The organism is Rhizobium sp. 10N427 (assembly GCF_056394605.1).
In genome coordinates this window covers 1-45443 of the sequence record NZ_JBFTID010000026.1, presented here as the reverse complement: position 1 = coordinate 45443, position 45443 = coordinate 1, and the positions used below count along the sequence as shown (strand labels likewise).

Sequence of the window (45443 nt, the reverse complement as noted above, 5' to 3'; positions counted from 1 at the left end):
CAGTCACGATTTGCTCTCCTTCATTGAGTTCCCAAAAACCCAAGTAAGGTAAGCCAAACGACGCAAGGCGTGACTGTCCCAAGATCATCTGCATCTCAGAAATCCGTTCTTTCAATGCTGGGCGCGGCCTCTTTCATGCCACCTCCTGTTAGTGAGAAAAAGGTAGGCGTATCGATAAGATGGGACAACTTGCTCAATAGTGACCAAGCTGGTAATATTTACTAACCAATGGCAATCGATCTGAACGGCATTTCTGTTTTCTTGGCGGTCGCCGAAGCGCGGAGCTTTCGCATTGCCGCGGAGAATTTGGGCGTCACCCGGCCAGCGGTCAGCCAGACCATCCGCCGTCTCGAAGATCGGCTGGGCGTCGCCCTGGTGCAGCGCACGACACGCAGCGTGGGTCTAACAGAGGCGGGCGAACGACTATATCAGCGCGTGGCGCCGGCAATTTCCGAAGTCGGAATGGCCCTTGACGCGACGGCGGACCGCGACAGCGCACCGAGCGGACTGTTGAGGCTGGCGGTGTCATCCATCGCCGAGCAGTTCATCTCCGGGCCGCTACTGGCGTGTTTCGCGGATGCCTTTCCAGCAGTTCAGGTTGACGTAACTGTAACGGACGAGGAATTCGACATCGTCGCGGAAGGCTATGACGCTGGGGTGCGGCTCGGCGAAGTCATCGATCAGGACATGATTGGCGTCCCCGTCTCGGGCGATCAGCGCCAGGGCGCCTTCGCCGCGCCTTCCTACATCGAGCGTTTCGGCAAGCCTGAGCATCCTTCGGAACTTTCGGCCCATCGTTGTATCGGCTGGCGCCCAGCGCCACACAGTGCGCCCTATCGCTGGGAGTTCGGGCAGAATGGACGTGAGTTCGACGTGGCTGTCGACCCGCAGATCACCACCAATGACATGTGGCTTATGATCCGCACAGCCTGTGCCGGCGGTGGCATCACCTTCGGTATGGAAGACACGTTCAAACGCTATGTCGCATCCGGTCAACTGGTCCCTCTCCTTCAGGACTATTGCCCACCCTTTGCCGGCTTCTTTCTCTACTACCCCAGCCGCCGCAATCTCGCTCCGAAACTGCGTGCACTCGTCGACCATGTGAAGCGGTGGCGATAGCGCTTGCCCATAAAGCCGCTGTCGTGGCCGAGCGCGACCGCTCAGCTTCCGATCCAGCAATCCGACATTCCCCAATCCGTAACCGATCGCCTAAGACTTGACATTCGTTTGCTACCTTGCGATTTTGGTTTGGTAGCGAACGAATTCACGGGTCTCTAACATGAGCGAACATGCGGACACCAAAAATCTCTCTGTCGGCGCATGGACGAAGCGGTGTTACTTCGCGGGCCGAGCCCTCATGGACGAGCGTCTGCGGCCTTTCGATCTGGGATCCACGCAATGGTATGTCCTCTGGTATCTCGTCAACAACGGCCCGTCCGTCCAACGAGACCTCGGCCGCGCACTTGAACTTGAACGCGCGACCTTGAGCGGGATTATTGCCACACTCGTCCGCAAGGATTTGGTCGCGCAGACCGCGGATGGAGGCGATCAGCGTCAACGTCTACTGAAGCTGACAGCCACAGGTGAGGCGCTGTGGCGCAGAATTCCTGATCTTTCTGTCATTCACGACGCCGCCTTCGGCGGGATCGACGAGGCCGACCTGGCCACGACCATCCGTGTCCTCAAATCTGCGACCGAACGACTGCAGACCCTGTTGCGAAAGGATTGAGTAAATGACCGTGTTGATCACCGGAGCCACCGGGCTCGTTGGCGAGCGCCTTCTGCCGAGGCTGGTGGAGGCCGGCTATACTTGCCGCATCCTGCTCCGCGCGGGCAAGGACTGCCCTGAAGGAACAGAAGCCGTGACGGGCGATATTCGCGACCCTTCGACCCTGACGAACGCCGTCCAAGGGATTTCCGCTATCGTGCACCTCGCCGCCGTGTTTCGCACACAAGACACCGATCTCATCTGGAAGAGCAACCTCGATGGGACACGCAACTTGATCGCTGCTGTGAAGACCCACGCTCCCGACGCGCGGTTCATCATGTCTAGCACCAGCCATGTCTACAATAAGGACAATCCGCATCCGGGAAGAGAGGACGACCCGGTCGATCCTCAGCACGCCTATCCCGCAAGCAAGGTCGCCTCAGAAAAGGAACTGCGCGAAAGCGGGTTGAACTGGTCCATCCTTCGCTTCCCCTTCGTCTATGGCGACGGTGACGGACATCTTCAATCTCTTCCCAACCACGTCAGCACCTGGCATCCGGCCCAGCGCATGAGCACGATCCACCATCGTGACATCGCCCAGGCAGTCACGCTAGCGCTGAAGGGTGTATTCGATCGGCGCATCGTGAACTTGGCCGACGAGACGCCCTCCTCAATCTATGAACTTGCGGGCATGGTGGGGAAGCGCTTGGACTCAAGTAGCGAGCCTCTCTCAAATCCCTGGTATCTGCATGTCGATACGTCCCTCGCCCGCAGTCTGGGTTTTCATCCCAGAATCAGGACCGTCTACCAAGCTTGGCAGGAAGGAGTTTCGTAGGCGGGTCAAAGAACTTGGTGGCCGAGCTCGACATTTGGCCTGTTAGCGTCTGTTGCCTCAGCGGGTGACAGGCAAAGCCTATGGAACAACATCGGGGCGTTGTCCGCCTTGGCTAGGCATGTGACGGAGAGAATACGACGCGAGGACTTGTCGCATCAGAACCATCTGCCGTCTGGTGACCGACCGGAGGCATCGGCTATCTTAGCGGCACGATGTCCACCGCTTCAACGCTTAACTTTCCCAGGATCAGATCAGTAAGCCCTAAGATCGGCCTGCCTGGCGCTTATTCCCCACTGGAAACCGGACCGCCAAAACATTATCGAGAATGGATCCCCAAGATAAGATGGTAGGCAATCATGCAGCGTTCCCACAACCCACTTGCTAGAGTCATTCTGCATTGAATACCGGAGTGCCGGCGGGGTTTCCGCGTCTCAATGGGTATGTGATCATCCCAAATGAAGCCGTTGCGACGGTCGCCTACATAACCTGGATCGGGATCGAACGCTCTCCTTATCCAAAGCGCTCTTGCCTGAAAGACTTTGGCCTGATCGATCTTCCATTTCCACTGCGGAAGATGTCGCTATCGCCAGTGGGTACATTGACATCTCGGCGCGACCGCGCTTCGGGAATGACCAGATACGAACTCTCTCGTGGCGTGGTCGCATTTCCGTCAGTGGGGGACCAAGTCCCTATCCCGACACCCCCGCAGGTCGAAGCCATCGTGGGCGCGAGGGACGACGATAAGAGAGTCTGCCGAGCAGTAGGTTGAGGTGCTCTGCTTGGAAGACAGCAGAGAGCCACGGCTCGATGTGCTTTCGAGCACTATTGGTCAGAGAATCCAGTTCATCTGGGTCAGTGGGTAGATCGTCCCAGGCGCCAGAGTGGCTGCCTACGCGATAAAAGTGCTTCTTATCCATACTTCCCCCCAACCGCGACAGCGGCTCCTTTCTTCGTCAGTCGCGGCATGCGGCACGGAGAAATTTTCTCGTTCCGCTACGCCTCATTGATTGCTTCCCCCGGCGACCACGGCCCGCTCGGCGGCCAAATTCGTTCTTCCTTCGATCCGACGACCAACGGCATCAAGAAGAGGCGAAGATCGGCGACGGTAGCGGCGAAAGCATCTGGTGCGGCTGCCATCCGGTCCCGGTCCAGGAAGGCGCGCCATTGAGCGGTCCATGCTTCCGCGAATTCATCGGTCAGACCGACCGGAACAACAGACGGGAGGACCGTTCCGCGTCGTTCGAAGGTCCGCTGAATTGCCTCGACAAGGGGAGCCTGGCGAAGTTCGAATGTTCGGGAGATCACCCAGAGATCATAGAAATCCTTGAGCCGGCTATTGGCCACGCCGAGCGTTACGAGCGCTTCGAATTTCTCGGCCACCACCGTTTCGACCGGATATGCGCGAAGGCGCGGCGTTGGGGCGTCCAGCAGGGTGGGGTAGTCGATCTCGACGGCCGCAGGTGTAATGGCGTCGCCGAAACCAATGTCGACCTGGATCGGAATACGCGCCCCGGCGATGGTTGCCGTTGTGCGGACCCGCACACCACCATATTCCGCCTCCTCACGGATCGGGGCCGCCATCAGCGCGGCGACATCAAACGTCACACCGTCATCGGCGACCGGCTGCGCACAAATGGCCCGGAAGGTTTCGGCAATTGCCTCGGCGTCGCTGTTGCCGTGGCCAAGCAGATCCAGATCGCGCGTGGGTCGAAACGGATCGGCGACCCATGTCACGAAGAGCATCGCACCTTTGAGGATGAAGCGGTCGCGGTGCGGCGACGCGCTTAGCCGGTAGAGCAGACGCTCGAGCGCATATCGCGTCAGGAGAATCTGGAAATCCGATCGCTCGGCACGTGCCCGATCGAGGAGCCGCGCTCGCACTGATGCGCCGATGTTGCGAGGCTCACGCGGCATCAGACACCATTGCCTCAACGTAAGGACGCATGATCGACCAGACCCGCGCCTTGCGCGCGTAACGCCAGATTTGATCCGGTTTGCATCGGCGACGGCGGAGACCCTCGCGCAGTCCCTCCATCGCGACGTCGAGGCCGATCTTCGTCCGGTAGCGAAAGCAATCGACAATTGTCCTCGCCGGATCCGTGATGGGAACGTCGACATTTTCGATGCGGTGACGCTCGACCCCTTCGGTCAGTGCCCACCCAGTGAAGCGCACGAACCGAATAGGCGGATAATCGATCTTGGGCCGCCAGGCGGTACGGTTGATCGCCATCCATACAGCCGACGGCATTTGCAGCGTCAGTTCGTGGTACTGGAGGGCTGAAGTTAGGCAAATCACACCCTTTGGAACCAGAACCGCCGCCTCAGCGAGCGCATGGGCAGCCTCGACTTGTGCATCTGGGAGTTGATAAAGGCCCCGTGCCGGGCGGATGACCGCCTCCTCCCGGACCAGGCGCGCAAGCGTCTCTGGGCCGATACCTTCGGCAGCGAACTCTTTTAGCCGGAGCATGCCCCGAGCATCTAGGAGTTTCAGCGCACGGAGCCGCTGGTCGCTTTTGGATGACATGGCTCGTGATGTTTCCTATGCCTTTGCAGATTAAAGCAGAGGTTTTATCACGCGACGACCTTCGTGAAAAGTTTGATCATTGTCTTCAGGCCCGTAAGTTTCGCTATTTAGAATCGGAGCGTTCGTGGAGCCCCGGTTAGCTCGAAGAATTTCGATAAAAAGCGTTCACGGCTTGCTACAGGCGACAGGAACCTAACTTCGATATCTGCAGGCCTGATGTTCGACGGCCGTACCCAACAATCCGTGCCTTCGGGCATTACCTGTGCTTGCTCCGCCGCCAGAACGCGAAGGTCTGCTCGCTTAATCTCAGCCTTGGCATTTAAGTCAATATGAAAGCGGCTACAAATAGCAGACTCGACATTCGACTCGATCTCTTTGTACTGGGGCAACAATTGCTTCAGAGGACGGGTAATGTCCCCAAGGAAAGCCTCGGCCGCGTCATGTAGGAGAGCTTCACGCTTGTAGTTTTCGACTGTTTCGCTGACATAAAGCGAATGCTCAGCGACAGAGTAGAACTTCTTACATTGACCCGCGTAGCGACAAATATTCGAAAGACCTTGTGCAATATCAACAATTGTAAAAGTGCTGTTTCATGGATCTAATAAATCGAACCAGTTACAGCTGGCGAGCATAATACTAGGGCCAGATTTTACTTTGATAGCGATGTTCCGCCATCATGTATATCGATTGTTTCGTTCACAATGAGATGAAGTTCCAGGGCGGCTAATCGCTCAAGAACCGCCAAAACCTCTTACACGTCTTTTAGACCGTAAACGAACTCTCTGCTTCGGGGACTGCTCGGTTCATAACTCCTGACATTGACCATCTTATCAGAGCTATGCTCCAATAGCGCATCAACCGCCTCTCGTGCACTCAATAATAGATGGTTGGCATCAAAGCCGGAGACGCGACTATAACTTTGTGTAAGGGAGCCTTTTCCGTTTGGTCGAAACCCAACGAACTGGGCCACGTTCGCCGTTGCCGCAAGCGCGTTCAAAATCTCGTCTTTGTGCAGCACCATCGCAATGCCCTCTCTCTTCTGTCGGGCCGCTCTTATCCAAAAGTGGCGTCAGATAACAATGTTCTGACCTTTATTTCTCGCAATTACCTCCACGTCGTGCGAGTTGACGGCGAGTGCCGACATCGATCAGGCCGCGGGTCAGCTGATCGGTTGCCGGGGTTAAACAAGTCCCCATGCCCGAAACCTCCCCCTCCCCGTCAACTCCCGCAGACCCAGCTCCAAAACAATCCGCCGCGCCGCCTGCGGCGTCACGTCAAGGGTCTTCGCCACCATGCCGCCCGACACCAATGGCTTCGCCATCACCAGCTCGACGAGCTCTGGCAGCTTTGACGACGTCCGTCGCCCCTCCAGTTTTCGGTCCATCATCGTTTTTGCAAGCGTCAGCCTGTCGTGCTCTTTCATGCCGATCTCGGCGACCGCCAAAAAACCGTGGGCGATGGCAAGCAGCCGGGTTTCGCGATCACTATGCCGGCGCCGATCGACGGGGATGGTTTTGAGGCCGAGATTGATTGCGGCGAGATGGGCGCCAGTCGTGATGCCGGCTTCCCGCAGGATAGAAGCAGCCAGAAGTCGGCCGAGCCATGGCGCGTGCTGAAGCACGGACAGCTCGTTCCAGGCATCGAGGGCGACGATCGCCTGCAGCATCGTCGGCAAGCCCTCAGCCTGCCGTAGCAAGACGCGCCATTCCTCCAACCTGGAATCCTCGTCCCAGTCTAGATCGTAAATCATCGGATCTTTGTCCTGAACGCCGCCACGCCCTAATCGTTTGGCGTTCTCGATCGCAGCCTCCGATCGGGCGAGCACCGCATCGATGACGGCATAATCGACGCCGGGGAGATTTCCGATGTCGTCGTCGTCCTCCCCCTCCCCTTCCGAGTGGATCGCGGCCGTCGGCCAAATAAAATCGGCCGTCGTCGCCTTGTCCTCACCGCCCGACCCGATCTCCGGGGTTTTCCGCAGAGAGCGGATGCCGTCGGAAGAGAGCGCCCAATCCGGGGATTGGCCGGCGATCCGCCGACGCGTGCGCAGGACGTCGCGGGCGATTGTCAGCTCATGGGTCGGCGTGCGAATGTCCTTCGTGGCGTCGTGGAGGACGAGGTCTTCGAGATGGACGAGTTCACCGTCGATCCACAGCGAGGCGCAGGCGTCAGTGAAATGGGTGCGCTCAATCCAGCCGGCGCCGACCGGCGAACGGGCGATGCGCTCGTCCAGACGCGCAAGTTCGACACCGGCCCGAAATGCCGGCTCCAACAAGGGTGTCATGCTGATTTTCGCAAGATCGTAAGCCATTGAAATCATGGTAAATGATTTCGTAAAGGAACGCTATTGGAATATTACGGTTCCTCACATGGTATGATTGTCGGTTAAGACTATAACCATCGATAAGTGCCTCTTATCGATGGTTATGACACCATATTGTTGACCAACACGCAACGCGAGCATACTTTAAGTGCTCGGAACCAACCTCAATAGGCTCCGTTGCAAAGTGACGACGACAGTTACGATCTCTGAGGCTAAGACCCATCTTTCCGAGCTGCTAGTTCGTGTTGAAGCTGGCGAAGATCTCAACATCACACGCGGCAACGATCCAGTCGCGCATGTCACGTGTGCACGCAAGCCTACCGACTTACAATTGCTGCTCGCTGAAGTCCGGGCATCGCGTCTGAAAGCTGCCGTCTCCACCCACGAGGAAATCTTATCGTGGCGCGACAAGGACGCCACTGATGGCATTTCGTCGTTTACGCCTCGCTCGCCGCCGCCTGGCTTTTGCCGGAAGAGTATTCTGAAGCAGCGGAGACAGCCATTGCCTCGATTCGGAGCCCTGCCCGATGCCGTCACTGTTCTGGTTGGGGATTCGTAACATTTTGACTTTGTCCGAGAGGCGCGGCCGGGTCCGGCCGGGTGGTGCGCTTGTTGATGGAGCGTGTCCGCCGGTTGCCGCTCTACGACGCCGGGATTGGCGGCGACAGTTCGGTTCTTCTGTTGGCAGCCAGCTATACGCTGAGCGCTTACGATGCTGCGTATTTGGCGCGTGCCCTCAATCGATGCATTCGCCTCGCAACGCTGGACCGCGAGCTGTCTGCTGCTGCGCGCAAGGAAGGGGTAGCGGTTCTCGGCCCTTTCTCACACAGTGAATGACTGTACAGCCTCCGATGTCGTTAGCCGCCGGGCGATCGACCTCGACACACTCGCCGCGGTCCTGCCGATCGAGCGACGGGATGAGCTAGCAGAGCTGCTGACCGACCAGGACGTCGAAACCCTTCGTCATCTGGTCAATGAGGGCATGGGCGCAAACTCCCTGCGGGCTCTCACATTGGATCTATCCTATCTGCAGGCATGGGCGCTGGCTGCGACGTGAAGCGCCCTGCCCTGGCCCACACCCGAAGCTTGCTTCTCAAGTTCGTTGCCCATCATCTTTGGTTGCCGGAGAAGCGCGAGACCGATCCCAACCACGGCATGCCTGCAGATGTCGAATTGAATTTGCGTGACGGAGGCTTCCTGCGCGTGACAGGCCCACACTCGCCTTCGACCGTTCGGCGCCGTCTTGCGCACTGGTCGACGCTGACGAAGTGGCGCGGCCTAGATGGAGTCTTCGCCTCCCCTGCCCTGAAGTCGGCGATCCGGCTTCAGTGCGTGCCGCCGGGCGACCGCGTCAGCGTAAAAGCAGGAAGGCGTTGACGGGCGATGTTGTCGCCCGCCTGATTGCCACCTGTGCCGGCGGAAGTCTGCGCGACCTTCGTGACCGCGCCGTGCTCATGGTTGCCTTTGGATCGGGTGGCCGCCGGCGTAGCGAGTTCGCTTCATTGCGCTATGACCAGATTGCCCGGCTATCCCGTCGAGCTCGACGACGGGACGAAGCTTCCGTCGATCTCGATCGATCTTGGCCGCACCAAGACGAGCGATGGCAGCCGTGAAGAGATCGTCTTTCTCACCGGAGCGCCAGTCGATGCGCTGGATGCCTGGTTGGCGGCAGCCAAAATTCAAAAGGGCGGCGTCTTCCGCGCAATCGACCAATGGGGCAACATCTCCCGGCGGGCAATCGATGCGCAGTCGATCAATGCCATCGTCAAGCAGCGGGCCGAGAGCGCCGGTTTGGAACCCAGCGACTATTCCGCTCACAGCCTGCGCTCGGGCTTCCTAACGGAGGCTGCGCTGCGCAATGTCTCTCTTCTCGAGGCGATGGACCAGTCCCGCCATCGTTCGATGCAGCAGGCAGGCAGCTACTATAATGATGCACGTCGCAAGACCGGACTGGCCGCACGGTTACTCTGATCGCCGTGGGATTGGCCCTGGCCGGAAGGGTCAGTGTCAAAAGTTCCCCGCGGGGAACTTTTTAAAGTGGGTGCCGAACCCTTCGATGCTGCAGCTTACGGCCTGCCTCGAGGCCGTCTCGCTCCCAGCAGAAAAACCCGCCAGCGGAATTCTCTAACTGGACGCTTTACCCTCACTGTCCGGCCCAGGCTGCCGGTGAACCGAGCGCAAGAAGCGGTGCAATCCGTTCGCGCCCGGCGATCGCATCGCCGTCATTCCGAATGCCACAATTTGAAGCGCATTGGAAAAGTTCCCCGCGGGGAACTTTTGGGCTCCGTCCATCCGCCCTCGCATTTTGCCGCGCCAAACAGTGAAGCTGCCGGAACGTCAAGCGCACCACGGTGTCCGCCCTCTCCGGATCCGCGCCTCTCACTTCGACCGACTGCCTACTCGGGCAGTATCCAGCGCTTTGCCGCCACTCGAAATCCTGAAAGTTCCCCGCGGGGAACTTTGGTGCCATCGACTGTAGGAGACAGATTTACCAGTCTCAATCAACTCGAGCAGCGGCGGCGTTCGCGATGCTCAAGACTGCCATCGATTAAGCCTCCCCCCGGACAGAGATTGCACTCAAGCCCCGTGCTTGGTGCCCGCACTCTCAATAAGTTCCCCGCGGGGAACTTTTCAGAATTTGACTAAGCCAAAGCCGTCGAAAGGCTGACGGGTCGCGCAAATGTCCCCGAGCAGGAGAGGGGGCTGATACGCGAAGCACTCTTTTCCAACCATCGTCTCCCCTCGCCTGACCAAAACCGCGTGGTTGCCATGTAACCCGGACCGACGCTCAGTACCCAGCACGCCCTCCGCCAGACCCGGCTACAAGACCAAGAGCGAAACGTCCCGCGGGAGCGCCTTTCTCGGGATGGCCGGTGTGGCGCAGAACCCGGCCTGCGCTCCAGCAATGGGAAATGATAATGTGGCGCCCGCCGTCCGATCGAAAAGTTCCCCGCGGGGAACTTTTGGCCGCCCGCCGCAAAACGGTTGTCGTAAGACGGGCGCTGGCCAAAGTTAGAGTATCCAAGTTACCCCTGCGTTGCCGCATTGGGACAGACTACTCTGTCACGATCTCTATTGATCGTTACCCGACCAGAAAGTTCCCCGCGGGGAACTTTCTGTCGGACAGCAAAATCATATCAATGAATTGCCCCTTGAGGCCATTTGCCGGTGCATGCGAATCGCGATACCTCTCTAACTACGGAAAATATGCGAATTATCGTTCTTTCGCGAAACAACGGCCGGTGTAACGCTTCGTTAACCACAAGCGGCGCTAAATTGTCCGGAACGAACCGAGGGAAATCCAGTGAATCGGCATCTAAGCAGTCTCGATTTTATGCAGAGCTTCTCGAGCAAGCTCGACTTTGCTCTTCAAAACCTGAGCATGGCGCAATATCCGCCCGACGCGCGCCGCGAAATGCGCAAGTTCTCCTCATCGGAGGCGGCCGCCCTTCTTGAAGTGTCGGAAGCCTACATCCGCCAGATCGTCCTCAAGGACAAGGGCCCGACCCCTGAGGTCACGCAGAACGGACGGCGCATGTACTCGCTGGATCAGGTTCTCGAGCTGCGCATGACGCTTGCCGAGAAGGGCCGCAAGAAATACATGAACCCGCGCCGCGTTGAAGGCGAGGAATGCCAGATCATCGCCGTCACCAATTTCAAGGGCGGGTCGAGCAAGACCTCGACGACGATCCATCTCGGCCATTATCTAGCGCTTCGCGGCTACCGCGTGCTTGCGGTCGATCTCGATCCGCAGGCCTCGCTGACAAGCCTGCACGGCAATCTTCCCGATTTTGATCCGCGCGAAGACGACACGCTTTATGCGGCGATCCGCTTTTCCGAGCAGCGCCCGACGAAAGACCTGATCCACAAGACCCACATCACCGGCTTCGATGTCATCTGCGCCGGTCTCGACCTCACAGAGTTCGAAACCGCCGTGGCCCTGGAGATGCGCAGGGCAGGGGGGACAAGTTTCCTCTTGCGGGTCTCCCAGGCGCTCGAACAGGTTGCCGACGACTACGACGTTATCCTGATGGATTCAGCACCGTCGCTCAACTTCCTGACGCTGTCTTCACTGACGGCAGCCACCGGCGTCATCATTCCGGTTCCGGCTCACATGCTCGATGTCGATTCAACCGGCAAGTTCCTGGAGCTGGCTGCCACCTACATGCAGATCCTCAGCGAAATGGGTGCCCCGGCGCAGTGGGACTTCGCAAAGTTCCTCGTCACCAAATTCGAGGCGAACGATCACCCGCAGGCCAACATGACGGCACTGATGCGCCAAGTATTCGGTGATGACCTCCTTCTCAACATGGTGTCCAAATCCACAGCCGTCGCCGACGCTCTGACCTGGAAGCAGAGCCTCTACGAAGTGCAGCGTGCCAGGTTCTCGGCGCCGAAGACCTACGACCGCGCGATGGAATCGATCAACGCTGCCAATAGCGAGATCGAAAAGCTGCTCTGGGCAGCATGGGGGCGTGAATGAGCCGCAAAGATTCCCGTGGTATGTTCGCGAACGTCCTTGGAGGCCTCGACCAGCCTGCACCGAGCGTAGCGCCGGTTGCGGGCCGAACCCCGTCTCCACATCTGATGAAGGTTGCAGCCGGTGTTCGCCAGATTCAGGAAAAGGGCGAGGCGCTCGATCAACTTCTGAAGGACGGCGACCATATTATCGAGGTCGATCCGTCCGAAGTAGCGCCATCGGCGATCCCGGACCGCTTCGACGGTGCCTATGAAGGATCTGCGATCGAAGCCATCAAGGAATCCATCAAGGAGYGCGGCCAGATCGTTCCGGGTCTCGTGCGTCCCCTCAAGGATGGCAGCAAGCCCTACCAGATCGTTTTTGGCCGCAGGCGCCTGGCTGCAGCCGCCGCGCTCGGCATCAAGTTCAGGGCGATCCTTCGTGAGTTGCCCGACGAGGAAGCAATCGTCCGTCAGGGCGAGGAAAATACCAACCGCAACGACCTCAGCTTCATCGAGAAATGCGTTTTCGCTCTTGCCCAGGAAGAGGCGGGCTATCGCCGCGATACGATCTGCGCATCGTTGTCGACGAAGAAGTCCCACCTTTCAGAAATGCTGAAGATCGCCTCTGCCATTCCGCGAGCTATCCTATTCGCAATCGGCCCTGCACCAGAAGTTGGGCGCCGGCGCTGGCTGGCATTCGCGGAGACTTTTGCTATTCGCCAGGACGCTGCAGAGCGCGTTTCCGGTCGCCTGGCCGATCACAGCCAGCCAGACACCAATCTGCGCTTCCAGGTGGCCTCTATGGCCCTGCAGGACAAGGCACCGGTAGCAAATGAGACTGAGGCCGCGCCGAGCGAAATCAGGGCCAATGGCTTCGTGCTCGCGACAGTGTCCTATCCGAGTTCCGGCCCACGGATCAGCTTTACCAAAGCTGTCCCGGCAGAGTTCGTCGATTTCCTGAATAATCGCATGGAAGCGCTGCACAGCGAATTCGTGCGAAGCACTCAACCCAAACAATAGAGGTCGAACCGCGCAAAAGAAAAAGGCCCCCAAACGTCGCCGTCGTGGAAGCCCTTCTCGATCTTAAGCAAATCAAGAATCGCATTTCCCCGAATCACAGTCAAGAGTCTAGGCGCCATTTTGGTGAGCGGATTTCTTTTGCCTCAACGCAGGTGAAAGAAAGATGGATACGACATATGTGACGACGCCTGTCGGGCGGCGGCCGATGACGCTTGCCATGATGCTGACGCAGCGCAAGGCCAGTGCCTTGCCGAAAGGCGAGAGCCGCAACAAATGGAAGCTTTTCAGATCGGTCTGCGAAGCACGCCGCGAGCTTGAAGTAACCGATCGCGCCCTCACGGTGCTCGATGCGCTCCTGACGTTTCTCCCTGAGGATGAGATGTCAACCAGTACTTCCCTCGTGGTGTTCCCCTCAAATGTCCAGCTCTCCATTCGGGCGCGCGGCATGACCCCGGCAACCCTGCGGCGGCATCTCGCCATGCTCGTCGATGCCGGTCTGATCGCCAGGAAGGACAGCCCCAATGGCAAGCGCTACGCCCGGCGGGGTAGGGGAGGGGAGATCGACGAGGCTTTCGGCTTCAATCTCGCTCCATTGCTGGCCCGCGCTGAAGAGATCGAGAGGTTAGCCGCTCGCATTCAATTGGATCGCGAACGGCTCCGTATCGCCAAGGAGCGCGTGTCGATTTGCCGACGCGATATCGCAAAACTCATCTCGGCAGCCGAGCTCGAAGATGCGCCAGGTGACTGGGCACCCCTTTACGTGCAGTTCCGCAGCGTCATTGACAGCTTGCCGCGTCAGGCCACGCTGATGCAAGTTGAGACCGCCTTGCGACAGCTTGAAGACATCCGCACCGCAATCGTCAACCAATTGGAAAATCACGTAAAAGCACAGAATATATGCGCCAATGAATCGCAGCGTGAGCGCCACATACAGGATTCAGATCCAGAATCCCATTTTGAAATTGAACGCTCCCGCAACCATGATCGGCCAGCGCCAACGGTAAATGTTGAAGACCGAAAAAGCGCGGAAGATAACCCAGTCAGGCCGCTGAGCCTGGCAGCCGTCCTCCAAGCATGCCCACAGGTCGGTGCCTACGGACCCGGCGGCACTATTCGAAACTGGTCGGATCTCGCATCTGCATCAAGCATCGTCCGCACAATGCTCGGCATCAGCAACTCGGCCTTCCACGATGCAGTCGCGGCAATGGGAGCCGAAAGCGCGTCGATCGTTACTGCCTGCATTCTCGAAAACGCCGAGCGCATCACGTCGCCTGGCGGATATCTTCGCAGCCTTACCCTCAAAGCGCGACACCATTCCTTCACTCCAGCTCCCATGCTTCACGCACTGTTGCGGTCGCGAGATACAGGCGGTTGACCCTTTTGCCGATGTCAGGCGCCAATTCAGGCGCGAGACTTTGCGATCAGATGGATGTCCGTTTTAAGAATGAATAGCTATGACGGAAATAAACCCCGACTTCGCTTCTGGTTAACAGGAGATATACAGGCTGATCAGACCCCTAGATCCCGCATCTAAGGGGCACAGGTTGCTCACTCGCGAAGCATTTCGAACTTTATAGGCCGCCGCCTCGGTTTTCCGGGACGGCAGACGATCCCTCGCGACACACGTTGGATAGATAGCACAATTGTCGACTCCTCGATACCGCCTTCGGGAGGGGTTCAGCTTTCCGTCGGACCGAGAGACGATCGCCTGTCACTCGACCGGCAGTTTCAAAAAGGGATGACGCGATTTTCTGCTTCGGTCAGGTATCGCGACCGTAGCCAACTCGGCCAAAAATTTTGATCTATCAAGCCTCGCTAACTCGACACGCTGCTTAAGGATCGCGTTGCCTCAGTAGGCAAGGAGCGCTCTGATCGGGAGCAGTCGATCCCGCCTCCCCTATGGGCCACTATGTTGAGGCTCCTGCGGCTGCCCTTCGCCCGATCCCGCGCGGCGAGAATTACCGAAATCCCGCCCTGCGGGCGGCGCTATGCTGATTTCTCCGATACTCTTCATCTTCGTTGGCGGCGCTGCCGCCGTACGGTCTCGCAGGCGAGACCTGCGTAGCGCTTGCGGCTTACTGGCCGCAAGGGAAGCTGCGCCGCGCCGATACTTTCCTTCTCGCACGTCCTGTCATCGCGCCCTTGCAGCCACGGCCTTCGCGCGGGGGAGGGGTATAGCCCCAGTCAAAGGAGGGGAGAAAGGAGACAAACATGGATCGGATCAAGCTCGAGAGATTACGCGGCCTCGTGTCCTGCGAGGCGGTATTGCTGCAGGCAGGTTTTGTCCTTGACGAGAAGGAGAGCAGCCGGCGTGCCCGTAAATTCCGGCGCAGCCCCGAAATTCTGATCGTTACCCACGCCGGCGCCGGCTGGTTCGATCCGCTCTCGGATCACAAGGGAGACGTTTTTGCGCTTGCAGGTTTTCTTGAAGGGATTTCGTTCCCCGCCGCCGTCGAGCGTATCTGCGAATTGGCCGGGAGAAACACGCCGTCATTTGTACCGCGTCATTCACCAGACAGACCCGTTGCCACCGCGCCGGTGCTCGAACGGTGGCAAAACCGGCCGCTCATGACACCGGTATCGCCCGGCTTCCGGTACCTGACTGAGGCGAGAGCATTGCCGGGGCCCATCCTAAGACGCGCGATCAGGGCCGACCGGATCCGGCAGGGACCATTTGCCAGTGCATGGTTTCGCCACGACGACGATGCCGGCAATGTCTCGGGTTGGGAGGAACGCGGTCCGGATTGGCGCGGCTTTTCGACGGGAGGCACCAAGACGCTATTCTGCTTCGGTGCCCGCAATGCTCCCCGCGTCTGCATAACGGAGGCGGCGATCGATGCCTTGAGCCTGGCCGCTCTCGAAGGAGCACGGGGCGACACGCTCTATGCCAGCACCGGAGAAGGTTGGGCGCCGGCGGTTGCGCACCATATAGAGGCGATCACCACCGGTCGGATGCTGGTTGCAGCGACAGATGCCGATCCGCAGGGCGAGGTCTATGCTGACAGGCTGCGCAATATTGCCGATCACCTCGGGTGTGACTTCGTGCGTCTCAGACCCCATGCACAAGACTGGAACGAAGAGTTGAGAGCACAGTAAGGATTGCGCATACGCTCAACAACGCTTCAAGGGTGAAGGCGAGTCCGCCGGGATCTCGGCAGCAATCTGGCGTCGGCCATCAGCCCCGCCAACGATGGCTCGCTCGCTCCAGGTTCCAATACCAGCCCGTCCGCAACGCCTTTCGGCGCACCGATAGTGAATTTCAAGGAGGAGCGGCAATAGGGGAAGCGTCATTGCGGGTCCCGAGGATAAAGCGAAAGAGCGACTGCGGAGCGCAAGGCCCGCAGCCGCTCAAATGGAGTTATTTGACGTCTTCGCCGCCGTTGTCCTGCAGGTCGGGCGCGGCGGTCGGTTCGCCGCTGACACCATCGACCGCGACCGTCTGAGAGCCCTTGTCGGTCATGAGTTCGACCTCGAAGGCAGCACTGGCCTGCTCATTATCAAGCGCGGCGTTGACGGCCTTGCCGCCGAACTTCTTCTCGGCGGCATCGACAGCCTGGGAGAGGCTGATCTTTGCCCCCGACAGCTCCGAATATTCGGCAGTGTCGTCCTTGCCGTTTTGCTGGTCCGTGGCCTGGCCGAACGTCGGCATTGCAAGCCCGATGGCGCCGGCTGCGATCATCGCCGCCATGGCGGCCTTGAGAGAGCGATAGTGGTTCATCTTCTTCTCCTTGTGGTGCCCGTCATTGGGACGCAAGGAGCCTGCAACACGCAGTTTGAGGTTTCCTTTCCGTGATTATACGGATCGGTAACGTGGACGCCTGTGACTTTACAAATCCGTATGGATGCAGACAGGAACGGGAGAACTTCGAAGCGCAGGTTCATGGCCTGATCATTGCGTTTTTAGGCTCCCATGAACGTGCACTCCAGTACTCAGGCGTCCATCAATGACCTGAGCACCACACTCAATTCCTGACTTTCGGTCTATCTGATCAATCTGGACCGATCGCCTGAGCGTCGCTTTCGGATGGAGGCGCGGGTACTCAACAGGGGTTTGGACTTTGAACGTATTTCCGCGCTCGACGGGCGCGAGATCACGATGCCCCTCTCAACATTCGACGAAGCGGCACGGCCGAAAGCCGAACCCTTTCGAGATCGGGTGTTTCCTCAGCCATGTCGAATGGGCGTAGAGAATGCAGAATTCTAGAGCGGCCCATGCTCTCATCCTCGAGGACGCTCTCCTCTTCGAAGAGGATCTCGTGGCGGCACTCAGCGCGGCGCTCGACGAGCAGAGGGAGTCGGACATCCTCCGTCTCTCGATTGTCAATCGCGGCCGGAAGTTCAAACTGAAGCCGCTTACGCCCTATCGCGGCCTGGCTATTTCCCTGACGCGCGAGAAGGGGTCGGGCGCCTATCTCATCAATCGCAGAGCTGCAAAGTAGATCGTTGATGAGCTTGTTCCGATGCGGTTGCCTTACGACCTCGCGTTCGATCTTGAGCATCTCTCCGGATTACGAGGTCTGTTCATGGAACCGCAGCCTATACGTCAGAGTGCCGAGCGTGGCTCCCTCTTCCAGAACGGCCTCAGGCAGTTCAAGCTGCCCATGACCTGCTACTGCATTGTTTTGCCATGGCGGGCATTCTACGAGACATCGCAGTTTTTGGCTCGGGCGTCGCGGCTCATCCGTCGAATATGGAGCGCCTACTTTGTGCCGCCGAAAGCCGCGGGCGACGCCTCGGCCAGGTCGCCGGGCACGCGGCATCCGGCAAACACATCAAGCGAGGGATCGTAGGCGGATGTGGAAATGTCCATCATCCCGAGAACGCTGTGAAAGAGGTTGTCATGGGACGTCGGAGCCGAGGCTTTCTGTTTGAGGCAGCCCATGTTGAAACCATTGGTCTTCTGCACGTCCGTAGCGACCCAGGCGAGAAACGGCACATGCGTCTGTTGGGAGGGCGCGACAATGTATGGGGCGCCGTGCAGATAGAGACCATTCTCTCCGAGCGACTCGCCGTGATCCGACAAATAGATCACGGATGCAGCGACGGACGATTCGCGAGACTTGAGCTTGTCGATCACCTGCGCGACGACGAAGTCTGTGTAGAGGATCGTGTTGTCGTAAGCATTGCGGATTTCCTGCTGACTGCATTTGCCGAAATCCTCGGCGCGGCAATCCGGGACGAACCGCCTGAATTCATCAGGGTAGCGTGCGAAGTAAGCTGGGCCATGGCTGCCGAGCTGGTGCAGGATCAGGACGCTGTCGCCGTGAATCCGGTCCAGCCACTCGTCCATGCGATCCAGAAGGATTGCGTCCAGGCATTCGCCGCCGCTGCAGAAGCGAGGATCGGCGGACTTGGGAAGAAACTGGTAGGGGACGCGGTCCGAGACGTTGTAGCTCCCGGTGTCGTTATCCAGCCAGGAGACCGACACGTTGGCATGCATGAGCACGTCGAGAAGGTTTTCCTTCGCAAGCGCCTTATCATGAGAGTAGCTCTGCCGCGTATATATCGAGAACATGCAGGGTATGGAGACTGCCGTCGAAGTGCCGCAGCTCGACGTGTTTGGGAAATAGACGACGTCCCTCTTCTTCAACTCGGGGTTCGTCTCGCGCAAATAGCCTCCAAGCGAGAAATCCTCTGCACGGGCAGTCTCGCCGGCGACGATGACGGTGACCCTCGGCTTCCCGGCTGCGGTGCGGTGCGCATCGGTACCGAGGGCTGTTGGAGCGCCGCGCGGACCCTTCATCGCATCGATGCCGTAGCGGACAGCGCTGGTCATCGGAAAGAATGGCGTCAACGGATCCATGATGTCGGGATGCGCGCGGCCCACGCCAGCGATGGACTTGTAGTCGCTGATTGCGGAGCCTGCCAGGACAACGAGGCATGCCGCAATGATCGCGCTGTTGTGAAGCAGTTTCGAGAGAACCGGTCGGTGGACGATCCGCACCCAGAGAATCAGCAGGGCGGGGAGAATTCCGGTCAACGCGAAGTGGGTGATGAACCTTAGTGTGATGAGGTGAGCCGTCTCCGCGGACGTGGACTGCAACATGTTTCGGATCATCTCGCGGTCGACGATCACGCCAAACTGGTCTGTAAACCAGGACGCTGCGGATGCGGTGAGAACGAAGAAGATCAGGAAAGCCTTGGTGACGTACTTTGCCGATACGAGCGTGAGTATCGCCATGGCTCCAGCGGTGATGCCCGTCACGAACAGGCCAAGAGCAAATTGGTCGTCCTTGAAATAGTTAGCGGCGCGCGCCCAGAAGGTGTGGTTGGCAACCAAAAGGAGATATGCGGTCGTGATGGCACTGATCGTAAAGCTTCCGACACTGGGACGCTGGTGCCAAATAGATTGTTTCATGCCTCTTGGTGTCCCCACGGTGCGACTGTCGATCGGCGGATCGGACGCGGCAGCGCAATCACGCTACCGTTCCGATTCCAGGCTGCCTGTCGCTTTGCCGATGAACCTGACGGATACCTGAAACACACTGACCGCCCACGGCCATTCGATGCTGTCGACTTCAGGTGGGTGTCAGGTTTGGAAGTTCATTGGCCCCGGAGTCTGACATGTGTTCCGGGGATCCGAGTGGACATCCTATTAATCGAAGACAACAACCTGATCGGTGACGCTATCGTGGGCCACATGGCTGACGGTGGTGACTCCGTGCGTTGGTGCCAAAACGCGGTGGACGGGATGGCAGCAGCCGGGCAGGGCACCTATGATTGCGTCGTGCTGGATCTCAGATTGCCTGACGGCGACGGTCTGTCGGTTCTCGAGCATATTCGGAAGCTTGATCGCAATGTCCCTGTCTTGATCTTGTCGGCATTCGATCAACTCAGCGACCGCATGGAAGGATTGGCGAGCGGGGCTGACGACTACCTTATCAAACCCTTCTCTCTTCCCGATCTCGGCATCAGGATATCGCGTCTGGTGGGAGAGGGGCGTCAGCAATGACCAGCTTGCACAACTTGGTTCGACGCAGTCATCCGTCAAAGATTGCGATCACAGTCGCGCTTTTTGTCGGAGTGGTAGCTGTCCCATGGCTCGGTCACGAAACCGTCGAAGGCGAGACTGCAAGCCTCGATACACGTGTCCTTCTTGCACTGCGTAAGGCAAGTGATCTGAACGTTCCGGCAGGTCCCCACTGGTTACAGAACTACTTCGAGAACATGACCAGCCTCGGCAGTCTGGCCGTTCTGGCGACGATAGTGTTCTTCACTGTTTTGCTTCTGTATTTGGCGAAACGGAGCGCTGCTGCTGGTTTTCTGGCCTTATCGGCATTCGGAGCGTGGTGTATCAGCAATGTGGTGAAGACGCTTCTCAACAGACCCCGCCCTTCCATCGTCCCGCATCTGGTCGAGGTTCATGATGCCAGCTTTCCGAGCGGCCACTCCACGGTCTCGGCGGCCACTTACTTGGCGCTTGCCCTCATTGGTACTGCACTGGGAAGCATTCCCGCGCACCGGCCAATCTTCTACGGTGCTGCAGCTCTGGTTGTGATCATGATCGGAATGAGCCGGGTTTATCTTGGTGTCCATTATCCAAGTGACGTGCTCGCGGGCTGGATCATTGGAACCAGTTGGACGTTGCTCTGCTGGCGCTTTTTCCGGGCATCGATCTTAATCTGCTGATCAACCCTTGCGCTCGAAATGCTCTTCCAGGTCTTCCCAGATCCATCGACATCGTCACTGCGTCCCCGCCCGTCTCGCCGAGCGTGGTGGCGAGGATCTTTATGATCCAGAATGCCAACGTGACTTCCGGCACTTTGGTGACGGCATACTTGAGCTGTTGATGCATTATCTTTCCTGTAGTGTTTGTGCCGTTGCGGCAGGGTCAGAGGATTGCCGCCTCGCGTGGGAACGGGCGGCACCACGCATGCCTAGGCAACCATTCTTACCGTGGCTTCGACAGGTTCTTACGATTTTGTAAGGCTGGATTCCGTCAAGCGGACGTTTACACCGATTGGAACGAGACGGTGACCGCCAGGCCTGGGGCGTTATCGGCGAGGCCGATATGTGCGGAATGCAGATCGGCGATCGCCCTGACGAGGCTGAGGCCGAGGCCGCTGCCGGGTGTCGTGCGGCTTTTATCCAGCCGATACAGGCGCCGGAATACCTTGTCTCGTTCTTCCGCGGGCACGCCCGGACCGTTATCGGCTACGCGCAGCACGATTTCGGCATGCGCCGAGACGAGCGACATGTCGATCCTAGTACCAGGCGGGCAATGATTGATGGCGTTCTCCACGAGATTGACGACCATCTGGGTCAGAAGCTCCTTGTCGCCTTGGACTTGGAACGCGGCAATAGGTGAGGGAAGGAGGTTCAGTGCCTGTCCATTGTCCTCGGCAACGCTCGCATAGACTTCCTCGACGAAAGTCAGGATCTCGGTGAGATCAACGTTCTGGAAGCGCTGTCGACGAGCGCCCGCCTCGATCTGCGATATGCGTAAAAGCGCTTCGAATGTCGCATTGATCTGATTGCTTTCGGCACGCGCATCCGCCAGCAGCTGTCCCACATCGCGGCCGCGCGCGGCTCCACGAATGGCGTCGTCCAGAGTCATCTTCAGGCGATTGAGCGGCGTCTTGAGCTCGTGGGCAATATCGGCGCTGACCTGGCGCATCCCCTCGACCATTCCAGAAAGGCGATCGAGCGCGCTGTTGATCTGCATTCCCACGCGATCGAGATCATCGCTGCGGCCCTGGAGAGGTATCCGGCTGTCGAGTCGGCCGTTGGAGACGTCGAGCATTGTGCGGGCCACCGCATCCAGACGGTGCTGTGCCCTGGCTGCCAGGAAGATGCCACCGCCGAGCGCGGCGACGACGACGAGTACCGCCGCCCAGCCGAGGCTTACGAGCACGATCCTCAGGAGGTCATCCATGTCCGAGAAACTCTCGCCGACGACGAGCATGTTGGGGCCAAGCTGCGTGACTTCGATCCTGAACCTGCCCGAGCCTGGAAGGCCGATGTCTTCCGGTTTTATTGTGTAGATGCCGGGCCGCATTCTGATTGCCGTGAAATTGCCGGCCAGCCTTACACCCTTTGGATCGACCAGCGAGTAGAGGCCATCCTTTGTCGTCTGGAGGTTTACGTAGCTGTTCAGCGTGGCCACGAGATCCTCCATGTCATCAGGAGCATAGGTCGAGGCGATAACGGAGTTCATTTCGTGCAGGGACGCGTCCATCTGGCGGGCAAGGCCAGCGCTCAGCATATGGTACATGATCGCGCCGCTGACGATGAACGTGACGATGAACAGGACGCCGAAGGTCAGGGCCAGTCTGAAGGGCGTGCTGTGTCGCAGACTAGCGAGGCGCATGCAGGCTGTATCCGGTGTTTCTCACGGTGTGGAGGAGTTGCGCCTGAAAGGGCTTGTCGATCTTGGCCCGGAGCCTGCTGACATGGGTCTCAACGACGCTTGTCTTCGGATCGAAATGGAAATCCCAGACGCGTTCGAGAAGCATCGTTTTCGTCATTACCCGGCCTTCGCCACGCATCAGGACTTCGAGCAAGGTGAATTCGCGTGGCTGTAGTTCGATAACCTGCCCGGCCCGCCGGGCCTCTCTCCGGATCAGGTCGAGTTCCAGATCCGCTACTTTCAGGACAGTCTTTTGCTCCTGCACGGGCGGGCGCCGGGCGAGCGCGTTGACGCGGGCGAGCAGCTCCGAAAAAGCGAATGGCTTGACCAGATAGTCGTCGCCTCCTGCCTCCAGCCCTTCGACACGGTCGTCTACGCCACCAACGGACGTGAGGAACAGGGCAGGGGTGCCGACGCGGGCGGCGCGAAGAGACCGGACAATCGACAGGCCGTCCAGCCCCGGCAGCATCCGGTCGACGACGAGCACGTCGTAGGACTCGCGCTGCGCCTGAAACAGCCCGTCCCGGCCGTCACCCAGAACGTCGCAGCTGTGTCCGGCTTCGGCAAATCCCTTGGCCACGTATTCCGATGTCTTGCGGTCGTCTTCAACCAGGAGGATGCGCATGTCGTGTCTTCGCCAGTTTGTGTCCGTTCGGTGAATGTAACCGCTGTGATGCCGCTGCTACAACATACGGTTTTGTAAAGTCGTGGGATGTCGAAACCTTACCAAACCGTATGGTTCCGGCAAGGCGCCCGTATGACCCCGCCGATATCGTCCCTCTCGCTGCAATGGTGCGGCACCCACTGTTCCGAGAGGATACTATTATGAAAACAATCGTTGCCGCTACCGTTCTGAACTCTGTCGTGGCGCTCGGCTTCATCGCGCTCGCCATGCCTGTTCATGCCGCCGTTCCCTGCGAAGAAATGCTGAAGGAAATGCGGACTGCGAAGGGATCCGCCAAGCTGTCAGACGCCGACATGAAGAAGGTCGAGGACCTCGAGACCAAGGCTGTCGAGCGTTGCAACGCTGACGATGATACGCGCTCGGACAAGTTCCTCGCTGAAGCCATGCAGATCATGGGTAAGTAATAGGAGGACTGAGCATGACCATGGCAAACCAACACCTTGCCGAGCCGGAAAATCGCGTTCCCGAAGTGACTGTCGATTTCTGGCTCATCAAACTCATGGCGGTTACCATGGGGGAAACCGCGGCTGATTACCTTGCCGTCAATCTTGGCCTCGGCCTGACATTGACGTCCATCATGATGACTGTCGTCCTGATGATGGTGGTTGGAGCGCAATTCGCACAAAAGCGCTACGTGCCGGCAGTCTACTGGGCGGCAGTCGTTCTGATCAGCGTCGTCGGCACGCTGGTGACTGATAACCTGACGGACAATTTCGGCGTGCCGCTGGAAGCATCGACGATCTTCTTCACAGTCGCGTTGGCCGTCACGTTCCTCGCCTGGTATCTGATGGAAGGTACGCTTTCGATCCACACGATCTTCACCAACCGTCGCGAAGGGTTCTACTGGCTTGCAATCCTGTTCACGTTCGCACTTGGAACGGCTGCCGGCGATCTGGTCGCCGAGAAGTTCGACTTCGGATATCTGACGACCGCGCTCATCTTCGTGGCGCTGATTGCAACGATCGCTGCGGCTTATTTCATCTTCAAGGTGAATGGCATCGCTGCCTTCTGGCTGGCCTACATCTTCACCCGGCCGCTTGGCGCATCGTTCGGGGACTTGCTGTCGCAACCGAGCGAATACGGAGGCCTTGGCTTCGGAACGATCTACACGAGCTTCGCCTTCCTCGGCGCGATCATCCTGATCGTCGTCTACATGACCGCCAACCAGGATCAGCGAGAAACAACGGGGCTTTCTCATTGAAGAAGAGGGAGCCCGTCACCGAGGCACGGGCTCCCTTTTGTGTCCTGCAACCCGCTCATTCCAATCGTGTCTCATCCACACCTGGTCATCCGGTATTTCGGTGAAGCTCCGAGCTTTCGGAATTCTTTACAAATCCGTAAACAACCCGGCGGCCTTCGTTCAGGTTGGTGTCAGGCGGAGCCGAAATATGGCGGGCGTTCCCTAGAACCAAGAGAGCCCATTCATGGCCATTTTTCACGCGGTTGCTCGGCAGCGCAAATACCTCGATTCATTTCTGATTCTGACGGCGTTCTGGTTTCTGCTATTGGCCATTTTTCACGCTTGGCCCATGATTGACGTCCAGATCTCGGAGCTATTCTTTAGCAGTCCTCTCTGCGTGAATCTGCCTGCCGGGGATCAGTGCGGTAATTTCCCGCTGAGCAGGGACACATCGATCACGACCCTTCGATGGATCCTTTATGCGTTACCTTACGTCGCCGCAGGGATGGTTGTCGTAGCTTTGGCAGTCGCGGGTTTCTCACCCAGGCTGCGGCACCAGATGCCGGTTCATCGCCTTTGGGCGTCTCTGGTCAGTCTGGGCATCGGCACCGGGTTGACCGCCAACGTGTTCCTGAAGGCACATTCCGGCCGCCCACGTCCGATCCAGACCGATCTGTTCGGCGGCAAGATGGAGTTTATGCCGGCGGGATCGTTTGACGGAGCCTGTGAGAGGAACTGCTCGTTCGTATCGGGCGAGGCCTCGGGAGCGGGTTGGCTGATTTGCCTTCTTTTCCTGCTGCCGCCCCGCTATCGCACTTGGATCGCACCTCCGGTCATCCTGGCTTCGATCGGAACTGCAGCGCTTCGCGTGGCAGTCGGTGCACACTACGCATCCGACGCGACACTCGGTCTGCTCCTCTCCGTCACTGTCTTTGTCGGCATGCTCGCCTTCGAAGAACGGGTGGCAAACCGCTGATCTCGTATTCATTTCTGAGAGAGACCATGCCCGATTTTCTGACCGCCGCCCTGCTCGGCTCCATCGAGGGATTAACCGAATTCCTTCCTGTATCGTCGACCGCGCATCTCATCCTGGCAGGAAAACTGCTTGGCCTCCAATCGGCCGCGACCTTCGACGTCCTCGTTCAGCTCGGAGCAATACTGGCGATCATATCGATCTACTTCCATCGGCTCATCGCCATCGTGACCGCGCTGCCGACGAGCCGGGAGGCACGGCATTTCGCCGCCGCAATTATCCTCGCCTTTCTTCCCGCAGCGGTGATCGGAGCGCTCGCACACGACTTCATCAAGGCGGTGCTGTTCGAGAGCCCGGTCCTCGTGTGCATCGTGCTGATACTCGGGGGTATAGTGCTTCTTGTGGTTGATCGCGTCGCGCCGGAGCCACGCTACTTCGATGCTCGGCAATTCAGCTGGCCAATGTCGATTACTATAGGATTCGTTCAGTGCCTGGCGATGATCCCGGGCACATCTCGATCCGGTTCGACTATCGTCGGCGCTCTTCTACTGGGTGCCGACAAGCGATCAGCAGCCGAGTTCTCGTTCTTCCTCGCTATGCCGACCATGCTCGGTGCGTTCACGCTCGATCTTTGGAAGAGCCGCCACGACCTGACCGCCGACCAGGGCATGATGATCGTGATCGGATTTGTATTTGCATTCCTGACTGCGCTTCTCGTTGTCCATCAACTTCTCGAATTCGTCTCCAAAAGAGGTTACGCTCCATTCGGTTGGTGGCGAATTGCCGTCGGGATTTTTGGTCTGATTGCGCTTCAGGTCGTCAGATGAGCGAAGCTGCCACGAGGGGAAGGGCGGTGGTTTTGGCGATATCGACAAGACTCACGAGAGCGCAGACACGGGTGATGGTTGCATGCGTAGAGCAGGGGTTTATTGCGCCGAAGGGGTCCGATCTTTCCACGTTGCGCGTTCTCGAGCTCATGGGGCTCGTTAAGCGGAACGACACGCGTCCGCAGAAATTCCTTCCAACCATGGCAGGCGAGGCGTGGGCTGCAGATTGGTCACGTCGTCGATCGCCTGATGCTGATATTCCACCGATGTGAACAATCGATCAGACCACTCGCTATCCCAACGGACCTCCATCCGAACCCCTTCAACGCGCGTTGCCGATACCGAACAACGAGTGGATTGAAGGCGATTGCGATGGTCACCAGCGAGGTCGTCAGAGCGATTTTCAGCGGGGTAACGATTAGCGTATCGACGCCCGTGGTCTCCGGCCATGCTACGCCTCGCTCGGGAAGTGCGACTTGTTCGACTTCACCATCCGCGCCTACTATCCCGACTGTGATTGGATTACCAATTAGAGGTTCCTGAGCCATCATGTTCTCCCTGGTCGAAACTCATGAGCGCCAAACCCCAAGCTCGGTTTCTCAGTATGGGGCATTAAGGCGACCTAGAGATGATAATGTCGGCTTCAGTCGGGTATCCCAGTTCGAGAACCTCCAACAGTCGATGCGGGCGCGCCTGACATGATGATGTGCGCGTCACGCCACCAAGCCAATTGCGAGTCCCAATCCCGCTAGAGCTGCCAAACCTCCAGCGGTGCGGGCAATGAGTTCGCCCCTGCTGTCACTCAGGCGTGCGGTTATGAAACCTGCGACAAGGCCGAGTCCGTGCAGCAGTGCAGTTGCCGCGACAAAGCCCGAAGCATAGGTGAAGGCGGTCGCGTTCGCCGGCATTTCTGATCCATGCGCGTGCCCGTGGAAAAGAGCGAAGAGGCCGACGACCGCCATTGCAACCGTCGTCGGCGTCTTAATTCTAAGCGCGACCGCGGCTCCCAGGACAACAACCGACAATGCGATCCCAATTTCGACCATCGGGAGATCGACGCCCGCGACACCAAGCACGCCGCCAACCATCATGATGCCTACGAAAGCCGCTGGCACGAGGAATATCGCCCGGCCGCCGAGTTGGTATGCGAGTAGGCCCACCAAAACCATGGCAAGCGTATGGTCTATGCCGGAGATCGGATGGGCGAAGCCATGGACGAAGCCCGATGTCGGCCCTATCCCGGTATGCGCGGATGCAACGGCGGGTATCATGAACGTGGTCAGAACGAAGGCGGCGCGGGTCAAAAAACGGGGCATCTTCTTCTCCAAGGATATCGTGCTGTTCACATGTGATCCGAACCTGTCCTACAACGCAAGTAGTCAAACTGCGTATTTCTGACGCCTTGGCTTGACGATAGAGGCGGACCGCAGTTGCCTACGATCCGCCCGATCGGAGTTCGATGAGCGATTTCTTGAATGCTGCAACCAAGTGTACGGCTTCCACGCGAAACCCGCGCTGAGCCTCAGCGACTTACGCGGGGCAAGCACCCGTCACTCGAGCGTGCTCATGGGCACATGGTATTCGCCGGTGTTGCTTGCCTACTCTTGCATTCCGCTATCTCGAACTCCGATCGACGACCGACATGCGGTCATCCGTTGCGGCTCAGGCTCTTGTGGGCGCGGTCTCGTAGGAACCGCCTTTTGTAAGGATGGCCCAAATCGTGCGCGCGTTTTTGTTTGCCAGAGCGATCGCCGCCACCTTGAACGGTCTTCGTCGCTTTAAGGACGCAGTCCAGCTTTTGTTGTCATCCGTTTTCGTGTTCCGAATTACCGACATAGCTCCTGTGACGAGAAGCGACCGCAAATCCGCATTCCCCATTTTTGTTATGCCGCCGATCGTGATGCTTTCCCCACTAGAGAAAGACTTGGGCGTGAGACCTGTCCATGAAGCGAAGTGGCGGGCAGATTTAAAGACGCCAATGTCTGGCACGAAAGCCTTGATGGCGGTAGCGGTCATTGGTCCAAGACCCGGGATGGTCATCAGCCTCCTCATCTCGTCATCCTCCTTCGCTTGGCCTTTTAATGTTTTTTCGAGACTTTCGATGTCTTTGGTAAGGGTATCGATCTGCCTGGCAATGATCTTTAATGCTGTAATAGCTGAAGGCGGTAAGCTCTTGCTTTGTCGATCGCGGACAATCGAGATCAACGACGAGACATTCGATGTCCCGGGCCGCGCCACGATACCCAGTTCAGCGATGTGGGCGCGCAGCGCATTCACAGCACGAACGCGTTGGCGAACCAGGAGCGCTCTTGTTTTGAATAGCATTGTCGACGCCTGATGGCTCGTGGACTTCAATGGGACGAAACGCATTGACCTCCTGAACAAGGCTTCATGGATGGCTTCAGCATCATTGGCATCCGTCTTGTCGCGATTCACAAAGGGTTTCACGTATGCTGGATGGATAAGCCGCACCTGATGGCCCAGCGCCGATATCGAACGCCCCCAGTAATGGGCTGTCGAGCACGACTCCATTGCAACCACACATGGTGGTAATTTGCTGAAGAAATCCAAAATGGCTGCTCGGGAAACCCGTCGATTGAACAACGGGTCGCCGGCGGCGTTGGCTCCATATACTTGGAACACGTTCTTCGCTATGTCTAATCCGATGGTCGCAGCATACATGGGCCAATGTCCTCCTGGGCTAGTGAAGCCTGTCCAGGATGCACTAAATTTGCGACGTGGATTTTGGCATCGAGGAGCGGTGGCGGCTTGGAGACGAGAAGAGCGGGACTAAGTCTGTCGATGCTCTTATTGGTGCGCGCCTAAAGGAAGTCAGGAAGAGGGCAGGGCTGTCCCAAAGGCCGTCGCCGAGCGACTGGGGATATCTTTCCAACAGTGCCCGAAATCTTGCGTTTCGCGATCTCGACAAGGTGCCACCGTTTTAAATCCAAGCTTACTCTCTCAGTGTCGGGCCTAGACGGAAGATGACGCCTTGCACAGCTCGGCGAGTGGGGTTCGATTTCAGAACGTAGATAGTGGAAGATGGCCCTTTCAGCAGGGCGTGGAACCGGCGGGAGCATCGAGTGCTCGCTGTAGCGCTCACCGGGGTCCGCCGCCTGCTCCTAAGTAAAGCGTTGGCGACCACAGTCTTATCGCCCCTTAAACCAGATCCCGTTTCGGCGAGTGCAAAGCCCTTTGTTACCATTTCGTCGCACTCGATTTATCCACACCGTGGTGGCGGAAGGCGAGAGCGTCATGTACCGGCCTCTTGGTCACCGACGCGCGGTCGCCTAGAGCGTCCGAACAAGTGCGGCGTATACCTAGACGTCTCGCAAGCATGGAGCTGGATCGTCAGCATCGTCTTGCGAATTCGGAGTGCTCTTTCGAAGGCGGTGACACGGGTAGGAGCTTGGAGCCAGCTTTGACAGATAAAACCTCTCCGGCGCGTACGTCCGTAATGTCTTCCTCGCATCGTCGAGACCGTCAACCTGCCTTGGCTAATGGTGCACGTCGCAGACAGAAGCCAAGGTCGAGCGTGTCGCGCAGGAAATTGGCGTTGGGATTTCATAACCCGATCAAACGATAGGCCCGGTAAGCGATTGGTAGGTTTTCCGGTAGATGTGGTTGCCTGACAGCCTGAGCATCGAATCTTGGACGAATCCCGATCCCGTCCGCAACCCGTCTCTCTTCCGCGATTTCTCCAGCACCAACGCGATCCGCGGGGAACGAACGGTGTGGAACTGCTCCAGCGCTCGGTCGACAGGTTCATCGGAGTGAGGATGTTCGCAAGTACGACCCAGTCCTCGAGCGCCATCGCCGCTCCCTGCGCCACGCTTGGAGACGTGGCATGTGCGGCGTCCCCGATCAAGACGAGGCGGTCTGCTATCCAGCGTCGTGCTTGCACCTCCTGGAGGGCCGCGCGATGGACCTGCACATCACTGCGCAACCCGGCGACGACTGGCCCCAGTGCACCGCCGAAATCCCTGAACAGTTCCTTCAGATTAGCTATGGAGCCATCTGCGAATTCGGGGGACGGAGGGATGCTGGGAGGATTGTGGCTCCGATCCGTCGTGCGGAAGGGCGTGAAGCCAGCTGACGAGCGCTCGCCCGACCCTCCCTAGGCGGCGCCATCTTCATCAAGCAGTACCTTAATGAGCGTGCCCTCGTCTCTCAGACCACTGCGGAATGCGAGCACAATACGTTTGGCAAGCTCTTCTCGATGCATGTCCAATGCGATTTGCTTCGTCACACAAACGTGGTCAAAAACGCGCTGGCAGATCGCTAGGTCGCGAGGCGATAGGATCGACGCCTCTCTTGTCTCAAACACCGAAATCCCTTGTTTCATTGAAGGCCTGCAATCCGATGGCTGTATTGCGTGGGGTCCATGAAGAACAAAAATTCGTCGATCAGTTCAGCTTGATCGGGCCTCCCGCTGATCCGAAGAAGGCTTCTGTCGTCGCCGATAAATGCGGCTTGAAGGCCGAGGAACTTCGCATGAGCTAGTATCATGTCAGACGTCTTCGCGACATCCGGACGCTGCGAATTCAGGTCGATGAAACAGTTCAGTAAGTCCCGCATTGAAATCGGCCAAAAAAGACGCAGAGCAGTGAGTTGAGTTCTGTCTGCCAGGCGAAAAATAATTCAGCTTTGTTCTGCGTTCAACCAAAAAACAGTGGCCGCTACGTCCGTCCGGCAGGGCCGGAAACCGTTAACGGTTGCCAATAAAGCCTTGGTGTCAGGCCAATCGTTCCGGGTGCTTAGTCTCGATGGGCATGGAGAAAGTGAAGCGATGCATTTTCTCGTCGAACAAAACCGCTAACGTTCCTCCGTGGGCGCGAGCGATATCTATGAAATGTAGAGCCCTAACCCCAACCCCTGGCTTTTCGAACCCTCCGCTCGGTCAAAAGGTTGAAAAGCTTGTTGAGAGATTGCACCGGGGTTGGCTCGCCACTGTCATCGACGCTCAACTCGAATTGATTATCCGTAGTGATTGCCTTCACCCGCACGGGATGGTCTGGCGCACCGTGCATTAGGGCGTTTCCAAGGAGATTGGAGAACATCTGTCCTGTCCGCACATGGTCGATCCGCGGCGCAGCTTCGATCTCCACGGACACCTTAATCTCTCTTTCGGGATGGGCGATTTTGAACTCCTGAACGACGTGCTCGATCGTGTCCTCAACGGTTCGGCCGGGATCGAAGTCAAGATTGATCCTGCCGCCGAGCCTCGCGCGCGCCAGGTCCCATGACGTTGTCTACAGGCCGCCATGCGCACCAGGCTTGCCTTCATCATGCGTAAGAGTTGTGGCGACTTGTCGTTTAAGCCATCACGTAGAAGCCGGTTGATACCCGGCGTCCACGCCGGGGATCAGATTACGATGATTGTGGCCAAGTACGGCGATGAATTGTTCCCAAACCTCGGACCGCTTTCTTGCGTGGTCGAGATCAATCTGTGCGGCGTCAGCCTGTCTCTGGCGTCAAGATGGTAGGCGATCAGTTCCGCGAAAAGTTTAAACGTTCCTACGGGGTTGTTCGCCTTTTAGTTTTGAGTATTCGCACGGCTCTCTGCCCTCGGCACAAAACCTACCGAAAATCCGAACAGGCGCCCAATTCTTTCCAGTGTTTCCAGTGTCGGGTTTGCTTTGCCGGTTTCGATCTCAGCAACTTGACGCCGCGTAAGTGCCAGCGTTTTGGCAAACTCTTCCTGGGTCATGCCGAAACTCTTCCGGATTGCCGCTACTGCGCCGGGCAGCCTTAAATCACCGGTTCGAGCTCGCTCAGCAAGCGTGCGCCGGTTCTCAAGAACCTGTTCTTTTGTAGGCTTTTTCCAGCGAGCCACTCAGATTTTCTCCGGCATCATAGCTTCGCCTGCAAAACGCTATCGGCGATTTCAGTGCACCGTGCCATTGCGCGCTCTAAAATTTCTGGAGCTGCCGCCAGGTTTTTCGCAATGCTCGGCGCCTCACAGAGTCGTTCTGCAAACGTCAGAAGTGCGGACGCGAGTATCTTTTGCTCAGTGAGATCGGGAAACAGTTCGGCGCAAATTTTCTTCCAATCAGGGAAATGATCCCGGCCGGCATCTCGCATCGTGGCCCATCTGGTGGAGCGAACGATCCCCTCCTTGGCGAGCCGCATTGGAGCGAAATCAAAGAGCGGAGACAGACGGACAGTTCCGTCTTGGAACTTGGTGAGCGCGGTATTTCGACCATGATTGTCGGGATTGCCGAGAGCCAGGTTGGCGATGTCCCGTTTGAGGTACTCTACGACGTCCGCGAGGGGATCGGCGGAATATTGGCGCAGAATGTCGATATAGGCCTCATGCGTGCCAACATATCCGAAGTCGGCAACGCCAATGGCCGAAACAAGGCTTTCTTGACCCAGCCGAACGGTTCCACCTCCTTCTCTCTTCTTTCGATCAAAACGGGGAATGATCAGGACGCCTTCGGCATAGGCCGACGGTTCACTGACATTGAGGCCGATCTTTTGAGCGATCTGCGAATAGAGGGCTTCGCCTTCAAGAATGAGCCGGTCTACGGGCTCATTGCTGCGGACCAGCTTGACGATCACATGCCGCACGGCCTCATCGTCGGACACGAAGCTGTCGGGATAATAAAGGCCATCGATAGCCTTGGTCATGGAGACCTTTGGCCATTCGCCTTGCAGGCCACTTGAGCCCGAAGCAAGCATACCGAAACGATCGGCTACTTCCATGAAACGATCTGATCGTTCAAGGATCTCAGCCTCTGTTACTCCTTGGCGCTGCACACCGTGTAGCCGCTGCTTCTCTGCCTCAGCGGCTTCTTTTATGCGGACATTACCTATTCCGCCTACGGCAGAGCGGAGAAGCAGAGGAAGATCCGAGCTGCGTGCTCCCTCGCTGAGGCCTAAATGTTCTGCCAGCTTGCGCCTTGCATGTCCTTGCGGCATTAGATCGAGCAGGAATGGTGGCCACGTTGAGGTATATCGATTCTCGAGGTCAACGGGATATCGGATTGAAAGTGCGCGATTGTCACTTGCCGCGTTTCCTTCTGCAAAATCCACCGATGCGAACCGTATAAAGTAATCGAGATCGTAATCGACTATCGACGCACCCTGAAAGCCGGCTGCGTCGCTCTTGAGTTCAAGTGCCGCGGCTTGATGCCATTCATCTTTGAAATGGATTTCAAGAGTGAGAAACATTAATTGATCCCTTTGGTGGACCAATATATTTCATATTCTTGGTTATTCAACCCATTTAAGGGGTGTATATAAACTGAGCTGTCCGGTTTTGCCTTTTCTGTGATCAAGACGGCCTGATGCGGTCAGGGGACGACAACGCAGGATTGACGCGGCCCTCAATACGGCTCGGCAAGCACCTTCGCCAATTGTCGAGAGCGGGCGCGAATTGCGAAAACCTGCCGCGCCAGTCAACACAAGACCGTGGGCAACAGTTTGCGCGGTTATCCCAACGCGGCCCGCGGCTGCACGGAGCCATCGCAACCTCGCGCGCCAATTTGATCGCAGTGATCCCGGTACGCGAGCATTCGTATGAGAATGGTCCTGCGTGTGATTTCTTGACGAATGGCGTTCATCTTCCGGTGGTTGGCAGGGGTGTCTGCTGAACCTAATGCGGAAATAGAGGGAATGGCAAGGGGTAAACGAAATGCGAATTGGGAGGGCCGTACGAACGCGGCGCTAACCGCATTAGCGCCTCGACGCTTTTCGAGACTACGCGCGCGCTGGTTGTTTCCGATGACCTGCGCGAGATGAATGGGGCCGTCAACGTCCCGCCAACGCTCGACACCGGCAAGCTTTTGCAATGTGTCAGAAAAGCAAACTGCCAGGTTCTTTGCTGACTTTTCGAGGCTTCCATCCGGCGTCGCTAATCGTATCTGCCGCCGGGAGGCCGAAGCCTGGGCGATGACGCAACTTGCAAGCGCGGTGGAGGCCGGAGAAGACGATCCTGAAACGGCGGCCAACCCGGCCGCGGCTGGTCTCGATCATGTCGGCGACGAGTTGGACAGCAGGTTCAACGAGGCGACCGAATAGCCGGAGCGTAACGACGGGTTAGCGCCTGCCCAGCGCCGCCGGTTCTCGCCGGCGGTGTCTTGTCACTATCATCTAGGCAGGTCGGTGCCTGAGGTTGCGCTGCCGCTGCAGCCAGACTCCTTGCGGCCACGCGATCGGTTTGTGGGTAGGCAATACCGCTGAAGCGCGGCTCGGGCGCGACGGTAGTGGTGACGCGCCGGTCTGCTGGCGGCGTATCGGCCACAGGTTCATACGCTCTGACCCTCGGCTTCGTTGCGGTCTGAACCGGACGGCGCCCGGTCAAAGGCCGCGTGCCGCGCCGCATTGCGGCAGTCTCGATGCGCGGTTCGCCAAAGCGCGGCCGCGTTTTCTGCAGGCCTGGGCCCGCAACCTCCGCAACCGCACCTCGCTCTCTTGCATCGTCCTGACCTTGGGCCGGGCCGCTTCGCCGGTTCGTGTCGACCGCACCCGAGGGACAGCACCCAAAACCGGACCTCGGGTTTTGCTCAACCAGACCGAAAGGACACCGACCATGGCACCGCTCAACCGTTCTGCTGCGACGAATCGCTCAACTACGCCCCGCGCGACGACCCTCGAAATGGTCCGGCATGCCTGCCCGGACACCGCCCAGGCAATGCGCATCTCGGAAAGCTTTGGCCTATCCGTTGTCGACAGCGAGGGAATCCGCGACCTGCACCGCCAGCAGCTTATCGATGGCGCCGAGGCGATGAAGGACGGCCTCGGCGAGAAGGCGATGCAGATCCATATGCAGCGCATCGTCGGCTCCTTCGTCGGATCGGCTCACGGAGCCGGGCTGTTTTATAGCCGCTCCGTCACCGAGGCACGCGATCTGACCGCCAGGCTTAGCAACGATCTGCGCGACGAAGATCTCGAGGGTCCGGTCGGTTTCGACAGCCGCGCCCAGAGAAAACGCGAATTCGCCGCCGTCATGGGGCTTCAGGCCCATGTCCTGCGCATGGCGGCCGAGGGCGCCGTTGTCGCTTACGAAGACATTACCGGCGAGACCTGGAAGCCCTATGAGCGCAGCGGCTCGCCGAATCCCGCGACCTCGATCGACCAGCGCGCCGCGTCACTACAGATATCGGCTTTCGACTGAAGGCGCACGCTCACTGATCCATCTCGAAAGGCCGGCCTCGTCCGGCCTTTTCTCGTGTCACTCAAGGCGGCCCAGGCGCCGAGCGCGGCTCATCCCGGTTTGCGGTCTAGCCCGAGGGCGACATGAAAGCGGCGCAACGGACAAGCCGTCCTCCACTGTCGTTTCGGCCCAGCGGTCCTTCTATCTCCAGCACGATCTTGACGAGCCGGGTGCGCCGCTGCCGCCCGCGCGCTGGTCGACCGCCGTGACGAGCCGCGATCGGCGCGGTGTCGAAGATGAAGGAAAAGACGATGAGAAAGCCAAAGAAAACGTCAATGAAATTATCTGGCGAGACCGATGCTGTGCGCCCGGACGTCTACACACGGATCACCGATATCATGCTCGCTCAGTTGGAAGAGGGCGTGCGCCCCTGGGTCCAGCCGTGGAGTGCCGCCCGGCATGCGGGATGCGTGTCGCGCCCGCTTCGCTTCAACGGCGAACCCTATTCCGGCATCAATGTCCTGCTCCTCTGGTCTGAGGCCGCAAGCCGCTGCTTTGGTGCCAGCACCTGGATGACGTTTCGCCATGCGTTGGAACTTGGAGGCAACGTGCGCAAAGGCGAGACCGGGACGATGGTCGTTTATGCCAACCGCATCAGGAAGACCGAGACCAACGCCAACGGCGACGACGTCGAGCACGAAATCCCGTTCCTGAAAGCCTATACCGTTTTCAATCTCGAGCAGATTGAAGGCCTGCCTGCGGGTTTTGGCGCATCGCCGCAGACGCCGGCCTTCAAGCCTGTCGAGCGTCTCGAGCATGCCGACGCCTTTTTCCGGGCAACGGGGGCAACGATCCGCCATGGTGGTGCGGCAGCCTTCTATGCGCCCGAGCGGGATGTGATCCAGATGCCGCCGATAGAAGCGTTTCGCGATGTCGAGAGCTATTATGCGACGCTCGCCCATGAGGAAATCCACTGGACGGGGCCATCACATCGCGTGAACCGCGATCTTTCCCGCTACGCGAAAGACCGCTCCGAGCGGGCGCGCGAGGAGCTGATCGCCGAACTCGGCGCGGCGTTTCTCGCCGCCGATCTCGGCATTGTCCCGGACCTTGAGCCGCGGCCCGACCACGCAAGCTATCTCGCGTCCTGGCTTGAGGTGCTCCGCGGCGACAAACGCTTCATCGTCCAGGCTGCAGCGCAGGCGCAAAGGGCCGTGGCTTATCTGCATGCGTTGCAGCCCGGTTCCGCCAAGATGGCGGCATGACGTGTTGCAAGTCGGTTTCTGTCGCAGCCGACTTGCATGAATTACCTAGAATACGTATTTTACGTAGGTGAATGGAGGTTCTCATGAAGCAGTTTTCGTTTTCCGATATGAACCGGGCCTCCGGTGAAATCCTCGAGGCAGCATTGATCGAGCCGGTCGCGCTTACCAAGCGCGGCAAGGAGAAACTCGTCATTCTGACGGCGGAACAGTATCGGCGCCTCCTCGGCGGCTCGCACACGCTCGCCTACGGCCTCGACGATGCCCCGGATGCCGTCCATGCAGAACTGATGACCGGCCTCGACGCGCTGCTCAAGGACGATCATGTTTGATGCGGGCGACGTCGTCCATTTCCATTATCTCTGGAAACGACAGGCCGATGCCGGCGAGGAAAGCGGCCGCAAGGCCCGCCCCGTCTGCGTCGTCGTGCGGACGCCCGATGTCCCGGGCGCCGTTTTCCTCTTCGCCATCACCTCGCAGGCCCCGCATGAGGATCGCCTGTTTTTGCCGATCAGCCAGATCGAATGCCGCCGTGCCGGCCTCGATTTTCCCTGCTGGATCATCCTCGACGAATATAATCGCGTCGAGCTCGACAAGGCTTTCGACTTCGAAACAAGCAGGCCACTCGGCAGCTTCAGCCCGGCCTTCCTGAAAAACATCGCACGCACCGTCAAGGATGCAGCGGCAAGCAGCAGGCTGGCGACGGTGAACCGATCATAGCCGGTGGCACCGTCGCGAGTTCCGGCATCAGGCCGATCACGTCGGCTCCGTCCTGAATTCCTATTTGGCACATCGGAGCGAAGTCACGCGGCCAGCCTCTGGTGCCTTCAATTCCCGATACTGGGTATGCTTGGCAACGCCGTCCGGAATCACGCCGGACGCTGACGGTGCCATGGTCGGGCCCATCCTCAAGCTACGGCTCGCCCACCGCGGTCTCGATGCGGCTTGTCTGACCAAAAAACGCCTCGCGGGCTCGGCTCGATCGTCTTCCCGCAACGGCTTGCTCGTTTTCTTCCCCTGGCCACGCCCACCCCATATGACCGGTCATGTGGGGACCCCGGATCTGCGGCCATTCCTCGCGAGACAAGAAAGCCTCGGCTAATTGCCGTCCTCCACTTCGTTTCAGCCACAAGGGGTGCGGTCCGATCGTTTCCGGTCTTGTCGACAGCCATCGAGGCCGCGATGGGCGCGGCACGAGCAACTGAAAAGGATCAAGACAATGGCAACCATCGGCTCATTCACCGCTTCCGAAAACGGCTTTTCCGGCACCATCAAGACCCTCAACCTCAACGTCAAGGCCAAGATTATCAGGGTCGAACGCTCCTCCGACGACGCACCGGACTTCAGGGTTCTGGCCGGCAATGTCGAGTTCGGTGCCGGCTGGCAGAAGCAGGCCCGTGAAACCGAGCGCGACTACATCTCGGTCAAGCTCGACGACCCGAGCTTCCCCGCCCCGATCTACGCGACCCTGACGGAAGTCCAGGGGCAGGAAGGTCTGCAGCTTATCTGGTCGCGCAGCACGCGCCGCTGACGAATTGACCCGAAAGCCCCGCTCGATCCGAGCGGGGCTTTCGGTGTGTCACTTGTTAAGCGCATCCTTCAGCGCTTTGGCCGGCTGGAAGCTCAGCTTCTTGGCGGCTGCGACCTTGATGGTCGCACCCGTGGACGGGTTGCGCGCTTCGCGCTCGGGCGTCGCCCTGACCTTGAACTTGCCGAAGCCCGGCAGCGAGGTCTCGTTGCCGGCAACCGCAGCCTCGGTGATGGAGGCGATCACCGCCTCGATGATCATCTTGCCCTGCGCCTTGGTGAGACCATGCTCCGCTGCAATCTTGTCTGCGATTTCGTTTGTCGTGGTCATTTGCTTCTCCGCATCATTAATGGTCGAGAATCCCTGCCATCGGCGACGATCGTTGTCATCGACGCGGTGCAGCAAAAGCACTTGGCCATGCCGGATTTCCACAACTACCGACCGATTTATAGCCTTTCGTCTTCTTCCTGCGTGCAATGGCCAGGAAGTGGATAGCCGCTTCCCGTTCGCTGTCGAAGACTTCGCTTTTCTCGCCGCCCGCCTTGCCGATGCGTCCCCATGAACGAACGACCGAGGCCTCGCCGAACAATGTCGGCTGAATAGAGATGGCGTAGTATCGAGCCATGTTCCGGGTGGCATCGATGCGCTGGCAGTAGAGATGGAATGGATAGTTCGGCATTTAGGCAAGGTCGCCGAATTGGGTCGCCTCCGTCCAACGAGAGTTTTGAATCGATCACTGAGGTTCGATTCACATCGGTGATGATTTCTGGCTATCGGCGCTTTCTCCCGATAAAGGCCGTTCACCATTAAAGAAAGGGGAGCGTCGTCGTGCAAGAGGCAATCAAGATCGACAATCGTGGTGATTTCGGGCTCTGGGCGATCGAGGTGGCAAAGCTGATCGTCAGTGAGGAAGGGTTCGAATTGGCACGGGCTGCCCGCGACGGCTCCGAAGATGACGTCCGCGCGGCAGGCGCCGCACTCGGCCAGGCGATCACCAATGCACTGCTCGAAGTCTACGACGGTCTCCTTGAAGGCGCGTCGGCCGAGTGATCGCCACGATCACGTCGGGATTGGCGGCATATCGCCCTCGACCACGCGCCAGACCCAGGCGCCAAGATCGGGCCGCGCTTCTATCATTTTCTTGAGTGCTTCCTCAAAATCAGCGCCGGCCGACGGCGGCACGATGTAGAGCGCATGCGGCCGCGGTTTCGTCTCCAGCAGCATCGCGTTGGCCAAAGGTCGGTTTCGGCCAAGGTTGAAACGCAGACCCTTGACCGACTTCAAGCGTAACCGCGTCAACCGCCCGACGAGTTTTTGCTCGAAAGCATTTTCGATCGGCAGCCACTGTTCACTGACGCACATCAGCGCGATCTCGTCGATGGTGACGATCCCGGCTTTGCCGCTGCCGATCGTCGCGATCAGCATCAGGTGCAGGTTTTCCCCGCTTTGCCAGAGAGCAAATTCCGCTTCGAAGCGGCGCTGCACGCTCTTCCAGGCCGTGTCTTCAAGATAAAGCCGGAAGCCCGGCATATGCTTGACCACCACGAGCCGGCCGTCTCTCGCCTCCGTAAATTCCTTGACCTCGCTGACAAGCAACATCAGGCGCTTCGGACCTTGCTGGAAAAGACCAGCCATCTTCTGCGCCCGCCTGTGTTCGATCGCTGTCTTATCCTCGGCCCTGAAAGGCTCGGGAATGAGCAACCGCTCCGACAGGCTCTCGCCGCGCACCGCCATGTTGCCGGCGGCCTCCAGCAGATGATGATAGACCTGCCACCAGTGGCGCTTTCCGGCCCAGTGCGCGGTCCATTCGGTCAGGCCGCTCTCATGCCACAGGAAATGCAACAGGGCGCGTAGCGACAGCTTTCTGCTTTCCGCTTTCACGCTTTCGCCGGTAGGTTCCGGTACGCCGGGACGATTGCTCCCGGCGCGCTTGGAAAGGGAAAAATCAAGCTTCAATGAGGCTGACCCGAGAGAGGCATCCATCTGGATTGCACTTCCCATCAGCGGGCCGAGCCCGGACAATTCGTAGGGCGGTTCATAGGAGGGACATGCCGGGTCATGGCCTTCACCGGAAAGCGGCATGCGCTTGATGACCAGTTGATTGCCGATATCTGCGATGTACATCGGCGCCGCCTGCTCACGGCAGAGACACAGCGGTCGGACTTTGGCGCGGTAGGCGCGGGCCAGCAGTCCCGCGAAATCCGGGTGATCCTCATCGCATTCGACACTATCGAACCGGAACCGCCTCATGGCAACGGCTGCCCGCAGCGGCCGATGGCAAGCAGGAAGGGGTGCCCAACGAGAGGGAAACCTGTCTGCTCAGACCGGGCGATTGTGCCGGGTGGGAAGAGCCAGCTCAAGGCCGCGCGGCCCCTCCGATTTTCTCTCCGTTCCGTTTCACTGCACTTCGACAAAATCGGTTCCTCCGCGCGCCGGCTCCGCCGGTCGTGTTCCACGAGCCTGGACCTGCCTCTCCCCACCCTGCGTGCCGCCGTCATCTTCCACAAACGTCAAGGAGACGACGATGACCATCGACCAGCATATCGAAGAACTGCGCGCTGAAGCCCGTAACGCCGAAACCACCTGGGAACGCCGGGCGCTTGAAGCCGAGCTCGACCTGGCGCTGGCCGAGCGCGAAGTCATCTGGGCCGAACTCGACGGCCGCATCGAGGTCGAGCCCCCATTTTGAGGCGGCCCACGGCGCGCTTGATCTGGACACGCCGGATCGACCGGCGTGTCCAGATGCTGCTGTTCAATAGCCGTTGTCTTCGAGATAGGTTTCAATGGCAGCCTGCATGATAACCGTCATCTTCACTTCGTTTTCATGAGCCGCTCTCACGAGACGCGCCTTCATCTCCTGCTCCAGCGGCACATTGACGTAAAATTTGATGGCGCGGTCTTTGGCGCGCTTCAGGCTTTTCAGGCGCCGCCGGGTATCGTCCTGATCGGCAGCCCGCTTTGCGCTTCGCCGTTGCCGCTCGTCTTCGGGAAGGCGCGGAAGCGCCGTTTGGCGGCCGCGGTCATTGTCGAGAGGCGCCGGAGCCTGATCGTGCAAATCGGCGGCTTGCTCGTCAGCGGCAACCTCAAGCCGGCCTTCGTTTGTATCCTGAACTGCAGGCTTTCGGCGTGGCGCGAGAGAGAACTGCTTGAAGTCGATCGCCCCTTTGTTCATGCCGCCGCCTCAGCCGGTCCGGCCACCTGGCGAATGTCGATCTCATCGACCAGCGCCTTTACTTCGAGACGCGCCTTCCGGACTGAGTCTGTCACGTCCTGCATCTGGAGTGTCCCGAGGCCGTTCTGGATCTCGCGATAGATATTGCGTTCGTAAAGCTCGGTTTCCAGAAGCATCGTATGGTAGTGCGCATCGAGAAGACCTGCCACGAACGGCCGGATGTAGCGATAGGCTTCAAGATTGCGGCCGGGCAGCGTGATACGGGTGCGCACGTTCATATGCACGATCGATAAACCGAGGCGATCGTTGATGTCGTTCACCTCAGCGACGGTTTGGCCGGCGGCCTCGATTTCCTTGATGCCCGGCTGTACCGGTGAAAGGACCACGTCCGACGATCGAATGATCGTCGTCTGCAGCACGCTATCGACACCGGGCGCATCGATCAGGACGACATCGAAAAAGCTGGCGAGCTTCTTCAGGAAATCGTCGATTGCCCGTTGGGTCGCCGCAATCGTCACCTCGATATTATCCGGTACATTGCCCTTGCTGTGGCAGAGCTTCCACCAGCCGGCCAGATTTTGACGGCTGTCGGCGTCAATCATCAGGACGCGCTGATCCGATAGAGCGTATTCGCCGGCAATCAACGTCGCCATCGTTGTCTTGCCGGCGCCGCCCTTGTTACTGACGACTGCATAGGTCCGAGGCATGACCTTCTCCCGCTACGGAACTGTTTCGGCGCCATGCTCGAAATATGAACTATAATAGGTCAAAAATTGCAGACGTCCAGTCGCTTTTTGCTTGGGTGCATCACATCCCAGATCATCCACTAGGTAGTCCGATGACACTCTTTCGAAGCATTGTCTCATATCTTGTGGAAGATCATCCGCACCCCATGAGTCCTCTAATTTTCACTATATAACTTTCACTTTCCTCTTTCCAGCAACGCTATCGATGTTTCACACGAGTTGGTCATGTGATGTGGAAGGGTCAAACTTCCGATGAGTGTTACGAGTATGAATGTGGCCTTTACGGTGCCAGGTTAAGTTTGGCTTTTATGAACTGAAATAGGTTATATTGGTTTGGCAGGATACGCAAATTTGTGATACAAATTTGCTGACGATCGGCGGACGGGCCGCCGATGCCGCCTGCGGCGAACACGTGAAGAGACGACGGCATGGTCGAAAATGGAAGGTCACGACCTGCGGTGCCTGCTGTCAAGGAGCGTAAGGAGCGTGTCGTCCATGCGCGTTTTTCCGCGCCAGAGCTCGCCGCTGTCGAAGTCGCAGCCAGGCAGTCGGAGATGTCGGTGTCGGCGTTTATGCGCTCATTGACGCTTGATGGTGCCGRCATCTTACCGTTCCTGTCGGAAGACGATCGGGTGGTTTTTGAGCTTCTTCATCGTGACCTGCGGGCCATTGGAGTGAACCTCAACAGTCTCGTTCGGCGCTCGTATCAACGTTCCGTTCCGGCAGACGCCATCGCTGACCTGCGCGAGCTGCAGCCCCTTGTCGCGGGCCTTGCTCTTGAGTTGCAGCGTCTCGCCAGCCGGCCAGGCCGTAGGATTGGACGTCGGGACTGATGGAAATTTTTCTCGGCGCCTTTACGGCGGAATGGGAGCAGCGCCGAGCGGCATACCTGCACGAGCGGTTGATCGGCCGAAATTCTCCCAGTGAGGAGGAAGAGCGCCGGCGGCGGGGAGTTGCTTCAGGCGGCGGCGTTGGCGGCCGTCTCAATGTCGGCGGGAGAGCCGCACGTGAAGGCCTCGCGTGGCCCGGGCCGGCGCCGCGTTCGATGGCAACACGGTTTGCCGGACTTGCCGGCGGAAGTCAGCCCGCGGTCGTGAAGATGACATCGTTCGGCGGCGGCGGACGCCTGGGCGCCATGGCGAGCTATATCTCTCGAAACGGCGATGTGGCGATGGAAAATCAGGCGGGCGAAGAACTGCGCGGCCGGGGGGCGGTCGCGGGCCTTTCTGAGGACTGGGCGCACCTGATGGGCAACCGTGCCGAGAGCCGCGACATCGGGACATTTCGTATCGACGTCAAGCGGAGGCCCGATGAAGGGCAGGCGCTGGACGCGTGGGCCCGCGATATCGTGAGTACGGCGCTGGGAAAGCGCTCGTTTGCATTCGCCGTGCAAGAGCGTCAGGACCATTACCGGATCGATGGTGTTGCCGTCTTGCGAGACCGGGCCGGCGAGCGGCTGACAGCTGATGAAAAGGCGCAAGAGATCGTTCAGGCGCGAATGTCGGAAAACGGGGGCCGATCGGCCGAGTTCCATTTTACCGGCTATGGCAATGGCGTCGAATATGGGACCGCACGTTTGCGCAAACTCGTCGAGCGAGCTGACGGTGGCGTTCGAGACAATCGCGGGGAGACGATAACGGACGCCAAACTGGCGGGCGATCTGGTGCAACTGCAGTGGAGGGGCGAACTGCATAGCCGCAAGCCGCGCGATGTAATGCACCTTGTCATGTCCGCGAGGGCCGGAACCGATGTCGAGGCTTTTCGCGCGGCGGCCCGAGAGTTCCTGGCGGCGGAGTTTGGTCAGCACCGGTACGTTTTCTCTCTTCATGATCCAGGTCAGGATCCCAAAACCGAGTCGGCCGGCGGTAAGCGACCGCACGTCCATGTTCACGCAATCGTTGCCATGCGATCCGAGGACGGCGAACGTGTCGAGACATCGATCGCATCTTTCCGGCGCTGGCGCGAAGGTTTGGCGCAGCATGCCCGCGAGCATGGTATACGGATGGAAATGACCGATCGCCGTGATCAGGCGAATGCTGCCTCCTATACCAAAAATCAGGTTCGCCCGATCAACCGGGAAGGCCGCACCGAGCATGTGGGAACGTCCGATAGCGCTGCGCGCCGATACGATAGAAAACGGCGCGAGGTCGTGACCTCAACGAGAACCTCAAAAAGCCAAGCCTATACTGAAACAGTTCACGGTGCCTGGGAAGACCTCGCACGAGACAGTGACGATATCGGCGCGTCTGAATTTGCAAAAAGCAGGATTTTCCGGGTTAATACAGCACTTGGAAGGCGAGAGTTCGTCGCCGAAAAGCAATCGGGCGAGCGCGAAAACGGCTCGCAATTCCAAACCAAATTGGTTAGTATTTTTGAGGTTGCGGAGATCGAAAACATGAGCACCATGACACGATCGGAATTCGAGGCGTACGAAAAACGCGTTGAGACCGCCCTTTTCCAGGCGGAGCGGATCATGCCGCGGGATGATCGGAGCAATTTCGAGGAAATTGCCGCGGCCGCCCGGGAGCACGTCGATGTTCGTCGCGAGATGATGGAACTGGCGGAGCAGGTTGAGGATCGCGCGCCAAGCAGCGGGTCGGCCAGACCGGACGACGCCAATCGTCAGTGGGATGAGGCTGTTGCACGCCACGGGCCCGAAGCCGTCGAGGTTGGAAACAACATCATGGTCGAGGTCGAATATTATCGCGAGCGGATCGAATTGGCTGACGATGACGAAATTCGAGCCGATAAGGCGTCCTTGCAGGCGAGCTTGAACTTTGAGATGGCGACGGCAGCCGAGCTCGGCGCCTCGGGCAATAGCTATCTGCGCGAGATTGCAGAGGCTGACGAAGAACTGCGTGTGGCAATCGCAGCGGCCGAGCGCTCGCGCAATCGGGCGAAGGACCGCGCCGACGATGACCGAGCTGGACGCGCAAATGGTTACGGTGAACAAGACGCGTCGCTGCATGGAAGTGGCGGCGAAAATCGAACCGTCCCTGCCAAACAGCTCGTGCCGAGATCGGAAGAGCTTCAGCACGAGGCCGAGCAAAAACGCGATCGGGACGAACAGGAACGATAGGGGAATGCGGCATGCACCCGAAATTATCATGGGCAGGCTGCAGCATGAGAGGCGGATCGTTCGCTACGCCTGCTCAACGCGCGCGTCTCCGCCTTTCTCGACCATTTGAAAAGCTCATTCCCCGACGGGACGCCGGATGAACTTTCGGCCTTTATCTACGGATGATTTCGGGACACGGGAAAGGCGTCCAGCATACTTCGCCGTGCGCATAGCCCATCCGTTCGCGTCCCATCGCGCACTGCCGTTGTAGCTTTGCAAAGCCCGCGCTCCTGAGCCGAACTGCTCGACGAGTAACGTCCGCTTGAATCTGTCACTGCAATCGGAGCGTACCTTCTTTTGGAAGTTTCAAGATCGCGTCCGTAAAGTTGCGTGGATCGAAGGGGGCACACAAGGTGAAGGCGGGTGTGCTTCCTTATGCTATCATGGCTTTGGTTGCCGCGATGCGGGGATAGTCTCGGAAGTCATCGAATTTGTGCCGATTGATGAAAGCGAATGTTTGAAATACCCGGTGGTCTCCCTAGCGCCGATATCGTTGAAAAACTCGCCGCATTAGCTGCTCATCCGCCCATTTTGATTTTCCGGGCGGAGTACCAACGCGTTTCTGCCCCGCGCCTCGGCGCAGGGTCTCAATTCATGCCGCTCTCATGCGGCAATGACGCCATATGACGTCG

Annotated in this window: 45 protein-coding genes and 2 pseudogenes; 28 read left to right on the top strand and 19 right to left on the bottom strand. The window is 58.6% G+C overall.

Annotated elements, in window-relative coordinates; translation table 11 throughout:
* Positions 1-228: 228 nt before the first annotated feature.
* The 3 genes from AC1DIJ_RS29945 to AC1DIJ_RS29935 all read left to right on the top strand — a co-directional run bounded on the left by AC1DIJ_RS29945 (position 229) and on the right by AC1DIJ_RS29935 (position 2543).
* Positions 229-1119 carry a LysR family transcriptional regulator gene (locus tag AC1DIJ_RS29945; protein WP_112390709.1) on the top strand — a complete coding sequence of 297 codons (891 nt, stop codon included), beginning with the start codon at positions 229-231 and terminating at the stop codon, positions 1117-1119.
* Between the two features lie 160 nt (positions 1120-1279).
* Complete coding sequence (locus AC1DIJ_RS29940) at positions 1280-1729, top strand: MarR family winged helix-turn-helix transcriptional regulator (protein ID WP_112390708.1); 450 nt, start codon at positions 1280-1282, stop codon at positions 1727-1729.
* 4 nt (positions 1730-1733) lie between these two features.
* A complete protein-coding gene (locus AC1DIJ_RS29935) occupies positions 1734-2543 on the top strand; it encodes an NAD-dependent epimerase/dehydratase family protein (RefSeq protein ID WP_112390707.1) in 810 nt (269 codons plus the stop codon).
* A 993-nt stretch (positions 2544-3536) separates the two neighbouring features.
* Here the strand turns inward: AC1DIJ_RS29935 and AC1DIJ_RS29930 are convergent.
* From AC1DIJ_RS29930 to AC1DIJ_RS29920, 3 genes are all read right to left on the bottom strand, one after another.
* Positions 3537-4457: a nucleotidyl transferase AbiEii/AbiGii toxin family protein gene (locus tag AC1DIJ_RS29930; protein WP_162698774.1), complete on the bottom strand. Its 921-nt coding sequence runs from the start codon at positions 4455-4457 to the stop codon at positions 3537-3539.
* Positions 4447-5067 carry a type IV toxin-antitoxin system AbiEi family antitoxin domain-containing protein gene (locus tag AC1DIJ_RS29925; RefSeq protein ID WP_112390705.1) on the bottom strand — a complete coding sequence of 207 codons (621 nt, stop codon included), beginning with the start codon at positions 5065-5067 and terminating at the stop codon, positions 4447-4449. The genes AC1DIJ_RS29930 and AC1DIJ_RS29925 overlap by 11 nt, the downstream gene beginning before the upstream one ends.
* Positions 5068-6247: 1180 nt before the next feature.
* Complete coding sequence (locus AC1DIJ_RS29920; RefSeq protein ID WP_162698773.1) at positions 6248-7387, bottom strand: RHE_PE00001 family protein; 1140 nt, start codon at positions 7385-7387, stop codon at positions 6248-6250.
* Positions 7388-7574: 187 nt separating this feature from the next.
* Between AC1DIJ_RS29920 and AC1DIJ_RS29915 the strand changes: the two genes are divergently transcribed.
* The 7 genes and pseudogenes from AC1DIJ_RS29915 to AC1DIJ_RS29885 all read left to right on the top strand — a co-directional run bounded on the left by AC1DIJ_RS29915 (position 7575) and on the right by AC1DIJ_RS29885 (position 15967).
* A complete protein-coding gene (locus tag AC1DIJ_RS29915; protein ID WP_477831746.1) occupies positions 7575-7949 on the top strand; it encodes a type II toxin-antitoxin system Phd/YefM family antitoxin in 375 nt (124 codons plus the stop codon).
* Positions 7950-8023: 74 nt separating this feature from the next.
* Complete coding sequence (locus AC1DIJ_RS29910; RefSeq protein ID WP_477831745.1) at positions 8024-8227, top strand: PIN domain-containing protein; 204 nt, start codon at positions 8024-8026, stop codon at positions 8225-8227.
* Positions 8220-9361, top strand: a pseudogene (locus AC1DIJ_RS29905) (tyrosine-type recombinase/integrase). The gene AC1DIJ_RS29910 and the pseudogene AC1DIJ_RS29905 overlap by 8 nt, the downstream one beginning before the upstream one ends.
* Before the next feature lie 1333 nt (positions 9362-10694).
* Positions 10695-11873, top strand: coding sequence for a plasmid partitioning protein RepA (gene repA / locus AC1DIJ_RS29900; RefSeq protein ID WP_112390704.1), 1179 nt, complete (start codon positions 10695-10697; stop codon positions 11871-11873).
* Positions 11870-12871 carry a plasmid partitioning protein RepB gene (repB, locus tag AC1DIJ_RS29895; RefSeq protein WP_477831744.1) on the top strand — a complete coding sequence of 334 codons (1002 nt, stop codon included), beginning with the start codon at positions 11870-11872 and terminating at the stop codon, positions 12869-12871. The genes repA and repB overlap by 4 nt, the downstream gene beginning before the upstream one ends.
* Positions 12872-13034: 163 nt before the next feature.
* On the top strand, positions 13035-14246 hold the full coding sequence (gene repC / locus AC1DIJ_RS29890) for a plasmid replication protein RepC (RefSeq protein WP_112390702.1): 1212 nt from the start codon (positions 13035-13037) through the stop codon (positions 14244-14246).
* Between the two features lie 836 nt (positions 14247-15082).
* Positions 15083-15967: a DUF3991 and toprim domain-containing protein gene (locus AC1DIJ_RS29885; protein WP_112390701.1), complete on the top strand. Its 885-nt coding sequence runs from the start codon at positions 15083-15085 to the stop codon at positions 15965-15967.
* 262 nt (positions 15968-16229) lie between these two features.
* On the opposite strand, the gene AC1DIJ_RS29880 is transcribed toward AC1DIJ_RS29885, so the two are convergent.
* Positions 16230-16589: a PepSY domain-containing protein gene (locus AC1DIJ_RS29880; RefSeq protein WP_112390700.1), complete on the bottom strand. Its 360-nt coding sequence runs from the start codon at positions 16587-16589 to the stop codon at positions 16230-16232.
* 306 nt (positions 16590-16895) lie between these two features.
* Here AC1DIJ_RS29880 and AC1DIJ_RS29875 point away from each other — a divergent pair, with 306 nt between their 5' ends.
* Positions 16896-17075, top strand: coding sequence for a hypothetical protein (locus tag AC1DIJ_RS29875; RefSeq protein WP_405049661.1), 180 nt, complete (start codon positions 16896-16898; stop codon positions 17073-17075).
* Complete coding sequence (locus AC1DIJ_RS29870) at positions 17062-17310, top strand: hypothetical protein (RefSeq protein ID WP_310301134.1); 249 nt, start codon at positions 17062-17064, stop codon at positions 17308-17310. Before AC1DIJ_RS29875 ends, AC1DIJ_RS29870 begins: the two co-directional genes overlap by 14 nt.
* 260 nt (positions 17311-17570) lie before the next feature.
* On the opposite strand, the gene AC1DIJ_RS29865 is transcribed toward AC1DIJ_RS29870, so the two are convergent.
* The gene (locus tag AC1DIJ_RS29865; RefSeq protein ID WP_112390699.1) at positions 17571-19229 is read right to left on the bottom strand and encodes a phosphoethanolamine transferase; all 1659 of its coding nucleotides are present in this window, start codon (positions 19227-19229) and stop codon (positions 17571-17573) included.
* 225 nt (positions 19230-19454) lie between these two features.
* Between AC1DIJ_RS29865 and AC1DIJ_RS29860 the strand changes: the two genes are divergently transcribed.
* Both AC1DIJ_RS29860 and AC1DIJ_RS29855 read left to right on the top strand, forming a co-directional pair.
* Complete coding sequence (locus tag AC1DIJ_RS29860) at positions 19455-19823, top strand: response regulator (protein WP_112390698.1); 369 nt, start codon at positions 19455-19457, stop codon at positions 19821-19823.
* Positions 19820-20500, top strand: coding sequence for a phosphatase PAP2 family protein (locus AC1DIJ_RS29855; protein WP_112390697.1), 681 nt, complete (start codon positions 19820-19822; stop codon positions 20498-20500). The genes AC1DIJ_RS29860 and AC1DIJ_RS29855 overlap by 4 nt, the downstream gene beginning before the upstream one ends.
* Before the next feature lie 43 nt (positions 20501-20543).
* On the opposite strand, the pseudogene AC1DIJ_RS29850 reads toward AC1DIJ_RS29855, so the two are convergent.
* The 3 genes and pseudogenes from AC1DIJ_RS29850 to AC1DIJ_RS29840 form a co-directional block, all read right to left on the bottom strand.
* A pseudogene (locus tag AC1DIJ_RS29850) lies at positions 20544-20666 on the bottom strand (hypothetical protein); the annotation flags it as partial.
* Between the two features lie 156 nt (positions 20667-20822).
* The gene (locus tag AC1DIJ_RS29845; RefSeq protein ID WP_112390696.1) at positions 20823-22181 is read right to left on the bottom strand and encodes a sensor histidine kinase; all 1359 of its coding nucleotides are present in this window, start codon (positions 22179-22181) and stop codon (positions 20823-20825) included.
* Positions 22168-22845: a winged helix-turn-helix domain-containing protein gene (locus AC1DIJ_RS29840; protein ID WP_112390695.1), complete on the bottom strand. Its 678-nt coding sequence runs from the start codon at positions 22843-22845 to the stop codon at positions 22168-22170. The genes AC1DIJ_RS29845 and AC1DIJ_RS29840 overlap by 14 nt, the downstream gene beginning before the upstream one ends.
* A gap of 200 nt (positions 22846-23045) precedes the next feature.
* On the opposite strand from AC1DIJ_RS29840, the gene AC1DIJ_RS29835 reads away from it, so the two are divergent.
* The 4 genes from AC1DIJ_RS29835 (at position 23046) to AC1DIJ_RS29820 (ending at position 25885) form a co-directional block, all read left to right on the top strand.
* Entirely contained in the window at positions 23046-23309 is a 264-nt protein-coding gene (locus AC1DIJ_RS29835) for a hypothetical protein (protein ID WP_112390694.1), read from the top strand.
* 14 nt (positions 23310-23323) lie between these two features.
* Entirely contained in the window at positions 23324-24106 is a 783-nt protein-coding gene (locus AC1DIJ_RS29830; protein ID WP_405049662.1) for a COG4705 family protein, read from the top strand.
* Positions 24107-24329: 223 nt separating this feature from the next.
* Positions 24330-25061, top strand: coding sequence for a phosphatase PAP2 family protein (locus AC1DIJ_RS29825; protein ID WP_112390693.1), 732 nt, complete (start codon positions 24330-24332; stop codon positions 25059-25061).
* 26 nt (positions 25062-25087) lie between these two features.
* Positions 25088-25885, top strand: a complete 798-nt coding sequence (locus tag AC1DIJ_RS29820) for an undecaprenyl-diphosphate phosphatase (protein WP_112390692.1) — start codon at positions 25088-25090, stop codon at positions 25883-25885.
* A gap of 713 nt (positions 25886-26598) precedes the next feature.
* On the opposite strand, the gene AC1DIJ_RS29815 is transcribed toward AC1DIJ_RS29820, so the two are convergent.
* The 6 genes from AC1DIJ_RS29815 to AC1DIJ_RS29790 form a co-directional block, all read right to left on the bottom strand.
* The gene (locus tag AC1DIJ_RS29815; protein ID WP_112390690.1) at positions 26599-27201 is read right to left on the bottom strand and encodes a HupE/UreJ family protein; all 603 of its coding nucleotides are present in this window, start codon (positions 27199-27201) and stop codon (positions 26599-26601) included.
* 346 nt (positions 27202-27547) lie between these two features.
* Positions 27548-28567, bottom strand: a complete 1020-nt coding sequence (locus AC1DIJ_RS29810; protein ID WP_112390689.1) for an IS110 family RNA-guided transposase — start codon at positions 28565-28567, stop codon at positions 27548-27550.
* 571 nt (positions 28568-29138) lie between these two features.
* Positions 29139-29819: an FAD-dependent monooxygenase gene (locus AC1DIJ_RS29805; RefSeq protein WP_162706091.1), complete on the bottom strand. Its 681-nt coding sequence runs from the start codon at positions 29817-29819 to the stop codon at positions 29139-29141.
* 928 nt (positions 29820-30747) lie between these two features.
* Positions 30748-30960 (bottom strand): ATP-binding protein, encoded by a 213-nt coding sequence (locus AC1DIJ_RS29800; protein WP_112390685.1) that lies wholly within the window; start codon positions 30958-30960, stop codon positions 30748-30750.
* Between the two features lie 461 nt (positions 30961-31421).
* Positions 31422-31721 (bottom strand): helix-turn-helix transcriptional regulator, encoded by a 300-nt coding sequence (locus AC1DIJ_RS29795; protein ID WP_112390684.1) that lies wholly within the window; start codon positions 31719-31721, stop codon positions 31422-31424.
* Positions 31722-31738: 17 nt separating this feature from the next.
* Complete coding sequence (locus AC1DIJ_RS29790) at positions 31739-33061, bottom strand: type II toxin-antitoxin system HipA family toxin (RefSeq protein WP_112390683.1); 1323 nt, start codon at positions 33059-33061, stop codon at positions 31739-31741.
* A 720-nt stretch (positions 33062-33781) separates the two neighbouring features.
* Here AC1DIJ_RS29790 and AC1DIJ_RS29785 point away from each other — a divergent pair.
* From AC1DIJ_RS29785 to AC1DIJ_RS29760, 6 genes are all read left to right on the top strand, one after another.
* Positions 33782-33910: a hypothetical protein gene (locus AC1DIJ_RS29785; RefSeq protein ID WP_310301160.1), complete on the top strand. Its 129-nt coding sequence runs from the start codon at positions 33782-33784 to the stop codon at positions 33908-33910.
* A 511-nt stretch (positions 33911-34421) separates the two neighbouring features.
* Positions 34422-35006, top strand: coding sequence for a hypothetical protein (locus AC1DIJ_RS29780; protein WP_112390682.1), 585 nt, complete (start codon positions 34422-34424; stop codon positions 35004-35006).
* 314 nt (positions 35007-35320) lie between these two features.
* Positions 35321-36250: a zincin-like metallopeptidase domain-containing protein gene (locus AC1DIJ_RS29775; RefSeq protein ID WP_112390681.1), complete on the top strand. Its 930-nt coding sequence runs from the start codon at positions 35321-35323 to the stop codon at positions 36248-36250.
* 83 nt (positions 36251-36333) lie between these two features.
* Entirely contained in the window at positions 36334-36579 is a 246-nt protein-coding gene (locus AC1DIJ_RS29770) for a type II toxin-antitoxin system prevent-host-death family antitoxin (protein WP_112390680.1), read from the top strand.
* Positions 36572-36967 carry a hypothetical protein gene (locus AC1DIJ_RS29765; RefSeq protein WP_112390679.1) on the top strand — a complete coding sequence of 132 codons (396 nt, stop codon included), beginning with the start codon at positions 36572-36574 and terminating at the stop codon, positions 36965-36967. The genes AC1DIJ_RS29770 and AC1DIJ_RS29765 overlap by 8 nt, the downstream gene beginning before the upstream one ends.
* A 499-nt stretch (positions 36968-37466) precedes the next feature.
* On the top strand, positions 37467-37778 hold the full coding sequence (locus AC1DIJ_RS29760; RefSeq protein WP_112390678.1) for a DUF736 domain-containing protein: 312 nt from the start codon (positions 37467-37469) through the stop codon (positions 37776-37778).
* A 48-nt stretch (positions 37779-37826) separates the two neighbouring features.
* Here the strand turns inward: AC1DIJ_RS29760 and AC1DIJ_RS29755 are convergent, their stop codons facing one another.
* Together AC1DIJ_RS29755 and AC1DIJ_RS29750 are read right to left on the bottom strand one after the other, a co-directional pair.
* Positions 37827-38105 carry an HU family DNA-binding protein gene (locus AC1DIJ_RS29755; protein ID WP_112390677.1) on the bottom strand — a complete coding sequence of 93 codons (279 nt, stop codon included), beginning with the start codon at positions 38103-38105 and terminating at the stop codon, positions 37827-37829.
* Between the two features lie 55 nt (positions 38106-38160).
* The gene (locus AC1DIJ_RS29750) at positions 38161-38454 is read right to left on the bottom strand and encodes a WGR domain-containing protein (RefSeq protein WP_112390676.1); all 294 of its coding nucleotides are present in this window, start codon (positions 38452-38454) and stop codon (positions 38161-38163) included.
* 149 nt (positions 38455-38603) lie between these two features.
* Between AC1DIJ_RS29750 and AC1DIJ_RS29745 the strand changes: the two genes are divergently transcribed.
* A complete protein-coding gene (locus AC1DIJ_RS29745) occupies positions 38604-38825 on the top strand; it encodes a hypothetical protein (RefSeq protein ID WP_112390675.1) in 222 nt (73 codons plus the stop codon).
* A gap of 9 nt (positions 38826-38834) precedes the next feature.
* Here the strand turns inward: AC1DIJ_RS29745 and AC1DIJ_RS29740 are convergent, their stop codons facing one another.
* Positions 38835-40025 carry a DUF1173 domain-containing protein gene (locus AC1DIJ_RS29740; RefSeq protein ID WP_112390674.1) on the bottom strand — a complete coding sequence of 397 codons (1191 nt, stop codon included), beginning with the start codon at positions 40023-40025 and terminating at the stop codon, positions 38835-38837.
* A 274-nt stretch (positions 40026-40299) separates the two neighbouring features.
* On the opposite strand from AC1DIJ_RS29740, the gene AC1DIJ_RS29735 reads away from it, so the two are divergent.
* On the top strand, positions 40300-40464 hold the full coding sequence (locus AC1DIJ_RS29735; RefSeq protein ID WP_310301170.1) for a hypothetical protein: 165 nt from the start codon (positions 40300-40302) through the stop codon (positions 40462-40464).
* A gap of 63 nt (positions 40465-40527) precedes the next feature.
* On the opposite strand, the gene AC1DIJ_RS29730 is transcribed toward AC1DIJ_RS29735, so the two are convergent.
* Entirely contained in the window at positions 40528-40947 is a 420-nt protein-coding gene (locus AC1DIJ_RS29730) for a hypothetical protein (protein ID WP_112390673.1), read from the bottom strand.
* A complete protein-coding gene (locus AC1DIJ_RS29725; RefSeq protein WP_112390672.1) occupies positions 40944-41654 on the bottom strand; it encodes a ParA family protein in 711 nt (236 codons plus the stop codon). The genes AC1DIJ_RS29730 and AC1DIJ_RS29725 overlap by 4 nt, the downstream gene beginning before the upstream one ends.
* A gap of 467 nt (positions 41655-42121) precedes the next feature.
* Here AC1DIJ_RS29725 and AC1DIJ_RS29720 point away from each other — a divergent pair, with 467 nt between their 5' ends.
* Both AC1DIJ_RS29720 and AC1DIJ_RS29715 read left to right on the top strand, forming a co-directional pair.
* Positions 42122-42526 carry a plasmid mobilization protein gene (locus tag AC1DIJ_RS29720; RefSeq protein WP_477831743.1) on the top strand — a complete coding sequence of 135 codons (405 nt, stop codon included), beginning with the start codon at positions 42122-42124 and terminating at the stop codon, positions 42524-42526.
* Complete coding sequence (locus AC1DIJ_RS29715; RefSeq protein ID WP_112445790.1) at positions 42526-44772, top strand: relaxase/mobilization nuclease domain-containing protein; 2247 nt, start codon at positions 42526-42528, stop codon at positions 44770-44772. Before AC1DIJ_RS29720 ends, AC1DIJ_RS29715 begins: the two co-directional genes overlap by 1 nt.
* The last annotated feature ends 671 nt before the right edge of the window (positions 44773-45443 follow it).

Bases quoted from the DNA above. Each gene is read 5' to 3' on its own strand.
- AC1DIJ_RS29870 (WP_310301134.1), top strand. From the start codon at position 17,062: ATGCAGAATTCTAGAGCGGCCCATGCTCTCATCCTCGAGGACGCTCTC.
- AC1DIJ_RS29935 (WP_112390707.1), top strand. From the start codon at position 1,734: ATGACCGTGTTGATCACCGGAGCCACCGGGCTCGTTGGCGAGCGCCTT.
- AC1DIJ_RS29845 (WP_112390696.1), bottom strand. From the start codon at position 22,181: ATGCGCCTCGCTAGTCTGCGACACAGCACGCCCTTCAGACTGGCCCTG.
- AC1DIJ_RS29820 (WP_112390692.1), top strand. From the start codon at position 25,088: ATGCCCGATTTTCTGACCGCCGCCCTGCTCGGCTCCATCGAGGGATTA.
- AC1DIJ_RS29755 (WP_112390677.1), bottom strand. From the start codon at position 38,105: ATGACCACGACAAACGAAATCGCAGACAAGATTGCAGCGGAGCATGGT.
- AC1DIJ_RS29930 (WP_162698774.1), bottom strand. From the start codon at position 4,457: ATGCCGCGTGAGCCTCGCAACATCGGCGCATCAGTGCGAGCGCGGCTC.
- AC1DIJ_RS29765 (WP_112390679.1), top strand. From the start codon at position 36,572: ATGTTTGATGCGGGCGACGTCGTCCATTTCCATTATCTCTGGAAACGA.
- AC1DIJ_RS29815 (WP_112390690.1), bottom strand. From the start codon at position 27,201: ATGCCCCGTTTTTTGACCCGCGCCGCCTTCGTTCTGACCACGTTCATG.
- AC1DIJ_RS29750 (WP_112390676.1), bottom strand. From the start codon at position 38,454: ATGCCGAACTATCCATTCCATCTCTACTGCCAGCGCATCGATGCCACC.
- AC1DIJ_RS29920 (WP_162698773.1), bottom strand. From the start codon at position 7,387: ATGATTTCAATGGCTTACGATCTTGCGAAAATCAGCATGACACCCTTG.
- AC1DIJ_RS29715 (WP_112445790.1), top strand. From the start codon at position 42,526: ATGGAAATTTTTCTCGGCGCCTTTACGGCGGAATGGGAGCAGCGCCGA.
- AC1DIJ_RS29925 (WP_112390705.1), bottom strand. From the start codon at position 5,067: ATGTCATCCAAAAGCGACCAGCGGCTCCGTGCGCTGAAACTCCTAGAT.
- AC1DIJ_RS29875 (WP_405049661.1), top strand. From the start codon at position 16,896: ATGGAGGCGCGGGTACTCAACAGGGGTTTGGACTTTGAACGTATTTCC.
- AC1DIJ_RS29780 (WP_112390682.1), top strand. From the start codon at position 34,422: ATGGCACCGCTCAACCGTTCTGCTGCGACGAATCGCTCAACTACGCCC.
- AC1DIJ_RS29880 (WP_112390700.1), bottom strand. From the start codon at position 16,589: ATGAACCACTATCGCTCTCTCAAGGCCGCCATGGCGGCGATGATCGCA.
- AC1DIJ_RS29785 (WP_310301160.1), top strand. From the start codon at position 33,782: ATGACGCAACTTGCAAGCGCGGTGGAGGCCGGAGAAGACGATCCTGAA.
- AC1DIJ_RS29940 (WP_112390708.1), top strand. From the start codon at position 1,280: ATGAGCGAACATGCGGACACCAAAAATCTCTCTGTCGGCGCATGGACG.
- AC1DIJ_RS29775 (WP_112390681.1), top strand. From the start codon at position 35,321: ATGAAATTATCTGGCGAGACCGATGCTGTGCGCCCGGACGTCTACACA.
- AC1DIJ_RS29830 (WP_405049662.1), top strand. From the start codon at position 23,324: ATGACCATGGCAAACCAACACCTTGCCGAGCCGGAAAATCGCGTTCCC.
- AC1DIJ_RS29840 (WP_112390695.1), bottom strand. From the start codon at position 22,845: ATGCGCATCCTCCTGGTTGAAGACGACCGCAAGACATCGGAATACGTG.
- AC1DIJ_RS29810 (WP_112390689.1), bottom strand. From the start codon at position 28,567: ATGTATGCTGCGACCATCGGATTAGACATAGCGAAGAACGTGTTCCAA.
- AC1DIJ_RS29740 (WP_112390674.1), bottom strand. From the start codon at position 40,025: ATGAGGCGGTTCCGGTTCGATAGTGTCGAATGCGATGAGGATCACCCG.
- AC1DIJ_RS29885 (WP_112390701.1), top strand. From the start codon at position 15,083: ATGGATCGGATCAAGCTCGAGAGATTACGCGGCCTCGTGTCCTGCGAG.
- AC1DIJ_RS29735 (WP_310301170.1), top strand. From the start codon at position 40,300: ATGACCATCGACCAGCATATCGAAGAACTGCGCGCTGAAGCCCGTAAC.
- AC1DIJ_RS29825 (WP_112390693.1), top strand. From the start codon at position 24,330: ATGGCCATTTTTCACGCGGTTGCTCGGCAGCGCAAATACCTCGATTCA.
- AC1DIJ_RS29770 (WP_112390680.1), top strand. From the start codon at position 36,334: ATGAAGCAGTTTTCGTTTTCCGATATGAACCGGGCCTCCGGTGAAATC.
- AC1DIJ_RS29790 (WP_112390683.1), bottom strand. From the start codon at position 33,061: ATGTTTCTCACTCTTGAAATCCATTTCAAAGATGAATGGCATCAAGCC.
- AC1DIJ_RS29855 (WP_112390697.1), top strand. From the start codon at position 19,820: ATGACCAGCTTGCACAACTTGGTTCGACGCAGTCATCCGTCAAAGATT.
- AC1DIJ_RS29725 (WP_112390672.1), bottom strand. From the start codon at position 41,654: ATGCCTCGGACCTATGCAGTCGTCAGTAACAAGGGCGGCGCCGGCAAG.
- AC1DIJ_RS29835 (WP_112390694.1), top strand. From the start codon at position 23,046: ATGAAAACAATCGTTGCCGCTACCGTTCTGAACTCTGTCGTGGCGCTC.
- AC1DIJ_RS29945 (WP_112390709.1), top strand. From the start codon at position 229: ATGGCAATCGATCTGAACGGCATTTCTGTTTTCTTGGCGGTCGCCGAA.
- AC1DIJ_RS29730 (WP_112390673.1), bottom strand. From the start codon at position 40,947: ATGAACAAAGGGGCGATCGACTTCAAGCAGTTCTCTCTCGCGCCACGC.
- repC (WP_112390702.1), top strand. From the start codon at position 13,035: ATGGATACGACATATGTGACGACGCCTGTCGGGCGGCGGCCGATGACG.
- AC1DIJ_RS29760 (WP_112390678.1), top strand. From the start codon at position 37,467: ATGGCAACCATCGGCTCATTCACCGCTTCCGAAAACGGCTTTTCCGGC.
- AC1DIJ_RS29865 (WP_112390699.1), bottom strand. From the start codon at position 19,229: ATGAAACAATCTATTTGGCACCAGCGTCCCAGTGTCGGAAGCTTTACG.